This window comes from Cellulosimicrobium sp. NPDC057862, from assembly GCF_042797035.1.
In the GTDB taxonomy this organism is placed as follows: Bacteria; Actinomycetota; Actinomycetes; order Actinomycetales; family Cellulomonadaceae; genus Cellulosimicrobium.
In genome coordinates, this window is the sequence record NZ_JBHVMH010000022.1 from 1 (window position 1) to 56,688 (window position 56,688).

43 protein-coding genes are annotated in these 56,688 nt (G+C 74.0%); 24 read left to right on the forward strand and 19 right to left on the reverse strand.

From position 1 onward, the window contains the following. Positions 1–47: 47 nt before the first annotated feature. Genes ACFVN3_RS18715 through ACFVN3_RS18725 form a run of 3 tightly spaced genes read right to left on the reverse strand, consistent with a single transcriptional unit; the run spans position 48 to position 3,128 of the window. Positions 48–992: a type II secretion system F family protein gene (locus tag ACFVN3_RS18715; RefSeq protein WP_378234484.1), complete on the reverse strand. Its 945-nt coding sequence runs from the start codon at positions 990–992 to the stop codon at positions 48–50. Beyond that, positions 989–1,849 carry a type II secretion system F family protein gene (locus ACFVN3_RS18720; protein ID WP_378234485.1) on the reverse strand — a complete coding sequence of 287 codons (861 nt, stop codon included), beginning with the start codon at positions 1,847–1,849 and terminating at the stop codon, positions 989–991. The genes ACFVN3_RS18715 and ACFVN3_RS18720 overlap by 4 nt, the downstream gene beginning before the upstream one ends. 1 nt (position 1,850) lies before the next feature. Further along, complete coding sequence (locus ACFVN3_RS18725; RefSeq protein ID WP_378234530.1) at positions 1,851–3,128, reverse strand: CpaF family protein; 1,278 nt, start codon at positions 3,126–3,128, stop codon at positions 1,851–1,853. 199 nt (positions 3,129–3,327) lie between these two features. Here ACFVN3_RS18725 and ACFVN3_RS18730 point away from each other — a divergent pair, with 199 nt between their 5' ends. Beyond that, positions 3,328–4,554 (forward strand): pyridoxal phosphate-dependent aminotransferase, encoded by a 1,227-nt coding sequence (locus tag ACFVN3_RS18730; RefSeq protein WP_378234486.1) that lies wholly within the window; start codon positions 3,328–3,330, stop codon positions 4,552–4,554. Positions 4,555–4,611: 57 nt separating this feature from the next. On the opposite strand, the gene ACFVN3_RS18735 is transcribed toward ACFVN3_RS18730, so the two are convergent. The 3 genes from ACFVN3_RS18735 to ACFVN3_RS18745 all read right to left on the reverse strand — a co-directional run bounded on the left by ACFVN3_RS18735 (position 4,612) and on the right by ACFVN3_RS18745 (position 9,653). After that, a complete protein-coding gene (locus ACFVN3_RS18735) occupies positions 4,612–5,976 on the reverse strand; it encodes an LCP family protein (protein WP_378234488.1) in 1,365 nt (454 codons plus the stop codon). A 91-nt stretch (positions 5,977–6,067) separates the two neighbouring features. Next, a complete protein-coding gene (locus tag ACFVN3_RS18740) occupies positions 6,068–8,332 on the reverse strand; it encodes an esterase-like activity of phytase family protein (protein WP_378234489.1) in 2,265 nt (754 codons plus the stop codon). An 85-nt stretch (positions 8,333–8,417) separates the two neighbouring features. Then, on the reverse strand, positions 8,418–9,653 hold the full coding sequence (locus ACFVN3_RS18745) for a multidrug effflux MFS transporter (protein ID WP_047234053.1): 1,236 nt from the start codon (positions 9,651–9,653) through the stop codon (positions 8,418–8,420). A gap of 103 nt (positions 9,654–9,756) precedes the next feature. On the opposite strand from ACFVN3_RS18745, the gene ACFVN3_RS18750 reads away from it, so the two are divergent. Then, on the forward strand, positions 9,757–10,518 hold the full coding sequence (locus ACFVN3_RS18750; RefSeq protein WP_378234490.1) for an SOS response-associated peptidase: 762 nt from the start codon (positions 9,757–9,759) through the stop codon (positions 10,516–10,518). A 24-nt stretch (positions 10,519–10,542) separates the two neighbouring features. On the opposite strand, the gene ACFVN3_RS18755 is transcribed toward ACFVN3_RS18750, so the two are convergent. Next, on the reverse strand, positions 10,543–11,631 hold the full coding sequence (locus ACFVN3_RS18755) for an adenylate/guanylate cyclase domain-containing protein (RefSeq protein ID WP_378234492.1): 1,089 nt from the start codon (positions 11,629–11,631) through the stop codon (positions 10,543–10,545). 35 nt (positions 11,632–11,666) lie between these two features. Then, on the reverse strand, positions 11,667–12,581 hold the full coding sequence (locus ACFVN3_RS18760; RefSeq protein ID WP_378234493.1) for a biotin--[acetyl-CoA-carboxylase] ligase: 915 nt from the start codon (positions 12,579–12,581) through the stop codon (positions 11,667–11,669). A 177-nt stretch (positions 12,582–12,758) separates the two neighbouring features. Here ACFVN3_RS18760 and ACFVN3_RS18765 point away from each other — a divergent pair, with 177 nt between their 5' ends. The 8 genes from ACFVN3_RS18765 (at position 12,759) to ACFVN3_RS18800 (ending at position 21,486) form a co-directional block, all read left to right on the forward strand. Then, positions 12,759–14,402 (forward strand): acyl-CoA carboxylase subunit beta, encoded by a 1,644-nt coding sequence (locus ACFVN3_RS18765; RefSeq protein WP_378234494.1) that lies wholly within the window; start codon positions 12,759–12,761, stop codon positions 14,400–14,402. 49 nt (positions 14,403–14,451) lie between these two features. Continuing rightward, a complete protein-coding gene (locus tag ACFVN3_RS18770) occupies positions 14,452–14,970 on the forward strand; it encodes a hypothetical protein (protein ID WP_378234495.1) in 519 nt (172 codons plus the stop codon). Beyond that, positions 14,967–15,227 (forward strand): acyl-CoA carboxylase epsilon subunit, encoded by a 261-nt coding sequence (locus tag ACFVN3_RS18775; protein WP_378234498.1) that lies wholly within the window; start codon positions 14,967–14,969, stop codon positions 15,225–15,227. Before ACFVN3_RS18770 ends, ACFVN3_RS18775 begins: the two co-directional genes overlap by 4 nt. Next, entirely contained in the window at positions 15,224–16,018 is a 795-nt protein-coding gene (locus ACFVN3_RS18780; RefSeq protein WP_378234499.1) for a hypothetical protein, read from the forward strand. Before ACFVN3_RS18775 ends, ACFVN3_RS18780 begins: the two co-directional genes overlap by 4 nt. A gap of 10 nt (positions 16,019–16,028) precedes the next feature. Beyond that, positions 16,029–17,771 carry a DUF885 domain-containing protein gene (locus ACFVN3_RS18785; protein WP_378234501.1) on the forward strand — a complete coding sequence of 581 codons (1,743 nt, stop codon included), beginning with the start codon at positions 16,029–16,031 and terminating at the stop codon, positions 17,769–17,771. 80 nt (positions 17,772–17,851) lie between these two features. Continuing rightward, positions 17,852–18,772, forward strand: coding sequence for an AEC family transporter (locus ACFVN3_RS18790; protein WP_378234502.1), 921 nt, complete (start codon positions 17,852–17,854; stop codon positions 18,770–18,772). A 58-nt stretch (positions 18,773–18,830) separates the two neighbouring features. Then, complete coding sequence (locus tag ACFVN3_RS18795; RefSeq protein WP_378234503.1) at positions 18,831–19,490, forward strand: Maf family protein; 660 nt, start codon at positions 18,831–18,833, stop codon at positions 19,488–19,490. 196 nt (positions 19,491–19,686) lie between these two features. Further along, entirely contained in the window at positions 19,687–21,486 is a 1,800-nt protein-coding gene (locus ACFVN3_RS18800) for an acetyl/propionyl/methylcrotonyl-CoA carboxylase subunit alpha (protein ID WP_378234505.1), read from the forward strand. Between the two features lie 432 nt (positions 21,487–21,918). Here the strand turns inward: ACFVN3_RS18800 and ACFVN3_RS18805 are convergent, their stop codons facing one another. Both ACFVN3_RS18805 and ACFVN3_RS18810 read right to left on the reverse strand, forming a co-directional pair. Beyond that, on the reverse strand, positions 21,919–23,229 hold the full coding sequence (locus tag ACFVN3_RS18805; protein WP_378234506.1) for an MFS transporter: 1,311 nt from the start codon (positions 23,227–23,229) through the stop codon (positions 21,919–21,921). Between the two features lie 58 nt (positions 23,230–23,287). Beyond that, positions 23,288–24,490, reverse strand: a complete 1,203-nt coding sequence (locus ACFVN3_RS18810) for an MFS transporter (protein ID WP_154800358.1) — start codon at positions 24,488–24,490, stop codon at positions 23,288–23,290. A 170-nt stretch (positions 24,491–24,660) separates the two neighbouring features. Between ACFVN3_RS18810 and ACFVN3_RS18815 the strand changes: the two genes are divergently transcribed. The 7 genes from ACFVN3_RS18815 (at position 24,661) to narI (ending at position 34,538) form a co-directional block, all read left to right on the forward strand. Next, the gene (locus ACFVN3_RS18815; RefSeq protein WP_064315888.1) at positions 24,661–25,200 is read left to right on the forward strand and encodes an NUDIX hydrolase; all 540 of its coding nucleotides are present in this window, start codon (positions 24,661–24,663) and stop codon (positions 25,198–25,200) included. A gap of 91 nt (positions 25,201–25,291) precedes the next feature. After that, on the forward strand, positions 25,292–26,065 hold the full coding sequence (locus ACFVN3_RS18820; RefSeq protein ID WP_378234507.1) for a helix-turn-helix transcriptional regulator: 774 nt from the start codon (positions 25,292–25,294) through the stop codon (positions 26,063–26,065). 119 nt (positions 26,066–26,184) lie between these two features. Continuing rightward, a complete protein-coding gene (locus ACFVN3_RS18825; RefSeq protein WP_378234508.1) occupies positions 26,185–27,531 on the forward strand; it encodes an MFS transporter in 1,347 nt (448 codons plus the stop codon). Between the two features lie 66 nt (positions 27,532–27,597). After that, entirely contained in the window at positions 27,598–31,350 is a 3,753-nt protein-coding gene (locus ACFVN3_RS18830) for a nitrate reductase subunit alpha (RefSeq protein ID WP_378234509.1), read from the forward strand. A 115-nt stretch (positions 31,351–31,465) separates the two neighbouring features. Then, positions 31,466–33,112 (forward strand): nitrate reductase subunit beta, encoded by a 1,647-nt coding sequence (gene narH / locus ACFVN3_RS18835; protein ID WP_378234510.1) that lies wholly within the window; start codon positions 31,466–31,468, stop codon positions 33,110–33,112. Then, positions 33,109–33,807, forward strand: a complete 699-nt coding sequence (gene narJ, locus ACFVN3_RS18840; protein WP_378234511.1) for a nitrate reductase molybdenum cofactor assembly chaperone — start codon at positions 33,109–33,111, stop codon at positions 33,805–33,807. The genes narH and narJ overlap by 4 nt, the downstream gene beginning before the upstream one ends. Next, on the forward strand, positions 33,804–34,538 hold the full coding sequence (gene narI / locus ACFVN3_RS18845) for a respiratory nitrate reductase subunit gamma (protein WP_378234512.1): 735 nt from the start codon (positions 33,804–33,806) through the stop codon (positions 34,536–34,538). The genes narJ and narI overlap by 4 nt, the downstream gene beginning before the upstream one ends. Before the next feature lie 174 nt (positions 34,539–34,712). Here the strand turns inward: narI and ACFVN3_RS18850 are convergent, their stop codons facing one another. From ACFVN3_RS18850 to ACFVN3_RS18885, 8 genes are all read right to left on the reverse strand, one after another. Continuing rightward, on the reverse strand, positions 34,713–35,057 hold the full coding sequence (locus tag ACFVN3_RS18850; protein ID WP_378234513.1) for a DUF2249 domain-containing protein: 345 nt from the start codon (positions 35,055–35,057) through the stop codon (positions 34,713–34,715). 91 nt (positions 35,058–35,148) lie between these two features. Further along, on the reverse strand, positions 35,149–38,034 hold the full coding sequence (locus tag ACFVN3_RS18855) for a multicopper oxidase domain-containing protein (RefSeq protein ID WP_378234514.1): 2,886 nt from the start codon (positions 38,032–38,034) through the stop codon (positions 35,149–35,151). Further along, positions 38,031–39,353 carry a hypothetical protein gene (locus ACFVN3_RS18860; RefSeq protein ID WP_378234515.1) on the reverse strand — a complete coding sequence of 441 codons (1,323 nt, stop codon included), beginning with the start codon at positions 39,351–39,353 and terminating at the stop codon, positions 38,031–38,033. Before ACFVN3_RS18860 ends, ACFVN3_RS18855 begins: the two co-directional genes overlap by 4 nt. 182 nt (positions 39,354–39,535) lie before the next feature. Then, entirely contained in the window at positions 39,536–40,606 is a 1,071-nt protein-coding gene (locus ACFVN3_RS18865; protein ID WP_378234516.1) for a TIGR03842 family LLM class F420-dependent oxidoreductase, read from the reverse strand. Positions 40,607–40,631: 25 nt separating this feature from the next. Then, positions 40,632–42,068 (reverse strand): dihydropyrimidinase, encoded by a 1,437-nt coding sequence (hydA, locus tag ACFVN3_RS18870; protein ID WP_378234517.1) that lies wholly within the window; start codon positions 42,066–42,068, stop codon positions 40,632–40,634. A gap of 31 nt (positions 42,069–42,099) precedes the next feature. Beyond that, positions 42,100–42,936: a nitrilase-related carbon-nitrogen hydrolase gene (locus ACFVN3_RS18875; RefSeq protein WP_378234518.1), complete on the reverse strand. Its 837-nt coding sequence runs from the start codon at positions 42,934–42,936 to the stop codon at positions 42,100–42,102. Between the two features lie 76 nt (positions 42,937–43,012). After that, positions 43,013–44,428: an aspartate aminotransferase family protein gene (locus ACFVN3_RS18880; protein ID WP_378234519.1), complete on the reverse strand. Its 1,416-nt coding sequence runs from the start codon at positions 44,426–44,428 to the stop codon at positions 43,013–43,015. Positions 44,429–44,444: 16 nt separating this feature from the next. Then, on the reverse strand, positions 44,445–45,932 hold the full coding sequence (locus ACFVN3_RS18885) for a CoA-acylating methylmalonate-semialdehyde dehydrogenase (protein WP_378234532.1): 1,488 nt from the start codon (positions 45,930–45,932) through the stop codon (positions 44,445–44,447). A 216-nt stretch (positions 45,933–46,148) separates the two neighbouring features. Here ACFVN3_RS18885 and ACFVN3_RS18890 point away from each other — a divergent pair, with 216 nt between their 5' ends. Both ACFVN3_RS18890 and ACFVN3_RS18895 read left to right on the forward strand, forming a co-directional pair. Further along, a complete protein-coding gene (locus ACFVN3_RS18890; protein WP_378234520.1) occupies positions 46,149–48,263 on the forward strand; it encodes an endonuclease/exonuclease/phosphatase family protein in 2,115 nt (704 codons plus the stop codon). 29 nt (positions 48,264–48,292) lie between these two features. Further along, positions 48,293–48,766: a hypothetical protein gene (locus tag ACFVN3_RS18895; RefSeq protein ID WP_378234521.1), complete on the forward strand. Its 474-nt coding sequence runs from the start codon at positions 48,293–48,295 to the stop codon at positions 48,764–48,766. Between the two features lie 45 nt (positions 48,767–48,811). Here the strand turns inward: ACFVN3_RS18895 and ACFVN3_RS18900 are convergent, their stop codons facing one another. Beyond that, a complete protein-coding gene (locus tag ACFVN3_RS18900) occupies positions 48,812–50,263 on the reverse strand; it encodes an NAD(P)H-quinone dehydrogenase (RefSeq protein ID WP_378234522.1) in 1,452 nt (483 codons plus the stop codon). 120 nt (positions 50,264–50,383) lie between these two features. Between ACFVN3_RS18900 and ACFVN3_RS18905 the strand changes: the two genes are divergently transcribed. From ACFVN3_RS18905 to ACFVN3_RS18925, 5 genes are all read left to right on the forward strand, one after another. Then, positions 50,384–51,235: a purine-nucleoside phosphorylase gene (locus tag ACFVN3_RS18905; RefSeq protein ID WP_154799038.1), complete on the forward strand. Its 852-nt coding sequence runs from the start codon at positions 50,384–50,386 to the stop codon at positions 51,233–51,235. A 1-nt stretch (position 51,236) separates the two neighbouring features. Next, entirely contained in the window at positions 51,237–53,081 is a 1,845-nt protein-coding gene (locus ACFVN3_RS18910) for a phospho-sugar mutase (protein ID WP_378234524.1), read from the forward strand. Positions 53,082–53,151: 70 nt separating this feature from the next. Beyond that, complete coding sequence (deoC, locus tag ACFVN3_RS18915) at positions 53,152–54,213, forward strand: deoxyribose-phosphate aldolase (protein ID WP_378234525.1); 1,062 nt, start codon at positions 53,152–53,154, stop codon at positions 54,211–54,213. Positions 54,214–54,231: 18 nt separating this feature from the next. Beyond that, positions 54,232–55,704, forward strand: coding sequence for an aldehyde dehydrogenase family protein (locus tag ACFVN3_RS18920; RefSeq protein WP_378234527.1), 1,473 nt, complete (start codon positions 54,232–54,234; stop codon positions 55,702–55,704). After that, positions 55,704–56,639, forward strand: coding sequence for an aldehyde dehydrogenase family protein (locus tag ACFVN3_RS18925; protein ID WP_378234529.1), 936 nt, complete (start codon positions 55,704–55,706; stop codon positions 56,637–56,639). The genes ACFVN3_RS18920 and ACFVN3_RS18925 overlap by 1 nt, the downstream gene beginning before the upstream one ends. Positions 56,640–56,688: the final 49 nt, after the last annotated feature.

Below are 56,688 nucleotides of genomic sequence, written 5' to 3' on the forward strand. Positions count from 1 at the left end.
GGCTCGAGAGCCCGATCCGCGGGAGATGAGCCCTCAGGGCCTCTTGCTCAGACCCACCCCGCCACGACAGGATGATCTTTGCGAACGGTCGTCAAGACCACGGTCACGGGGAGGATGAGGAAGACGACCGGGATCATCATCGCCACCTCCTTCTTGCCGCCCGCCTCCATGAGTGCGCGACGCCCGGACTCGCGCACGTCCTGCGCCTGGGCGCGCAGGACGTCGGCGAGCGGGGTCCCGCGCTCCACCGCGACGGCGACTCCCTCCGCGAAGCGGGTGAGGCTCGGCAGGGCCGTCCGGTCGGCGAGCTGCTCGAGCGCCCGCGCGAGGGGTGTGCCGGAGCGCACCGACGCCAGGGTCGCGCGCAGCTCGCTCGAGAGCTCCCCGCGGGCCGCCGTCGCGACCCGCTCGAGCGCCGCGACCGGACCCTCGCCGGCGTTCACCGCAAGGGCGAGAAGCTCGGCGACGGTCGGGAACTCCGCGAGCATGCGCTGCTCGCGGCGTCGCACCGCACGGGTCAGGGCGTGGTCGCAGGCGAGGACTCCTCCCACCCCGCACAGCAGCGCGAGGAGCACGAGGAGCACGACGGACGAGCCTCGCGTCGTGGCGAGGACGATCGCGAACAACGTGCCCAGCGCGAGCCCGACGACGCCCCACACGACCTGGCGTGCACGGAACTGCTCGACGCTCTGACGACGACCCGCGCGCTCGATCCGGCGGCGGACGTCGGAGGACGTGGAGCCGAGCCGCTCGAGGCCCCGGCCGGCGTCGGCGAGCACCGGCGCGACCAGGCGCTCGACCGTCGGGAACGGCGTCCAGGTCGGCTGGTCGCGAAGGAGCACCGACGTCTTGTCGTGGGTCCGCAGGTAGGGCGCGAGGCGCTCGTCGAGCCGGATCGCACGACCGCGGACGCCGGCCGCAACGAGCAGCACCCCCACCCCGCCGAGCGCCCCGATCGCGGCACCCGTCAGTGATACGTCGAGCACGCTCATCGCAGCACCCTCTCCTCCTCGGGCAGGCGCCCGATCCGCAGCATGAGCTGGTACGCCGCGGCCGAGCAGGCGGCTCCGACGCCGAGGACGAGCGCCCCCGTCAGCGAGTTGTAGGCCGCCGCCGTCTCGGGCCGTGACGCCAGGAACCCGAGCACCACCCAGGGGCCCGCGACGGCGAGCCGCGCGCCGTTCACCGTCCAGGACTGGCGCGCCTCGAGCTCGCCGCGGGTCCGCGCGTCCTCCCGCAGGAACGCCGAGAGAGTGCGCAGGAGCCGCCCCAGGTCCGTCCCGCCCACGTCGCGCGTCAGCCGCAGCGACTCCACGATGCGATCGGCCACCGGGTCCGCGAGGCGATCCTTGAGCCGGTCCAGACAGTCCCCGAAGCGCCCCGAAGCGCGGTAGTCCACCGCGAACCGGGCGAACGGTTCCCGCAGCTCCGCCGGACCACGCTCGCCCAGCTGTCCGACGGCCTCGGGCAGCGACAGGCCAGCGCGGACGCCGGAGGCGAGGTGGTCCAGCACCTCGGGCCACACGTCGCGCAGCCGCGCCCTCCGGCGTCGGGCGCGGGAGCGCACGAGGAGCACCGGCAGCGACGCGGCGATCGCCCCGAAGCACGCGGCGATCGTCACCGACCCCGCGAGGACCGTCGCGACGAGGAGGACCACGAGCCCCACGCCCGCACTCGTCGTCACCAGAGCGCCGGGCGTCACGGAGGGCGCGCCCGCCTGTACGAGGAGGTCCTGGGTGCGCGCCGCCCAGCCGTCCGTACGGCGCTCCCGGGGCGGACCCGGCATCCAGAACGACCACCAGACGCAGAACAGGCCCGCTCCGAGCAGGAACCCCACGACCACGCCCACGTCAGCTCGCCCCCGACCACGTCGAGGCGTCCGCGACGGGCGCCCGCTCGGTGTGCAGCACGGCCGCCAGGTCGATCCCGGCACGCGCGAACCGGTCCGCGCCGGGCGGGAACCCGTCGGCCCGCACCAGGCGGTCCCCGGTGCGGACGAAGATCTCCGCGGCCTCCACCACGCCCTGCTCGACCCGCCCCGTGACCCCCAGAACCTCGCGCACCACCCTCCGCCCGTCGACGTCGACGCCGAGGTGGACGACGAGGTCGATCGCGGACGCGACGGTCGGCACCACGAAGCGGTCGGAGACGTTCTCGCCCGCCAGCAGCGGCAGCGTGCACATCTTGGTGATCGCCTCGCGGGCCGAGTTCGCGTGCACGGTGCACATCCCGGGAACTCCGGCGTTCAACGCGACGAGGAGGTCGAAGCTCTCCGCCTCGCGGACCTCACCGATGACGATCCGGTCCGGGCGCATCCGCAGCGCCTCCTTGACGAGGCGTCGCAGGGGGATCTCGCCGGTCCCCTCCAGGCTCGGCTGACGACACTGCATGGACACGACGTCTCGCACGGCGAACCGGAGCTCGAACACCTCCTCGCACGTGACGACGCGCTGCGTGGGCGGCACCGAGCCCGCGAGGGCGTTGAGCATCGTCGTCTTGCCCGCCTGGGTGGCGCCCGCGACGAGGATGTTCAGCCCGGCGCGGACCGAGGCGTCGAGGAACGCCGCCGCCTGCGGGGTGAGCGACCCGAGGCGCACGAGGTCGTCGAGGTGCGACGCGCGGACCACGTGCTTGCGGATGTTGACCGCCCAGGCGGTGCGCGTGACGTCCGGGATGACCACGTGGAGCCGCTCGCCGCCGGGCAGCGAGGCGTCGACGAACGGGCTGGACAGGTCCAGCCGACGACCGGACGAGCGCAGCATCTGCTCGACGAGGTCGCGCACCTGCTCGGCGGTGAGGATCGTCGTCGTGAGCTCGGACCGACCACCCCGCGCGACGAACACCTGCGAGGGCGCGTTGATCCAGATCTCCTCGATCTCCGGGTCGTCGAGGTAGGGCTGGAGCGGTCCGAGGCCGGCCACGGAGTCGACCACCGCGCGGCCCGCCGCCGTCGGGTCAGCGAGCGGCACGACGGCGCCGAGCGCGCTGCGCGTCTCGTAGTCGGCGACCGCCTCGCGGACGAGCTCGTCAACCGCCGCCCGGTCCCGCACGGGGTCCACCCCGCGCCGCCGGACGAGCTCGCGCACCTCGCCCTCGAGCACGCCGACGGCGTGCGTGTCCGTAGACATGTCGAGCATTCCCCCTGCTCTGCTGGCCGGCTGCCCCGCCGGACCGAAAGACCTGACCGAGAGAGTAGGGCATCCGCGCGTCTCGCGGCAGTGCCCTGTGGACACCGGCGGCGGGAGCCTCGGGATCACGGCACGCACCCACCGGGAACCCGCTCGCGGCGTCCCACATCGTGGGCGCGCGCACGGCTAGGGTCGGGTCATGACCGACCTCCCGCCCGGCCGCTGGCAGGCCGCCGCCCGCGCTACCGGCCTCCTCGGGGCGGACGGCGCGGTGGCGGCGACGGTCTTCGCCGAGATGACCGCCCTCGCGCACCGCACGGGGGCCATCAACCTGGGGCAGGGCTTCCCGGACGTCGACGGCCCGGCGACGGTCAAGCACGCGGCGGTCCGCGCGATCGAGGAGGGCCACAACCAGTACCCGCCGGGTCCGGGCATCCTCGAGCTGCGCAACGCGATCGCGAGCCACCAGTACCGGCACTACGGGCTGGACCCCGACCCGGAGTCCGAGGTCCTGGTGACCACGGGCGCGACGGAGGCCCTCGCCGCGACGATCCTCGCGCTGGCCGGCCCGGGGGACGACGTCGTGACGCTCGAGCCGTTCTACGACTCCCACGCCGCGTGCATCGCGCTCGCGGGGGCAAACCACGTCACCGTCCCCCTCGTGCCCGGCCCGGAGCGCTTCCGCCTCGACCTCGACGCCCTGCGCGCGGCCGTCACCGACCGCACGCGCCTCATCCTGGTGAACTCGCCCCACAACCCGACGGGCACGGTGCTCGACCTCGACGAGCTCGACGCGATCGCGGCCGTCGCGCGCCGCCACGACGCGGTCGTCGTCACGGACGAGGTCTACGAGCACCTGACGTTCGACGACGCCCGGCACGTGCCGATCGCGACCCTGCCCGGGATGCGGCAGCGCACGATCACGATCTCCTCGGCCGGCAAGACGTTCTCCTTCACCGGCTGGAAGGTCGGCTGGCTGCACGGGCCGGAGCCGCTCGTCACGGCCGTCCGGACGGTCAAGCAGTTCCTCACCTACACGTCGGGCGCGCCGTTCCAGCCCGCGATCGCCGACGCGCTGTCCGACGACGAGACCCCGCGCGCACTGGCGGACTCGCTCGCCGCGCGTCGGGACCTGCTGTGCGAGGGCCTGGTCCGGGCCGGGTTCGACGTCGTCGTGCCGCAGGGCACGTACTTCGTCATCGCCGACGGCGCGCCGCTCGGCTTCGAGGACGGCACCGCCCTGTGCCGCGAGCTGCCCGCCCTCGCGGGCGTCGTCGCCGTCCCCGTGAGCGCGTTCTGCGCGCCGGGGTCGACGACGGCCCGTGCGCTCGCCTCGCGCGTGCGGTTCACCTTCGTCAAGCGTGACGACGTGCTGCGCGAGGCGGTGGGACGACTCTCCCGTCTCAGCGAGGCGCCCCGCGCCTGACCGGGTCTCAGAGCACCCGCGGAAGCGCGCTCGACACGCTCGGGCGGGCCGGCCGGCTCAGCCGCAGACGCCGGGCTGCAGCTCCTCGACCGGGGTCTCGGGCGTCGTGCCCGGGTCCGTCGTCCCTGGATCGGTCGTCCCAGGATCGGTCGTGCCCGCCCCCGGGTCGGTCGTGCCGGGGTCGGTCCCCGTCGCCGGGTCGGTCGTGCCGCCCGCGGGCGCCGTCGCGTCGTCGCGCGGGTCGACGGGCTCGTGGCCGGGCGCGGGCGTGTCGTCGATGAGCCGCTGCCAGATCGCGTCGGCCTCCGACGTCCACTCGACGCGGTTGCGGTCGCTCGCCGCCTCGACGACGGGCACCTGGGTGAAGACGACCTCGGAGGGCTTGATGGCCCGCAGGCTGAACGCGAGGCCCGCGAGCGCCGTCGGGTCCGCGATGGTGGGGTCCGCGCTGATCGAGCCGAGCACGGCCTCGATGACCCCGTAGAGCTGGGGCGAGTTGGTGATGATGTTCTGGGACAGCAGCTCGCGCACGGCCGAGTCGATGAACGCCTGCTGGCGCGCGATGCGCGTGAGGTCGGACCCCATCTCGAGCCCCATGCCCGTGCCGTGCCGGGCGCGCAGGAAGCTGATCGCCTCGTGGCCGTTGAGCGTGTGCTCTCCGGCGGGAAGGTCCAGGGTGCCGTACCGCGGGCTCTCCTTGACGGGCTCCGGGAAGCACATCGTCACACCGTTGATCGCGTCGACGACGCCGATGACCCCGGTCATCTTGACGACGACGTGGTTGGTGATCGGCACGCCGGTCAGGTCCTGCACCGCGGTGATCGTGCACGCGGCGGCATACGTCATGTCGTCGACCCCGCCCGACCCGATCTGGAAGGCCTCGTTGAACATCGTGTTGCGCCGCGGGGACGACATCGACCCGTCGGGGAGGTTGCACGCCGGGAGGTCGACGAGCGAGTCGCGCGGGATGGAGACGACCTCCATGCGCGTGCGGTCGCCGGACACGTGCACGATGAACGTCGTGTCCGACCGCATGCCCTCCTCCTCGCCCGCGATCGCGGCGTTCTCCGCGTCGCGGTAGTCCGTGCCCATGACGAGGATGTTGAGCGACTTGCCGGCGAACGGGTCGGACGGGTCCTTGGGCGGCTCGACCGTCGGTCCTCCGACGACGAGGCCCGACACGTCGCTCACGGTGATCTTCGACTTGAGGTCGAGGTACACGGCTCCGGCACCCACAGCGACGAACACGAGCGCCCCGGTGAGGACGAGCCCGACGGCCCGCGCGACGCGGTGCGAGCGCAGGGCGCGCGCGTGGTGCGGGCCGCCGGAGGGCTTGTCCTCCCCGCCCTTCCGGGAGTGCGTCGTCTGCGGCGCGCGGGGCCGCGAGCGCGGGGACGACGAGGCGGGGGCGGTCGTTGGCACGGTCTGAGGGTAAAGGGTGCGGCGTGGATGCGTGCGCCGAACCAGCAGGAGGACGTGTGAAAGGGCGGCGAAGGACGGACCTGCGGGGGTGTCAGCGGTCGTGCACGGCAGCGACCCCGAGGTCGGGCTGGTCGGTGAAGAACCCGTCCATGCCCGCGTCGAGGAAGACCTGGACCTCGCCGGCGAGGTCCCCGTGGGCGGTCGGGTCGGCGCTCGAGCGGTGCTCCGCGGGCAGGAACTGGTTCTCCGCCCGGAAGGTCCATCCGTGGACCTCCAGCCCCGCGCGGTGCGCGTCGCGGATGACCGACGTCGGTGCGCCGAGCGTCCCGTCGGCACGCCGCGGGATCATGACGTTCTTCTCGAGCCCGACGCCGTCGGCGTACCGTGCGATCTCGCGCAGGCCGGTGCGCGTGACCAGGTCGGCGTAGGTGCGCGGGTCGCCCGCGGCGACGAGGTCGTAGGGGGCTCCGGAGCTGCTGACGAGCTGCGCGAGGTCGACCTTCGTCAGGCGGTCGAGCTCGCGCAGGTTGCCCGTCTCGAACGACTGCACGATGACGGGCGCCGTGCGTGAGTCGAGCCCGGCGTCGCGCAGCGCGGAGACGAGCGGTTCCTCGAGCGACAGCCCGACCGAGTCGAAGTAGGTCGGGTGCTTGGTCTCGGGGTACACCCCGACCTGCTTCCCGTCGCACGTCTCGGAGTGCCGGGCGAGGTCGAGGACCTCGGCGAGGGTCGGGACCGGGTAGAGGCCGTCGAACGCCGTGTTCTGCGGGCGGACGGCAGGGATCCGCTCCTTCGCGCGCAGGGTGCGCAGCTCGGCGAGCGTGAAGTCCTCCGTGAACCACCCGGTGACGGCGGTGCCGTCGATCGTCTTCGTCGTGCGGCGGTCGGCGAACTCGGGGTGCTGCGCGACGTTCGTCGTGCCCCCGATCTCGTTCTCGTGCCGGGCGACGAGCACGCCGTCCTTCGTGGTGACGACGTCGGGCTCGATGACGTCGGCGCACTGGAGGATCGCCTGCTCGTACGCGGCGAGCGTGTGCTCGGGCCGGTACCCGCTCGCGCCGCGGTGCCCGACGACGGTCACGTCGTCGGTCGCGACGCGCTCGCGCCGCAGGTCGACGAGGACCATCTCGGTGTCGTCCGGGGTGCCGGGCACGCGCGCGTCGTTCCCCGGGTAGTTGTTGTCGTTCGCGAGCAGCAGGCGGCCGTCGCGGAGCTGGACGACGGTCTCGAACGACTGCACCGGGAGCGAGAACGGGTCGCCGGTGCCGTAGCCGTCGCCCGCGCCGAGGCCGTGCGGGTTCGCGATCTGCAGCGCGTCGAGCACGAGCTCCTTCTCGAGCCGGCCGGACCTGTCGGCCTCGCCGAGATCGACGCGGTAGACGCGCTTGGTCACGGACTGCTCGCCGTCGAAGTCGTCGCGCTCGACGAGCAGGAGCTCGTCGCCACGGACCAGGAACGCGTCGCCCACGACGTTGGCGTCGGTGTCCACGCGGTAGGTCCAGGTGCGGTCGGTGTACCGGCCCGCGCGCGTGTCGAACTGGCGCACGACCCGGTCGCGCGGGTCGTCGCCGACGAGCGCGCCCTCGAGCACGGGGTACAGGTAGCGGCCGTCGCGCGAGCCCGCGAGCGCCTCGAACCCGCGGCTCGACCCGACGAGCGGCGTCTCCCCGGGCGCGAGGTACGGGTTGGCGGGCGACTTGCCGTCGGGGAACGGCACGGGCGGGGCGAGGAGCGCGCCCGTCGCGTCGACGTGCAGCAGGAAGGGCCCGAACTCCTCCCCGATCCAGAAGGTGCCGTCCTGCGCCCGCACGACGGACTCGATGTCGAAGTCGGCGCCCGTGAGGAGCCGCTCGTCGGTGTCCTCGTGGACGATCGGGAAGTCGACGTGGTGGCCCGGGTCGCGCAGCGAGAGGTGCTCGCCCACCTCGATCTCGCCCGCACCACCGCGCGCCGACTGCCAGTGGGGCGTGACGCGGTAGAGGCGCAGGAGGAAGTCGGCCGAGTTGCCCTTCGCGCCGAACCCGTTGTCCGGCTGGGCCCAGAAGGTCCCGTCGCCGTTGTCGATCATGGCCGAGAAGCCCGGGATCACCTGCCCGTCGAAGGGCCCCTGGCGGCCGTTGGCGGGGGTCGCGAGCGCACCGGACGGCGGCCCGTCCTCCAGGTGGTCGGCGGACAGCGTCGCGCGGGCGACGAGCGTGGGGACGACGGCCGTCGCGCGGCCGGGTCCGGCCCCCTCGCCCGGGCGGGCGGCGAGGGCGCCCGGTGCGGCGGCGAGCGCTGTCGCCGAGGGCGTCAGCGCGACGGCGACGGCGGCGGTGAGCGCGGCGGCGACCTTGAGCACGGCTGTGGGTCTCATGGGAGCCAGCCAAGCGCCGCCCGGCGACGCGGGGGTTGCGGACGAGCGACGGGTGGTCGACGAGCGCGTGGCGCGCCGGTGACCGTCAGACCGGCGTGTGCCAGCCGCCGCGGCGGAACGCGGGCGTCGCGAGGGCGAGCACGAGGAGCGACGCGACGACGGCGCCGAGCATGACGGTGGCCATCGCCACGGCGTCGCCCCCGAGCACGCCGACGAGCGGGCTCACGAGCCCGGCGACGCCGGACTGGAAGGCACCGATGACGGCGGCCGCCGTGCCCGCGATCTCGCCGTGCCGGGTGAGCGCGAGCGCCGACGCGTTCGCGGGGATCATGCCCTGCATCGACAGGACGAGGAACAGGGCCGCGACGATGCCGACGATGCCGCCCGCGCCGGTCAGGGCGACCACGAGCAACCCCACGGTGAACACTCCCTGCACGACGAGCGCGACGCGCAGCAGGCGCATGGGCGCCACGCGACGCACGAGCGCGGCGTTCGCCTGCGCGGAGAGCACGAGGCCGACGCCGTTGACCGCGAACAGCAGCGCGAACTGGCCGTGGCTGAGCCCGTACCCCTCCTGGAGCACGAACGGCGAGCCGACGACGTAGCTCATGAGCACGGCCTGGCCGAGCCCGGGCAGGACGGCGAGCGCGACGAAGTGGCGGTCGCGCAGGAGGCTCGCGTAACCACGCAGGACGGTGCGCGCCCCGGCGGGGCGCCGCCGCTCGACCGGGAGCGACTCCGGCATCCAGAGCAGGACGACGGCGGCGAGCGCCAGCCCGGCGGCCGCGAGGACCCAGAACACCGCGTGCCACGACGCGTGCGCGCCGATGAACGACCCGAGCGACGGCGCGAGGAGGGGCGCGAGCCCGATGACGAGCATGAGCCGCGAGAGGATGCGCGCGGCGTCGGAGCCGGTGAAGCGGTCGCGGATGGCGGCGATCGCGACGACGGACGCGGACGCGTTGAAGAAGCCCTGGAGCACGCGCAGCCCGATGAGGATCCCGATGTTGGGGGCCATCGCGCACAGGATCGAGGTCACGACGTGCAGCGACAGGCCGACGAGGACGGGCAGGCGGCGGCCGTACCGGTCGGAGAGGGGACCGATGACGAGCTGCCCGACCGCCCCGCCGACGAGCATGGCGGAGAGCGTCAGCTGCGCGAGGGAGTCCGGGGCTCCGAGGTCGGCGCCGACCTCGGGCAGCAGCGGGAGGTACATGTCGACCGTGAGCGCGGGGAGCGTGGCGAGCGCGCCGAGGAGCAGCACCCAGCGTGCGGACGATCTCGGTCGGGGCACGGCGGGGTCGACCGAGGAAGAGGGCATGGCGTCCATCGTATCGATTCGATCGTGCGGGACACGGCGCTTCGGGCGTGAGCCTGCTCTCCCTCACGGCCCGTGCGTGGGTGGCGTGCGGCAGGCTGGAGGCATGTGCGGACGCTATGCCTCCTTCCGGGACGCGCAGGACCTCGCGGACGAGTTCGCGATCGCGGACGTGGCCGACGACGCGCGGCTCCTGCCGCCGTCGTGGAACCTCGCGCCGACCGACCCGGTACGGATCGTCGTGGAGCGCGCGGCCAAGGACACGGGCGAGGTCCGGCGCTCGTTGCGCCTCGCGCGCTGGGGCCTCGTGCCGTCGTGGTCCAAGGACCCCAAGGGCGGCGCGCGCATGATCAACGCGCGCGCGGAGTCGATCCTCGACAAGCCGGCGTTCGCCAAGCCGTTCGGCGTCCGCCGGTGCCTCGTGCCCGCGGACGGGTACTACGAGTGGCGCGTCCTGCCCGACGGCGCGTCCCCGGCCGGGTCCGCGCCCGTGCGCCGGGGCAAGGTGCCCAAGCAGCCGTACTGGATCGCGCCCGGCGACGGCGAGAGCGCCGCGTTCGCCGGGCTCTACGAGTTCTGGCGCGACCGGACCAAGGCGGACGACGACCCCGACCGCTGGCTCGTCTCGACGACGATCATCACGACGGACGCGGCGCCGTACCTCGCCGAGATCCACGACCGCATGCCGCTCGCCCTGCCCGCCGACGCGTGGGACGCGTGGCTCGACCCGGCGGTCGACGCTCGCGGGGCGGCCGACCTGCTCGGGCTCGGCGGTCCGCACGACGACGTCCCGATGGTCGCGCGCGAGATCTCGACCCTGGTCAACTCCGTGACGAACGACGGTCCGGGCCTGCTCGAGGCCGTCTGAGCGGGCCGCGAGGTCGGCAGGGCGTCAGCCGCGGTAGGCCCACTGGAGGCGCACGGGCTCGATCGTGCCGAGCCCCTGCACCTCGGTCTCGGGCTGCGCCGTGAGCGCGAAGCGCTGGTCGCCCGCGAGCAGGCCCGCGGTCTCGCGGTCGACGAGGACCGTCGTCGGCTCGGCGATGTCGACGAGGCGGGCGGCGAGGTTGACGCTCGGCCCGAACACGTCGCCGAACCGCGAGAGGACCCGGCCCCACACGAGGCTGACGCGGACGGGCGGGACGTCGACGTCCTCCTCCCGCCCGCCGGCCTCGGCCAGGCCGAGCGCGACGCGTGCCCCGGTCGCGACGTCGTCGGCGACGTAGAGCACCGCGTCGCCGATCGTCTTGACGACACGCCCGCCCGCGGCGGTGATGACGTCGCGCGCGCTCGTCTCGAAGAGCTGGACGAACTCCGCGAGCTCGCTCGACCCCAGCCCGCGCGTGCGCTGCGTGAAGGAGACGATGTCCGCGAACCCGACCGCGCGCGGGAGCGGCAGCTCGTGCTCGTCGACCGCGGTGGCGCGCGCGTCCGAGAACTCGACCGCGAACCTCCCGGCGACCGCCGCGAGCTGGCGGCGCCAGGCGTGCAGGAGCTGCTCCTCGAGGACGGGTGCGAGCTCGGGCAGCCGGTCGAGGACGAGCAGGCGCGCGCTCGTGTCGTCGAGGTCGAACCGGCGCGTCAGGTGCTCGACGAGCGCCTCGACCTGCCAGAGCACGAGCCGCTCGGTCGTGTGCCCGGTGGACCGGATGAGGGTCGTCAGGGCGCGCTCGTCGAGCCGCTCCGTCTCGGCGAAGGCGAACACGTCCGCGAGCGCCTGCGCGTCCTTCTCGGTGAACGCGTGCTCCTCGCCCTCGGTGACGGGGAGGCCCAGCGCCTGCCAGTAGGCGCGGACCAGGTCCTCGCCGACGCCGGCGCGCTCGGCGAGCCGCTCGATGGTGAGGGTGCGGGGGCCGCCCAGCAGCGCCTCGTCGAGCACCGCCTCCGTCGCCTCGGCGTCCGGGGCCGGCTCGCCGCCCTCCCCGCCGTCCGGGGACGGGATGGCGGTGACGGGCTCGTTCTGCTCAGGGTCCACGGGCACCCGGCGATCCTATTCCTCGGCCGCGGCGGGCGAGATCAGTCGTGCCGGCGCAGGTGGTGGACGTCGCCGCTGTGGTGGACGCTCGTCGTCCCGTCGTCCTCGCGCACCACCAGGCCGCCGTCGGGAGCGAGCCCGGTCGCGAGCCCGACGACGTCGCCGCCCCCGACGCGCTCGACGCGCACGCGCGTCCCGAGCGTGGCGCTGACCTCGGCGCAGTCGGCGTCGAGCCCGGCCGCGTGGGCGTCGCCCCCGGCGTCCTGCCAGCGCGCCAGGACCTCGCCGAACGCCTCGTGGAGGGCGACGAGCACGACCTCCCGGTCGGTCGTCGCGGCGCCCGCCAGGGCGAGCGAGGTGGCCGTGGGGACGGGCAGCTCGTCGCGCTCCTGCGAGACGTTGAGCCCGACGCCGACGACGACGCCGCCGTCGGGAAGCACCTCCGCGAGGATGCCGGCGACCTTGCGCAGCGGCGCCTGGTCACCGGCTCGCGGCGTCGCGACGTCCGGCGACCCCGGCGCGGCGCCCGGGTCCGGCACGAGGACGTCGTTCGGCCACTTGACGACGGCGTCGACCCCGGCGGTCGCGCGCAGCGCGCGGGCCGTCGCGAGCCCGGCGAGGAGCGGGAGCCAGCTCAGGGCCTCGCGCGGCACCTCGGGGCGCAGGAGGAGCGAGCCGAGGAGCGCGGCGCGCGGCGGGGTCGTCCACGAGCGGCCCAGCCGGCCGCGCCCTCCGGGCTGGTGCTCGGCGACGAGGAGCGCCGGCGCGGGCCAGGCGCCCGGGTCGGCGGCGACCGCACGGGCGAGCTCGGCGTTCGTCGAGGCCGACTCGGGGACGACCTCGAGCCGGGCGAGCGGCCCCGCAGGCGTCACGAGCAGCTCCCGCAGGAACTCCGTCCGGAGCGGGGGACGCCCGTCGCCGTCGGGCCTGGTCTCGTCCTCGCGCGCGCTCGCCATGCCCGCCATCCTCCCGCACGCGGACGGTCCGGCACGAGGGCGGCCCGGCGGTCCGGGCACCCGGCGGCACGGCCCTGGCGCCCGCGGCGGGTTTGTCGACACCCACCAAGACCCGCCCCGGCCGTGCTGGCGTCGCCCGCATCGAGTTGGCGCCACCCGCCAACTAGGCTCGGGTCCGTGACGGACTCTGCGACCACCTCGCCCGCGACGCCCGAGGCACCCCCGACATCGCCCGACGCGCCCCACCTCGTGGGCACCGCGGCCAAGCTCGCCGACCTCGACCGTCGCCGCGCCGAGGCGACCGAGCTGCCCGAGGACGCGGCGCGGACCAAGCAGCACGCGCGCGGCAAGAAGACGGCGCGCGAGCGCATCGAGGCGCTGCTCGACGAGGGCAGCTTCGTCGAGCTCGACGCGTTCGCCAAGCACCGCTCGCACAACTTCGGCCTGGAGAAGAAGCGCCTGGCGGGCGACGGCGTCGTCGTCGGGCACGGCACGATCGACGGCCGCCAGGTGTGCGTGTACTCGCAGGACTTCACCGTGTTCGGCGGGAGCCTCGGCGAGGTGCACGGCCAGAAGATCACCAAGGTGCAGGACCTCGCGCTGCGCACGGGCGTCCCGCTGATCGGCATCTCCGACGGCGGCGGCGCGCGCATCCAGGAGGGCGTCGCGGCGCTCACGCAGTTCGCGGAGATCTTCCGCCGCAACGTCGCGTCGTCCGGCGTGATCCCGCAGATCTCGCTCATCCTCGGCCCGAGCGCGGGCGGCGCGGTGTACTCCCCCGCCCTGACGGACTTCATCGTCATGGCGGACAAGACGTCCAACATGTTCATCACCGGGCCGGACGTGATCCGCGCCGTGACGGGCGAGGACGTGGGCTTCGAGGAGCTCGGCGGCGGCCTGACGCACAACGAGAAGTCCGGCGTCGCGCACTACCTCGGCGCGGACGAGGACGACGCGATCGACTACGTGCGCCACCTCGTGTCCTACCTGCCGCAGAACAACCTCTCGGACGCGCCGTCGTTCCCGCCCGACGACGTCGAGCTCGACGTCACGGAGGTGGACCTCGAGCTCGACGCGCTCGTGCCCGACTCGGACTCGCAGCCGTACGACATGCGCACGGTGATCGAGCACGTGCTCGACGAGGGCGCGTTCCTCGAGGTGCAGCCGCTGTTCGCGAAGAACGTGCTCGTCGGGTTCGGGCACGTCGAGGGCCAGTCGGTCGGCGTCGTCGCGAACCAGCCGCTCGCGATGGCGGGCACGCTCGACATCGACGCCGCGGAGAAGGCGGCGCGGTTCGTGCGCACGTGCGACGCGTTCAACATCCCCGTGCTCACGCTCGTCGACGTCCCGGGCTTCCTCCCGGGCGTCGACCAGGAGCACCAGGGCATCATCCGCCGCGGCGCCAAGCTCATCTACGCCTACGCCGAGGCCACGGTCCCGCTCGTCACCGTCATCACGCGCAAGGCGTACGGCGGCGCCTACATCGTCATGGGCTCCAAGCAGCTCGGCGCCGACGTCAACCTCGCGTGGCCGACGGCGCAGGTCGCCGTCATGGGCGCGGGCGGCGCGGTGAACATCCTCCAGCGCGCGGCGCTCAAGCGCGCGGCGGACGCCGGCGACGACGTCGAGGCGGAGCGCGCCCGGCTCGTCGCCGAGTACGAGGACGCGATCGTCAACCCGTGGGACGCCGCCGAGCGCGGGTACGTCGACGCGGTCATCCGTCCGTCGGAGACGCGCGTACAGGTCGTGCGCGCGCTGCGGGCGCTGCGCACCAAGCGCGCGACCCTGCCGCCCAAGAAGCACGGGAACATCCCGCTGTGACCGCGGGCGAGCACCAGCGCCCGAAGAACCTCGCGAGGAAGGACCACGCATGAGCCACGACGACGCCACGCACGGACCCGTGCCGCTCGGGTCCGTGGACCCGGCGCCGCTGCACGCCGCGGTCGACGCGCTCACGGCGGCGCTGCACGAGTACGTCGAGACGGCCGTCGGCGTGCGGGCCGAGTTCGGGGCGTCCGAGGCGGACGAGGACCCGCGCGTCCTCGCGCTCGAGGGCCGCATCGGCGCGCTCAACGCGCGGCTGTTCGACGAGCTGCACGGCGCGCTCGGCATCCACGCCGACCTCACGACGTCGGTGTGGGACCCGGGCGCCGACGAGGAGGTCGACGACGACGCCTCGCCTGCCGACGTGCAGGACGACACGTTCACCCTCGACTACGTCGTCATGACTCACCCCGGCGGGCCGGACCTCGACGACGTCGTCGGGCTCCTGGACCGGTGGGGGCACGAGGCACGCGAGCGGCTCGTCGAGGCGGGCTACGCCGTCCCCGAGTGGGGCGTGGGACGCGGGGCGGACGACGACCACGAGCACGACGAGGACGACGAGTGAGCACGCCGCGGCCCGACGCCCCGAGCGTCCGCGTCGTGCGGGGCGCGCCGGACGAGCTCGAGGTCGCCGCGCTCGTCGCCGGCCTCGCCGCGGCCGCCGCCGCGAGCGGCCTGCCCGACGACGTCGCGCCCGTCGACGAGTGGACCAACCGCGCGCGCGGGCTGCGCGGGACCGGGGACGGCGCGACCGCGAAGAACTTCGGCGGGCGCTCCGGCCGGCACAACGCCGACTCGTGGCGCTGGAGCCAGCGGTCGTGACCGCGCCGAGCGCGTCGCCCCGCGTGCGCCGCCTGCCCGAGCGGGGCGTGCTCGTCGAGCTCCCCGCCTCCGCCGACGCGGTCGAGGCGGACCCGACCGGTCTGCCGGCGGTGGAGCCCGTGCCGGGCTGGCGCCGCTGGGCCTGGGCCGTGGCGTTCGTGCCGACCGTCGCGCTGCTCGTCTACCAGCGCCTCGCGTCGGGCCGCGGCTGGCCCGTGCCGGACGCCGTCGTGGTGGTCGCGACGCTGGGGCTCCTCGTCACGGCCCTGCTCGCGCTCGTGCGCTACCAGGACGACCGGGTGGTGGCGGGGCTCGCCCGCGGCCGCGACGCGCTGCTCGCCGCGCCGGTCCGGGCGACCGGGACGCTCGTGCTCCCCGGTGTCGGTGTCGTGGGCTCGACCACGGGCACCGGCGAGGACACCGCTGCGGACGGCGCGCGGGGCTCGGCGACGAGCGCCACGACGGCGGGTCCCTCGGTCGTGCGGGCGACGCTGGTCGTGACCACCGCGTCCGGCGCGAGGACCGCACGCCCGGCGCGCGTCGTCGTGCCCGACGGCGCGGCAGGTCCGCGGCCGGGCGACCCGGTCGCCGTCTGGCACGCCGCGGACGACGCGGACGCGACGGGCGTGCTCCTCGTGCGCTACCACCGCGCCTGGGCGGACGACCTCGCGGCGGCGCTGCGGGCCCTGTCCGACGACGCTTCTTCCGAGGGCCCGGCCACGGATCCGACCGGGGGCGACCGCGGCGAGACCCCGGGGAATCCGGCAGACCCGCGACCGGGCGCCGAGTAGTCTCGACCGGGTGAGCGACACCACCACCACACCCGCCGGCGCATCCGCCGGGACCCCCGACCGCACACCCACGCCGATCGACGCCGTCGCCGAGGCCTACGTCACGCGGATCGCCGAGCTCGACCCGATCTCCGCGACCGCGATGGGGCTGTCCGGCTACGACCACCTCGTCTCCGACCTCTCGCCCGCCGGGCACGACGCGCGGGCCGACGCCGACCGCGCGGTGCTGCGCGAGCTCGAGGGCCTGGAGCCGGCCGACGACGTCGACCGGGTCACCCTCGCGGCGATGCGCGAGCGCGTCGGCCTCCAGCTCGAGCTGCACGAGGCGGGCGAGCCGCTCGCGAGCCTCAACAACATCGCGTCGCCGGTGCAGGAGCTGCGCGACGTCTTCGACATCATGCCGACCGGCACGGTCGAGGCGTGGGAGAACATCGCCTCGCGCCTCAACGCCCTCCCCACCGCGATCGACGGGTACATGGCGTCGCTCACGGAGGCGGCCTCCCGCGGCAACGTCGCCGCGATCCGCCAGGTGCGGATCGGCGTGCAGCAGTCGCGCGAGCTCGCGGACGCGAAGGGCTCGTTCTTCACGACGTTCGTCGCCGGCCCCGAGGCGAACGCCGTCCTCGACGACTCCTCGGCGTGCTCGCTCGTGCGCAAGGAGCTCGAGCACGGCGCCGCCGCGGCGCGCGAGGCCTACGGCCGCCTCGCGGACTTCCTCGAGACGACGCTCGCCCCGCAGGCCCGCGAGCAGGACGCCGTGGGCCGCGAGCGCTACGGGCTCTTCTCGCGCACGTTCCTCGGCGCGCAGGTCGACCTGGACGAGACCTACGCGTGGGGGCTCGAGGAGCTCGCGCGCGTCGTCGCCGAGCAGGAGGAGATCGCGGGCCGCATCGCGGGTCCCGGCGCGAGCGTCGAGGACGCCGTGGCCGCACTCGACGCCGACCCGGCGCGCACCCTGCACGGCACGGACGCCCTGAAGTCGTGGATGCAGGAGACGTCGGACGCCGCGATCGGCGCGCTGAACGGCGTCCACTTCGACATCCCGACGCCGGTGCTCGACCTCGAGTGCATGATCGCGCCGACGCAGACGGGCGGGATCTACTACACGCCCCCGAGCGACGACTTCTCCCGGCCGGGCCGCATGTGGTGGTCCGTGCCGTCGGACGTCACGGAGTTCAACACGTGGCGCGAGAAGACGACGGTCTACCACGAGGGCGTCCCGGGCCACCACCTCCAGTGCGGCCAGGCCGTGTACGCGCGCGCGACGCTCAACACGTGGCGCCGCCTGGCGTGCTGGGTCTCGGGCCACGGCGAGGGCTGGGCGCTGTACGCGGAGCGCCTCATGGCGGACCTCGGGTTCCTCGACGACGACGGCGACCGCCTCGGCATGCTCGACGCGCAGCGCATGCGCGCGGCGCGCGTCGTGCTCGACATCGGCGTGCACCTCGGCCTGCCCGCGCCGGAACAGTGGGGCGGCGGGACCTGGGACGCGGACAAGGCGCTCACGTTCCTGCGCGCGAACGTCAACATGCCCGACTCGTTCGTGCGGTTCGAGCTCGACCGCTACCTCGGCTGGCCGGGGCAGGCGCCGTCGTACAAGGTCGGGCAGCGCCTGTGGGAGGCCACGCGCGACGAGGCCCGCGCGGCCGCCTCGGCACGCGGCGAGGCGTTCGACGCGAAGGCGTTCCACGCGCGCGCGCTGAACCTCGGCTCGGTGGGCCTGGACGTGCTGCGCGACGCGCTCTCCTCGTGACCCGGTCGTCGGCACGGCCCGGGTCGGCCTCGCGCCGGCCCGGGCCGACCGGCGTCGGTCCCGCCTCGAGGACCTGACGCATGGGCGCCGTCCTCACCGGTTTCGCCATCATCGCCGTGGTCGTCGCGGCCGGGTACGTCACCGCGCGTCTCGGCATCGGGGGCCCCGACGCCCGGACGGCGCTCAACCGCATCGGGTTCTTCGTCGCGAGCCCCGCGCTGCTGTTCACCGTCCTCGCGCGGGCCGACGTCGGCGCGCTCGTCCAGGCGCCCCTCGCGGTCGCGGCGACGGCGGCCGTCGTCACCGCGGGCGTGTTCGTGCTCGTCGACCGGCTGTGGCTCCGGCTCCCCGCCCCCGAGGCGACGATCGGGGCCGTCGGCTCCGGCTACGTGAACGCGAACAACATCGGCTTGCCCGTCGCGGTGTACGTGCTCGGCGACGCGACCGCGGTCGTGCCGGTGATCCTCCTCCAGCTCCTCGTGCTCGCGCCCGTGACCCTGCTCGTCCTCGACGCGACGACGAGCGGGCGGCTGTCCTGGCGCTTCGTGCTCGCCCAGCCCGTGCGCAACCCGATCATCCTCGGGTCGTTCGCGGGGGCCGCCGTCTCGCTGGCCGGCTGGACGCCGCCCGTGGCCGTCATGGCGCCGCTCGAGATCCTCGGCGGCGCGGCGATCCCCATGATCCTGCTCGCGTTCGGCATGTCGCTGCACGGCACGAGGCCGCTGCGCCGCGGCGAGCCGCGCGCGGCCGTCGGCGTCGCGAGCGTCGCGAAGCTCCTCGTCATGCCGGTCGCCGCATTCGTCGTGGCCCGGCTCGTCCTCGGGCTCGACGAGGCTGCGGTCGCCTCCGCCGTCACGCTCGCCGCGCTGCCCACCGCCCAGAACGTCTACAACTACGCGGCGCGGTTCGGCAGGGGCGAGATCCTCGCGCGCGACACGATCCTCGTCACCACGCTCGGCTCGCCGGTCGTCCTCGTCGTCGCCGCGCTCCTCGTCGCGTAGCGGACGCGTCGCGTCCCGGCGCTCCGGTGCGTCGGGCCTCGGCGGGTAGTCTGCGCGGGTGCTCCGACTCGTGCTCGCCTCCCGCTCCCCCGCCCGCCTCGCGACGCTGCGCGCGGCCGGCGTCGAACCCCTCGTCCGCGTCTCCGGGGTCGACGAGGACGCGGTCCTGCGGGCGGCCGCCGCGGAGCGCGGCGGTCTCGACCCGGTGGACGCGGTGCTCGTCCTCGCCCGCGCGAAGGCCGAGGAGATCGTGCGCGCCCTCGCCGAGGACGGGACCGGCGCCCCGATCGACGACCCCACGCTGCTCGTCGGCTGCGACTCGATGCTCGAGTTCGACGGCGAGGTGCTCGGCAAGCCCGCCGACGCCGACGACGCCCGCGCGCGCTGGCGCGCGATGCGCGGCCGGGCCGGCGTGCTGCACACCGGCCACTGGCTCGTCGACCTGCGACCGGAGACGGACGGCGGGACGGGCACCGCCACGGGGGCCACGAGCTCGACGACCGTGCACTTCGCCGACCTCACCGACGACGAGATCGACGCGTACGTCGCGACGGGCGAGCCGCTGCACGTCGCGGGGGCGTTCACGGTCGACGGACTCGGCGGGCCCTACGTCGAGCGCATCGAGGGCGACCACCACGGCGTCGTCGGGATCAGCCTCCCGCTGCTGCGCTCGCTGCTCCGCGAGGCCGGGGTCGCCTGGCACGAGCTGCGCGCCTGACCCGACGCGGCCGTCGTCCGTCGTCTGCGCTCGTTGTGGGTGCCGGACAACCCCACGGGCCGGGCGAGGCCCAGGAGCGTGCCGCTATGGAGGTTTCCTCCAACCGCCCCGCATGCGCCTTGGCATCTTCTCCAATCTTGTCCGGTACCCGGCCCGGGAGCGTGATCGGCGCGGCGCGCACGCGTTACCGTGAGCCGTGCCCGCGAACCCCACCCGCCCCCTGAGCAAGGTCCTCGTCGCCAACCGTGGCGAGATCGCCGTCCGGATCGTCCGTGCCTGCGCCGACGCCGGCATCGCGTCCGTCGCGGTCTACGCCGACCCCGACCGGCAGGCGCCGCACGTGCACCTCGCCGACGAGGCGTTCGCGCTCGGTGGTGCCCGGGCGGCCGAGACGTACCTCGACATCGCGAAGCTGCTCGACGTCGCGCGCCGCTCCGGCGCGGACGCGGTGCACCCCGGGTACGGCTTCCTCGCCGAGAATGCGGAGTTCGCCCAGGCCGTGCTCGACGCCGGCCTCGTCTGGATCGGCCCCCCGCCCGCCGCGATCGACGCCCTCGGCGACAAGGTGAGCGCGCGCCACATCGCGCAGCGCGCCGGCGCCCCGCTCGTGCCCGGCACGCCCGACCCGGTCGCCGACGCGAGCGAGGTGCACGCCTTCGCCGCCGAGCACGGCCTGCCCGTCGCGATCAAGGCGGCGTTCGGCGGCGGCGGGCGCGGCCTCAAGGTCGCGCGCACGGCCGACGAGATCGACGAGCTCTTCGAGTCCGCGGTCCGCGAGGCCACCGCCGCGTTCGGGCGCGGAGAGTGCTTCGTCGAGCGCTACCTCGACACGCCCCGCCACGTGGAGACCCAGTGCCTCGCGGACGAGCACGGGACCGTCGTCGTCGTGTCCACGCGCGACTGCTCCCTCCAGCGCCGCCACCAGAAGCTCGTCGAGGAGGCCCCCGCGCCCTACCTCAGCCCCGCCCAGGAGGCCGAGCTCTACAAGGCGTCCGAGGCGATCCTGCGCGAGGCGGGCTACGTCGGCGCGGGCACGTGCGAGTTCCTCGTCGGCGCCGACGGCACCATCTCCTTCCTCGAGGTCAACACGCGCCTCCAGGTCGAGCACCCCGTGTCCGAGGAGGTCACCGGCATCGACCTCGTCCGCGAGCAGCTACGCATCGCCGCGGGCGAGCCGCTCGGCTACACGTCGACGCAGGTGCGCGGCCACTCGATCGAGTTCCGCATCAACGGCGAGGACCCCGCCGCGAACTTCCTGCCCGCCCCCGGCCGCATCACGCGCCTGCGCTACCCGTCCGGCCCCGGCGTGCGCGTCGACTCCGGCGTTGCCGAGGGCGACACGATCTCCGGCGCGTTCGACTCCATGATCGCCAAGGTCATCGTCACCGGCGCCACGCGCGAGCAGGCCGTCCAGCGGGCCCGCCGCGCGCTGCGCGAGCTCGAGGTCGAGGGCATCCCGACGGTCGTCCCGTTCCACCGCGCCGTGCTCGACGCCGAGGCGTTCGTCCCCACGGACGACGAGCCGTTCCGGGTGCACACCCGCTGGATCGAGACCGAGTTCGCCGACCAGCTCGCCGCGCTCGCGCCCGCCCCGGCCGCCTCCGCCGACGAGGACGACGAGCCGCTCGCGACCGAGCGCGTCGTCGTCGAGGTCGGCGGCAAGCGCCTGGAGGTCGTCCTCCCGGCAGGCCTCGGCATGGCCGCGGGCCGTGCCCGCACCGCCAACGCCGCCCGGCGACCCGCGCGCCGCAGCGCTGCCAAGGCGAACGGTGGCGCGTCCGGCACGACCCTCGCCTCCCCCATGCAGGGCACGATCGTCAAGGTCGCCGTCGCCGACGGCACCCAGGTCGCCGAGGGCGACCTCGTGGTCGTGCTCGAGGCCATGAAGATGGAGCAGCCCCTCCTCGCCCACCGCGCCGGCACCGTCCGCTCGCTCTCCGCCACCGCGGGTGCGAGCGTCAGCTCCGGCACGGCCATCTGCGAGATCGTCGACTGACCCGCCGCGCCACCGTCGAGCCCGGTGCACGACCCGCGTGGTCGGGGCGCCGGGCCGGGCCAGTTCTCACGACCCGCGTGGTCGGGTCGGGTGGCCGGTTGTCAGCGCGCGCGATGACGAGATGCGAGACGTGGCCCCGCGGGCGCAGCCCGGAGGGGCCACTTCTCGCATCTCGGTGCACCGAATCTGCCGGACCCCGGCCGCAGGTCGTGCGTGCCGGGCAGGACGAGCGGTGGGATCGGACCATGGGCGAAGCACGTCAGAGGCGCGCTCCGAGAACTGCCACCCGACGGACCGACGTGACGGCGCACCAGTCCGAGCACACGGTCCGGCCCCACCGCGGACCCGACCACGCGGGCCCTCGACCCCGACGCCGCGGCGAACCCGACCAGACGGGTGCGAGACCCCACCGCGGGACGGACGAGACGAGCGCTAGCCGTGCTGGGCGGCCGAGCGCATGGCGCGGCGGCCCGAGGGGAGGGCGACGGCGACGGTGATGACGAGGAACATGAGGATCCCGGAGACGACGAGGAGCGACTCGACGGTGAAGCGGTCCGCCAGGGGGCCGAACACCACCATGCCGAGCGGCATCGAGACGGCCATGACGATGCCGACGAAGCCGAAGACGCGGCCCTGACGCTCGGGCTCGACGGTCTCCTGGAGGACGGTCATGGAGGTCGTCGAGAACGGCGGGACGGACAGGCCGAGCAGGAACATGAAGGCGAAGAACACCCACATGTTCGTGGAGAGGCCCATCGCGACGGACAGGACGCCGAACACGAACGTCGAGCCGACGATCATGGCGATGCGGTTCTTGAGCCCGCCCCAGGTCGCGAGGAGCACGCCGCCGAGCAGCATGCCGACGGAGAAGGCGACCTCGTTCACGGTGAGCTTCCAGACCTCCTCGCCGAAGGTCCGCGCGACCATGAGCGGGGTGAGGTACGACGGCGCGACGATGAGCAGGAAGACGACGGCGTAGAGGCCGAGGACCCAGCGCACGAACGGGTGGGAACCGAGGTAGCGGAAGCCCTCGACGAGGTCGTCGAAGTACCCGGCCCGCTCTCCCGCGGCGGCGTGCGCGAGCGTCGGGACGGGGACGAGCAGGAGCAGCCCGATCCCGATCACGGCGGTGACGACGTCGATGAAGAACACGGACACGATGGACGTGCTGGCGTACACGGCCGCGGCGACCGCCGGCGCGAGGAGCATCATCGCGGACTGGATCGACTGGTTGATCCCGTTGACGCGGAGCAGCTTGCTGGTCGGGACGATCTGCGGGAGGAGGGCCGCGACGGCGGGGGTCTGGATCCCGGCGCCCGTGGAGCGGATCGCGAGCGCCCCGTAGATGAGCCAGAGGTCGTCGGCGCCGCCGAGCATGAGCAGCGCGAGCGCGAGGGTCGTCACGGCGATCGTGCCGTCCGCGGCGATGACGAGCGCCTTGCGGTTCACCCGGTCCGCCCACACGCCGCCGAAGATCGAGACGACCGCCTGCGGCAGGAACCCGAAGAGCGTGCTCAGCGCGAGCACCGCCCCGGACTTCGTCTCGATCGTCAGGTGCCACATGACGGCGTACTGCACGAGCATCGAGCCGAAGAGGGAGACCGTCTGCCCGGAGAGGAAGATCGCGGTGTCCCGCCGCCACCGGGGCTTGGCGAGCGTGTCGTCGACGGGAGCGTCGGGCTCCGCGCCGTCGGAGACGTCGGCGGTGGGGGCGTCGGTGTTCTCGTACGGCGTATGGCTCACCCGCACATCCTGACGGCCGCCACCCACACGGTCCACGGAATTCGCCGACGGCGGACGGTCAGTCGGCCACGGGCACCTCGCCGGCGTGGGCGATGTTCCCGAGCCGGCGCCACACGAGGGCGAGCGTGATGCCCGCGCCGACGAACGCGAACCAGAACGGGGCGGTGATCCCCCACGCCTGGGCGAGGACGCCGCCCAGCGCCTGCCCGACGACGCTGCCGCCGAACACGCAGACCAGGTACACCGAGCCGACGCGACCCTGGAACTCCGTGGGCACGGCGCGCTGGCGGATCGTGTTGGACACGGTGCCCCAGACGAACGCGTACGCCCCGAACACGACCATGATCGCGAGCGCGACCCAGCCGGTCGTGGTGAGCGCGAGCGCGAGGTGCATGACGACCTCGAGCGAGAGGCACACGCGCATGATGGTCGACAGCCGCAGGTGGCGCTCGAGCCACCCGAACGACGCGATGCCGATCACTCCCCCGACGGCCGACGCCGTCGTGAGGAGGCCGAACCCGACCTCGCCCATGTCGAGGTGGTCCAGCGCGTACTTCACGAGGACGCCCCACGGCGCCGCCCAGGTGACGTTGAAGGCCAGGATGACGAGCGCGAGCGTGCGGACCGGCGCGTTCCCGAGGATCCACCGCACACCCTCGGCGATGTCCTGGCGCACGTGCGTCTGCGTCTCGCGCACCCCGCCGGGCTGCGTCGCGATGCGGCCCACGAGCACGACGGCGAGGGCGACGCACACGACCTGGACGACGAACGGCCAGACCGCCCCGAGCGCGAACAGGAACGCGCCGACGGGCGGCCCGAGGAGCTGGTTCGCAGTGAGGAACCCGGCCTGCAGCCGCGCGTTGCCGGTGCCGAGGTCGCGTGGCTCGACGAGCATCGGGAGCAGCGTCTGGGACGCGGAGTCGGCGAACACCTCGGCGACCCCGTAGAGGAACGTCACGGCGAGCACGACGCCGATGCTCACGTGCCCGGTCGCGATCACGACGCACAGGGCGACGACGACGAGTGCCCGCAGCGCGTTCGCGACCATGACGACGACGCGCCGGTCGAGGCGGTCGGCCAGCGCCCCGGCCCAGAGGCCGAACAGGAGCCAGGGCAGCTGCTGCAGGAGCGCCGCGAGCGCGACGAGGAACGCGGAGTCGGTCTGGGACGCGACGAGCAGGGGACCTGCCGCCAGGGCGATGCCGTCGCCGACGTTGCTGGTCCACGACGACGACAGCAGCCAGCGGAAGCCGGTACCCATGCGCCGGGGCGCGACGATCTCTCCGAGCCTGCTCACAAGCGGAGAAGCGTACGCGGTGCGGTCGTCCACCCGGGCAACCTCTCCGGGCACCCGCACCGGGTCCTGGCCGTACGCCGCCCCGGACCCCGCACCGAGCACCTCGGCAGGCCTGGCAGCATGGGCCCGTGACGATCCCCACCGCGCCGCGCGACCCCGGCGAGCCACCCCCGCGGCTCCCCCGCCACCTCCAGCCCGGGGACGGCTGGGTCGAGTGCGAGTGCGGGCGCCGGCACTGGGGCCTGTTCGGTGCGGCGGGGCTCCTGCTCGGGCGACGCGACGGCGAGGGGCGGCTGACCGACGTCGTGCTGCAGCACCGCGCCCCGTGGTCCGACCAGGGCGGGACGTGGGGCGTGCCGGGCGGCGCCGTCGGACCGGACGAGACGCCCGCGCAGGGCGCGCTCCGCGAGGCCCGGGAGGAGGCGGGCGTCGAGCCCGGGCACGTGCGTGTCCTCGGCGAGCACGTGCTCGACCACGGTCCGTGGCGGTACACGACCGTGCTGGCCGAGGTGGCCGACGGCGCGACATTCGAGCCGCGCGCGACCGACGCGGAGAGCGTCGAGGTGCGCTGGGTGCCGGTCGACGACGTCGCGTCCCTGGACCTGCTGCCCGCGTTCGCGGACGCCTGGCCCGGCCTGCGCGCGACGCTCGACCACGGCACGACCGGGGCCTGACGGCCCGCGCGCGCGGGACCTTCGTCACCGATCGGCGCCTGACCGGTCCCGGGACCGGTCAGGCGCCGGTGGGCCGGGGCACGATGGCGTCGTGCCCGAGGACACGTCGACCACCTACCGCGCCCTCGCCTCCGCGAGCAGGCTGACGCTCCTGCACGCGCTGCAGGAGCGAGGGCCGATGACGCTCGCGGACCTCTCGCGCGAGGCCGCGCTGTGCCCGAGCGCGACCCGGGAGCACCTTCAGCGGCTGACGGACGCGGGCTTCGTGCGTGGCGCGCCCGAGGTCCGCACGACGCGCGGGCGGCCCCGCATCTTCTACGAGGCGATCGTGGGCGAGCACCCCCCGCAGGACGACGGCGCGACGCGGCGCCTCGGGGAGTCGATCGTCCGGGCCGCGCTCGCGCGCGCGGTGCTCGGGTACGACGACGCCCAGGACGCCGCGGACGTCCTCCCCGCGCAGGACCGGCGCGGCGACGACCCGGCCGGGGCCACCGGACCGTCCCGGCGTGGACCCGGCGACCTCGCGGGACCGGCGCGCGCGGCGGGGCGCCGGCTCGTCGACGTGCTGCGGACCGCGGGCCAGGAGGCCCCCGAGCCCACTCCCGAGAACCAGCTCGCCGCGCTCGACGACCACCTGCACCAGCTCGGGCTCGACCCCGAGCTCGACCGCGGCACGATGCGCGTCCACCTCTACCGGTGCCCGTTCCTCGCCCTCGCCGCCGAGCGCGAGGACGTCCTGTGCGCTGTGCACCTCGGACTGGTCCAGGGCGTGCTCGCGGGCGTCGGCGGTCCGGTGCGCGCCGAACGGCTGCTGCCGTTCGTCGAACCGCACCACTGCGTGCTGCAGCTCTCGCGCGCGAGCTGATTTTTCACGGTCCGCGGCCCGCCGCGGCTCCCGACCGTCGGGTCATGCTGACGGCGCACCGGGTACGGACCCGGCGTCACGACGACGGTGGTCGTGACCTGCGACGACGGGAGGACGACATGACCGCCCCAGCCACCACCAGGCCCCCCTCGCTGCTGCGGGCGGTGCGCACGCCGTCGAGCGTGGACCTGTCGACGTGGGACCCCGAGGACGAGTCCCGCTGGGACCGCCGGTTCGCGTGGCGCACGCTGTGGATCACGACGTACAACCTCACGCTCGCGTTCTGCGCGTGGTACCTCGTGAGCGCGGTCGCGCCCCGGCTCAACGACGTCGGCTTCGACCTCACGACGGCGCAGCTCTACTGGCTCACGGCCGTCCCGGGCCTCGCCGGCGGGCTGTTCCGCATGGTCTACATGTTCCTGCCGCCCGTCGTCGGCACCAGGACGCTCGTGGGCGGCACGGCGACGCTCATCCTCCTGCCGATGCTCGGCTGGACGTTCGCCGTCCGCGACGCGAGCACGCCCTACTCGGTGCTCCTGCTGCTCGCGGTCGCCGCGGGGATCGGCGGCGGCGCGTTCTCCGGGTTCATGCCGTCGACGAGCTACTTCTTCCCCAAGCGCATGGCGGGGACAGCGCTCGGTCTCCAGGCCGGGATCGGCAACTTCGGCGTGAGCCTCATCCAGTTCCTCACGCCGTGGGTCGTCGGCTTCGGTCTCCTGGGCACGGCGGTCCTCACGCCCCAGCAGACGGCGACCGGCAGCCACCTGTGGCTGCACAACGCGGGGCTCGTGCTCGTGCCGTGGACCGTGCTCGGGGCGGTGCTCGCCGGCCTCTACCTGCGCCGCGTGCCGGTGAGCGCGAACCTCCGCGAGCAGCTCGACATCTTCGGCAACAAGCACACGTGGATCATGACGGCGATCTACCTCATGACCTTCGGGGCGTTCAGCGGTTTCGCGGCGCAGCTCGGGCTGCTCATCGTCGCGCAGTACGGCGGGTTCGCGAACGCGCCCGACCCGCTGCGCTACGCGTTCCTCGGCCCGCTGCTCGGCTCGGCCGCGCGCGCCGGGTTCGGGCCGCTGTGCGACCGGTTCGGCGGCGCGATCTGGACCCTCGTGGCCGGGATCGGCATGACCGTCTCGACCGTGTTCTCGCTGTTCTTCCTCGACCCGCACGACGTCGGGCAGTTCGGCTGGTTCCTCGCGGGGATGCTCGCGGTGTTCACCTTCGCCGGCATCGGCAACGCCGGGACCTTCAAGCAGATGCCGATGATCTTCCCGCGCCGCCAGGCGGGCGGGGTCATCGGCTGGACCGCCTCGATCGCCGCGTTCGGCCCGTTCCTCGTCGGCATCGGCCTGTCGCTCGTCCCCGCGCGCTCGTTCTTCATCGGGTGCGCCGTGTTCTTCGCCCTGTGCACGTGGCTCACGTGGCACTTCTACGCCCGGCCGGGCGCCCCGAACCCCTCCTGACCGAGCCGTCGACACGTCGCCCGCTGTCGATCCTGAGACGTCGACCCTGAGAACCGAGGAGCTGTCGTGCCCCCACCCGACGAGCGCACCCCCCGCGACCCTGCGGACACCCTGCTGCGCCTGGGCAGCCGCCTGCGGCGGGGGAAGGTGTCGGACGACCTGCGGCAGGTGTTCCTGACCGGCGGACGCCAGGGCGACGTGTTCTACCGCGACCGCTGGTCCCACGACAAGGTCGTGCGCTCCACCCACGGCGTCAACTGCACCGGGTCCTGCTCCTGGAAGGTCTACGTCAAGGACGGCATCATCACCTGGGAGACCCAGCAGACCGACTACCCCTCCGTCGGCCCCGACTCCCCCGAGTACGAACCCCGCGGCTGCCCCCGCGGCGCCGCGTTCTCCTGGTACACCTACTCCCCCACCCGCGTGCGCTACCCCTACGTCCGCGGCGCCCTGCTCGACCTGTACCGGCAGGCGAAGGACGACGTGGGTGGGGATCCGGTGCTCGCCTGGGCGAAGGTCACCTCCGACCCGGAGTCGGCCCGTGCCTACAAGAGCGCGCGCGGCAAGGGCGGTCTCGTGCGCGCGACCTGGGACGAGGCGGCCGAGATCGTCGCCGCCGCCCACGTGCACACCATCAAGACCTACGGCCCCGACCGCGTCGCCGGTTTCTCCCCGATCCCGGCGATGTCGATGGTCTCCCACGGGGTGGGGTCCCGGTTCGTCCAGCTCCTGGGCGGGAGCATGCTGTCGTTCTACGACTGGTACGCCGACCTGCCCGTCGCCTCGCCGCAGGTGTTCGGCGACCAGACCGACGTGCCCGAGTCCGCCGACTGGTGGAACTCCACCTACTGCATCATGTGGGGCTCCAACGTCCCGGTCACCCGCACACCGGACGCCCACTTCATGGCGGAGGCGCGGTACCGCGGCCAGAAGGTCGTGACCGTGTCGCCCGACTACGCGGACAACACCAAGTTCGCCGACGAGTGGCTCGCGCCGCACCCCGGCACCGACGGCGCCCTCGCCCAGGCCATGGGTCACGTCATCCTCTCCGAGTTCCACGTGCGCGACCGTGCCCCGCGGTTCCTCGACTACATGGCCCGGTTCACGGACGCGCCGTACCTCGTGACGCTCGAGCGGCGCGGCGACGCCTACGTACCCGGGCGCTTCCTCACGGCGGACCGGCTCGCCGGGACGACCGCCGCCGACCAGGCCGGTGCCGCGAACGCGGCGTCGAAGACGGTGATCCTGTCCCGCGAGGGCGACGTCGTCGTCCCCAACGGGTCGCTCGGTCACCGCTACGGCGACCCGGGGCGCTGGAACCTCGACCTCGAGGGCGTCGAACCCGCGCTGTCGGTCGCGGACCTGACGGGCGGTACGTCGGACGCACCGGTCGCCGTCGACCTTCCCCGGTTCGACCTCGCCCCTGCGGAGGGCGCCGAGCACCAGGGCGGCGCGGGCTCGGTGCGGCGCGGCGTGCCGGCGCACCGCGTGGGCGAGCACCTCGTGACGACGGTCTACGACCTGCTGCTCGCGCAGTACGGCGTGGACCGCCCCGACCTCGGCCTGCCGGGCACGTGGCCGACGGGCTACGACGACCCCGCGACGCCGGGCACCCCGGCGTGGCAGGAGGAGATCACCGGCGTGCCCGCCGCCGCGGCGGCGCGCATCGGGCGGGAGTTCGCGCAGAACGCGCTCGACTCGGGCGGCCGGTCGATGATCATCATGGGCGCAGGCACCAACCACTGGTTCCACTCCGACACGATCTACCGCACGTTCCTCGCGCTCGTGACCATGACCGGCTGCCAGGGCGTGAACGGCGGCGGCTGGGCGCACTACGTGGGGCAGGAGAAGGTCCGCCCGATCACGGGCTTCCAGCAGTACGCCAACGCGCTCGACTGGGTCCGCCCTCCGCGTCTCATGATCAGCACGGCGTTCTGGTACCTCGCGACGGACCAGTGGCGCTACGACGGCCTGCCCGCGGACGCGCTCGCGTCCTCGCTGGCGCCGGGGAAGCTCGCGGGCCGTACGACGGCGGACACGCTGGTGGAGTCCGTCCGTCGCGGCTGGACACCGAGCTACCCGACGTTCGACCGCAACCCCCTCGACCTGGTGGACGAGGCGGAGGCCGCGGGCACGGACCCGGTGCGCCACGTCGTCGACCAGCTCTCCTCGGGCGAGCTCGACTACGCGTGCGCCGACCCCGACGACCCGGCGAACTTCCCGCGCGTCCTCACCGTCTGGCGCGCGAACCTGCTCGGGTCGTCGGGCAAGGGCAACGAGTACTTCCTCAAGCACCTGCTAGGGACCGACGCCGCGGTGCGCGCGCCCGAGTCCGGGCCGGACCGCCGCCCGCGGGACATCGCGTGGCACGACGAGGCGCCCCGGGGGAAGCTCGACCTGCTCGTCACCGCCGACTTCCGGATGACGTCGACGACGCTGTTCTCCGACGTCGTGCTGCCGGCCGCGACCTGGTACGAGAAGCACGACCTGTCCTCGACGGACATGCACCCGTTCGTGCACTCGTTCAACCCGGCGATCAGTCCCCCGTGGCAGACGCGCACGGACTTCGACATCTTCCACACGATCGCCCGGCGCATCTCCGAGCTGTCGGTGACGCACCTGGGCGTGCGCAAGGACGTCGTGGCCGTCCCCCTCGCGCACGACACCCCGGACGCCATGGCCACGCCCCACGGTGAGGTCCTGCCGCAGGGCGAGCTCGTGCCCGGGGTGACCATGTCCAAGCTCGTCGTCGTCGAGCGCGACTACCCGGCGTTCGCCGACCGGCTCGCCGCCCTGGGCCCGCTCACCCAGAAGGCGGGCATGGTCACCAAGGGCGTCGCGTTCGACCCCACGCCGGAGGTCGAGCGGCTCGCCGTCGCGAACGGCGTCGTCGCCGACGGCCCGACGGCGGGGCGCCCGCGCCTGGACCGGGACACCCACGTGTGCGAGATGATCCTCGCGCTCTCGGGGACGACGAACGGCCGGCTCGCGGTGCAGGGGTTCGAGGACCTGGAGCGTCGTACGGGACAGCGCCTGGCCGACCTCGCGCGGGACGAGCAGGGCAAGCGCATCACGTTCCCGGACGTGCAGTCGCGCCCGACGGCGGTCATCACCTCTCCCGAGTGGTCCGGCTCCGAGCACGGCGGGCGGCGCTACAGCGCCTTCGTCATCAACGTGGAGCGGCTCAAGCCGTGGCACACGCTCACCGGCCGCCAGCACTTCTTCCTCGACCACGACTGGATGACCGAGCTCGGCGAGCAGCTCCCCGTCTACCGGCCGCCGCTCGACATGCACCGCCTGTTCGGCGACTCGCGCGTCGGCGACACGTCCCCCACGGGCGCGCACGGGTCGGAGGGCTACGCGGAGGTCGCCGTGCGGTACCTGACCCCGCACTCGAAGTGGTCGATCCACTCCGAGTACCAGGACAACCTCTTCATGCTGTCGCTCTCGCGGGGCGGCCCCACGATCTGGATGAGCCCGCAGGACGCGGAGAAGATCGGCGTCGCGGACAACGACTGGATCGAGTCCTACAACCGCAACGGCGTCGTGGTCGCGCGGGCCGTCGTCTCGCACCGCATGCCTGAGGGCACGGTCTTCATGTACCACGCGAAGGACCGGACCGTGGACGTGCCGCGGTCGGAGACGTCCGGCCTCCGCGGGGGCATCCACAACTCCCTGACCCGCGTGCTGCTCAAGCCGACCCACCTCATCGGCGGCTACGCGCAGCTCTCGTACGGCTTCAACTACATCGGCCCGACGGGCAACCAGCGTGACGAGGTCACGGTGATCCGTCGTCGTTCTCAGGAGGTGACCTACTGATGTCTGGAACGGCGACGCGCATCGGCATGGACGAGTGCGGAACAGCGACGCGAAGGGCGAGGAACGAGTCCGCAGCGGAGCGTGACCTGGGTATCGGAGTGGAGCGTGACGTCCGGTGAAGGTCATGGCGCAGATGTCGATGGTGATGAACCTGGACAAGTGCATCGGGTGTCACACGTGCTCGGTCACGTGCAAGCAGGCCTGGACGAACCGCACCGGGGTCGAGTACGTGTGGTTCAACAACGTCGAGACCCGCCCCGGCCTGGGGTACCCCCGCACCTACCAGGACCAGGACCGGTGGCAGGGCGGCTGGGTGCGCACCAAGAAGGGCAAGCTCAAGCTCCGCGCCGGCGGGCGGCTAAAGAAGCTCGCCACGATCTTCTCCAACCCCGTCCTGCCCTCCATCCACGACTACTACGAACCGTGGACCTATGAGTACGACATGCTGCTGTCCGCCCCCCAGGGCGCCCACACCCCGGTCGCCCGCCCGAAGTCGCTGCTCACGGGCAAGGACATGAACATCTCCTGGTCGGCGAACTGGGACGACGACCTCGCCGGGTCCACCGCCACCATGGACCAGGACCCGATCCTGCAACACATGTCCGAGCACGTCGCGACCGAGCTCGACAAGACCTTCATGTTCTACCTGCCCCGCATCTGCGAGCACTGCCTCAACCCCGCCTGCGTCGCGTCCTGCCCGTCCGGGGCCATGTACAAGCGGGCCGAGGACGGCATCGTCCTGGTGGACCAGGACCAGTGCCGCGGCTGGCGCATGTGCGTCACCGGCTGCCCCTACAAGAAGGTCTACTTCAACCACAAGACCGGCAAGGCCGAGAAATGCACCCTGTGCTACCCCCGCATCGAGGTCGGCCTACCCACCGTGTGCTCCGAGACCTGCGTCGGACGCCTGCGCTACCTCGGCCTCGTCCTCTACGACGCCGACAAGGTCACCGCCGCCGCGTCCGTCCAGGACGAGCACGAGCTCCTGGCCTCCCAACGCGCCGTCTTCCTCGACCCGAACGACCCCCAGGTCATCGCCGCCGCACGACAAGAGGGCATCCCCGAGGACTGGATCACCGCCGCCCAGAACTCCCCCATCTGGGACCTCATCACCCGCTACGAGGTCGCCCTGCCCCTGCACCCCGAGTACCGCACCCTGCCCATGGTCTGGTACATCCCACCCCTGTCCCCCGTCGTCGACGTCATCACCGCGTCGGGCAACGACGGCGAAGACGGACGCACCCTGTTCGCCGCCATCTCCCAGCTGCGCATCCCCCTCGAGTACCTCGCCGGACTGTTCACCGCCGGCGACACCGCCCCCGTCGAGAAGGTCCTACGCCGCCTGGCCGCCATGCGCTCCTACATGCGCGACCTCAACCTCGACCGCGAACCCGACGAACGCACCGCCGCCGCCGTCGGCATGACCGGCACCCAGATCCAGGACATGTACCGCCTCCTGGCCATCGCCAAGTACGAAGACCGCTACGTCATCCCCACCGCCCACACCGAGATCGCCCGCGAGCTCGACGAGCTCTCCTGCTCCCTCGACTACGACGGCGGACCGGGGATGGGCGGCGCGGGGCCGACGACGGGCGAGTCCTTCCACGCGGTCGGCGCGGAGGAACGGGCGAGCAGCCCCTACACCCCGTCCACGTCGGGCCGGGTCAACCTCCTCAACTGGGACGGCGCCGGTGCGCCGGGCGGGCTCTTCCCGCCGTCGCGACCGGCGGGCGGCCCCGAGCCCTCAGGGGGTGCGGCATGAGGCGCGCGGCCCGGTCCCGGCCGGCGACCCCGGCATCGGCCGGTCCCCTGCCGGACGACCAGCGCCGAGCCGCGCACACGGTGATCTCGCTCCTGCTCGACTACCCCACCGCGGAGACCGCCGCCCACCGGGCGGACGTCGAGGACGTCGTCGCCGGGCTGCCCCCGGACGTGCGGCGGCCGCTGCGCGCGTTCCTCGACGCCACGGCGTCCGTGCCCCTCCGTGAGCTCCAGGCCGCCTACGTCACGACGTTCGACCTCAAGCGCCGGTGCTCGCTCTACCTGTCGTACTACGCGGCCGGGGACACCCGGAAGCGCGGCGCGGCGCTCGTCACGTTCGTCGAGGCGTTCCGCGCCGCCGGCTGGGAGACGGACGGCTCGGAGCTGCCCGACCACCTGCCCACGGTGCTCGAGCTCTCCGCGCGGACCGACGGCAAGATCGCCGGCATGGTGCTCGACGCGCACCGCGACGGCATCGAGGTCCTGCGCGCCGCGCTCGAGACCGTCGGCAGCCCGTACGCGCACGTCGTCGCCGCGCTCGTCGCGACGCTGCCCGCGCTGCAGTCGGAGACGGCCGCGCGCTTCCGCGACCTCGTCGCCGCGGGACCGCCCACCGAGCTCGTCGGCCTGAGCGACCTGTCCCACCTCACGCCGTTCGCCACGATCCCGAGCCTGACCGAGGAGACCCGACGATGAGCCCGCTCGACGTCCTGCTGTGGGTCGCCGTCCCCTACGCGGTCGCGGCGGTGTTCGTCGTCGGCCACGTGTGGCGGTACCGCTACGACCAGTTCGGCTGGACGACGCGCTCGTCGCAGCTCTACGAGAACCGCTGGCTCCGCCTCGGCTCGCCGCTCTTCCACGTCGGCATCCTCATGGTCATCGTCGGCCACGTCGTCGGCATCCTCGTGCCCCGCCCGTGGCTCGAGGCCGTCGGCGTCGACGAGCACGCCTACCACCTCGTCGCGACGATCGCCGGGACGTTCGCGGCCATCCTCACCGTCGTCGGGCTCGTGATCCTCGTCCTGCGCCGGAGGCTCTCTGGCGCCGTGTTCCGCGTGACCACGCGCACGGACAAGCTCATGTACGTCGTGCTGGGCGCCGCGATCGGGTTCGGCACGCTCGCGACGGTGCAGCACCAGATCTTCGGCGGCGGGTACGACTACCGCGGTTCGATCTCGCCGTGGTTCCGGTCGCTGCTCACGTTCCAGCCGGACCCGTCGCTCATGGCCGACGTCCCGCTCGCGTTCCAGCTCCACGTCCTGTGCGGCCTGGCGTTGTTCGCGCTGTGGCCGTTCACCCGCCTCGTGCACGTGTTCTCCGCGCCGCTCGGCTACCTCACGCGGCCGTACGTCGTCTACCGGCGCCGCGCCGTCGCGACGACGTCGCGCGCCCCGCGCCGCGGCTGGGAACCCCCGACGGCCCCCTAGACGAGGAGCGTCCTCGCCCGAGCGATGCATCCGCGCCCGGGTGCGGCGTCCCGACACGCAGCGCTCGGGCGACGACGCATCGCTCGATCCCGTGAGCGCGCGACGACGCCCGGCGGCCATCCCCGTGCCGCCGGGCGTCGTGCCGTCCCGGGCCGGTCGAGCCGGCCCGGGTTCTCAGCCCTGCGCGGGCACGGGCCGCCGCGTGAGGCGGAGGCTTACCTCGGTCGCCTCGCGCGACAGGTACTCGCGGTCGAACGCGCCGGGCTCGCGCCCCTCGAGCTGTGCGAGCAGCGGGAGCGGGTCGTGCGGCGCGACGAGGACGAGCCCGTCCCCGGGCGCGAGCGCCTCGAGCGCCCCGAAGACGACGCCGTGTCGCACCGCGTGCGGGATCGTGCGGACGTCGAGGACGATCTCGGCGTCGTCGTGCGCGCACCCGCAGGTGTGCCCCTCCTCGGGCCCTTCCCCGTGCACGGCCTCGTGGTGCGGGGGCTCCGTGATCTCGATCGGTTCTGCTGCCATGGTGGTCCTCCTGGTCGTGGCGCGAGCGCCGGGTGGGGTGCTGGGTTCGGGGCCCGCCGGCGTGGACGACCGCGCCGGCGGGCGGGACCGGTCAGGGCGCCACGGCGAACGCCCCCGACGCGCCGCGCTCGGCGTCGGACATGGCGTGCGTGACGAACGGGTAGGTCCCGGCCTCGGGGAACGCGAGCTCGACGAACCCGCCCTGCGCGGGCAGGAGGCCGAGCACCTGGCTGCCGCCCGCCGTGCCGGCCGGGAGCGAGTACGCGCCCTCGTGGTAGACCGTGTCGAACTGGCCGCCGACGACGTGGAACGCGCTCGGGCGGTTCGGCCCGGCGTCGAGCACCCACACGCGCACGCGCTCGCCGATGCGGGCGTCGAGGGGGTCGTACCGGTACTGGTTCGCGTAGCCGTTGAACGCGAGCAGGTCGGGCTCGGCGGCCGCGACCTTCGCGTCGTCGGCGGACGCGCCCTGCGCACCCAGGTAGAGCTCGGACTGCACGACGACGTACTCGCGGTCCACGGGGGCGAGGTCCGGCGGGTCGACGACCACCGCGCCGAACATCCCGTTCGCGATGTGCAGCGACATGGGCATCGTCGAGCAGTGGTACATCCAGATCCCCGCCCGGGTCGCCGTGAAGCGGTAGACGAGCGACTCGCCCGGCGCGATGGTCCGCATCGGCTCGTCCGGTGCGAGCGCGCCGGCGTGGAAGTCGACGGAGTGCCCGATCGTCCCGTCGTTGACGAGCGTGATCTCGAAGACGTCGCCGATCTTCCCCCGCAGCACGGGCCCGGGCGCGGTCCCGCCGAAGGTCCACACCGTCTGCTCGACGCCGGGTGCCACCTCCTGCACCGTCTCCGTCACGGTGAGGGTGCGGCGGTGCACGACGGGCTCGCCCGCGGGGTCGATCTCGGCCGGTGCGAGGGTCGCGTCGCGCGCGGTGAACCCGTCGCCCGGGTGCGTCATGAGGTCGACGTCGGACGCGGCCAGCGAGTCTTCCTCGCCCGAGCCCGCGCTCGTGTGCCCGTGGTGCGCGTCGGTGCCGTCGCCCGCCGCGAGCGTCCCGCCGGACCCCTCCGAGCCGGTGCCCTCGGCGTCGATCGTGAGCGTCATGCCCATGAGCCGGTGCCCGGCCACGGAGCACCAGCCGTCGAGGTCGCCGCCCACGACTCCGACGTCGACCGTGACGGTCTCCCCCGGTGCGACGCGGCCCGACGTCGTGCCGTCCTCGAGGACGAGGTCGTGCACGTCGTCGTCGGTGTTGGTGAGCTCGACGACGAGCCGGTCGCCCGCGGGCACGGTGATCGTGTCCGGGACGAACCGCATGTCGGCGGCCTCGACCTGCACGGTCGTCGTGCGGCCGGTCGCCGCGACCGGCACGCCGGCCCCTCCGGTCCCGGCGACGGCGCCACCCCCCACGACACCGGACCCGACACCGGCCGCGACCGGGTCGGCCGCGACGCCGCCCACGACGGCGAGCGCGAGCGTCGCGACGGCGGCCGTCACCGCGCCCGCGAGCGGCCGACGCGCCTGCGCGTCACGGCGGGCGGCGACGGCGCGTGCGGCGTCGCCGCGGCGCGTGCCCAACGGCGGAGCGGCCGTCGTGAGGCTCGCTGCACCTGGGACGGGCGGCCGGGCCGGGGACGGCGCGGCCGCCGGCAGGGACGCGTCGTCCCCCGAGACCGCGTCGCCCCGCGTGACCGCGTCGCCCCGCGAGACGAACACGGCGCGCAGCGCCAGCACGAGGAAGGCGAGGAAGGTCGCGAAGACGACGAGCGACAGGCCGACCCGCACCCACGACGGCAGCGGCAGGAGGTACAGCGCGAGGCCGCCGTTCGCGACGAGCACGCGGTACGCGCCACCCGCCCCGACGACGGCCTCGGTGCGGCGGCGTCGCGCCGGGCCGCCGCCGAGCACGACGGGGACGAGGTAGGTGAGGGCGCCGAGGAGCACCTGCGCCGCGAACCCGACGACGAACGGGAGCAGCAGCCCGCCGATCGCGTCCTGCGCCGCGGCCCACGACGGCGCCGCGGCGACCTGGATCCCGAACGCGGCCACGCTCCCGGCGAACCACCCGACGGACGCGGCGAGGCTCCACGCGGCGAACCCCCAGGCGCCGCGCTGCGCGGCCCGACCCTGCGACGCGAGATGCCGCCCGACCAGCAGGACACCGCCGAGCACGACGGCCGCGCCGGCCGCGACGACGGGCCGCCAGCCGACCGCGCACGCCGCGACGACGAGCAGGATCCCGGCGGCGAGGACGGGCAGCGCGCGGCGGGCCGCGACGTCGGCGTCGGGCTCGATGCGCGTGCGCAGCACGGTCGGCCACAGCAGCACGAGCGTGCCCAGCACGGTGAGGCCCACCCACCCGAGGACGTTGAGCGTCACGTGCGCCACGTACAGGCGGCCGTACGCCTCCGTCCCCGCGCCGCCGCGGGCCATGAGGACGCCGAGCGTCACGCCGACGGGCAGGCATGCGGCAGCGACCACGTAGTAGCGGACGAGCCGACCGAAGCGCGACGGCAGCGCGCCCCGGCCCTGGAGCACGAGCACGGTCGCGTGCGTGAGCGCCCCCGCGCCCACGAGCACCCCGCCCGCGACCACGAGCGACCAGACGTCGGTCAGCAGCCCCGCGACGACGAGCAGCGCGCCGACCGTGTGCGCGGCGAGTCGCGCGACGTGCAGCGGGCGCCCGCCCGGTGCCTGGCGACGCAGCATCGTGTCGGCGAAGTGCTGGCTCCACACGAGGATGGCCGTGCTCACGGCACCGAGCATGAGCACGTGGACCATGAGCCACACGGCCTCGGGCACGAACCGGTGCACGACGACAAGCACCGCCTCCGCGACGAACCAGCCGAGGACGAGGGCATGGAGCCACAGGTTCCGTGCGGTACCCCCGACCTTCTGCGTCCCGGGCAGCGGTCCAGCGGGTCGGGCGGTCAGGAGCGAGGGTCGCTCGGGCGAGGCGGGCACGGTCACCTTCCGGAGACGATCGGGAGTGCGGCGGCTGCCGAGGGAGAGCCCAGGTCGGCCGAGGGAGAACCCTGATCACGCGAGGTAGAGCCCTGGTCCGTCGAGGTAGAACCCTGGTCGGCCGAGGTAGAGCCCTGGTCGGCCGAGGGAGAACCCTGGTCGGCGCGCGCGTCCACGCGCGACCCTCCGGCCGCACGGCCCCCGCGCAGCGCCGACCAGACCGCGACCCCGACGAACCCGAGGACGGCAAGGACGTTCCCCGCGCCGCCGACGCGGACGGCCATGACCGCGGCGGGCCCGTCGCCCGCGAGGTCGGCGACGACCCGGACGGCGAGCGACACGTGCAGCAGCGCGAGCGGCGCCCACATCGCGGCGCGGTACGGGAGCGGGCGGCGCAGGACGGCCGGGAGGATGAGCGGCGCGTGCGCCATGATCATCGACAGCCCGAACCCGAGGAACACGGCGTGCACGACGGCGTCGTACGTCGTCCCCGAGCGCAGCGTCACCGCGGGGCCGAGGCCGGAGGGACCGGCGCCGGCCGCGAGGAACACCCAGGCGGCGCCCGCGAGGACGAGCCAGGCGTACCCCGCGAGCATCGCTGCGGCGGCGAAGCGCGGCAGCCCGGACGCGCGGACGGTGCGACGCGCGACGTCGCGCCGCAGCAGGACCACGGCCGACGCCGCGAGCGCCGCGCCGGCGAGCGCGTACCCGGGTGCGGGCGCGAGCAGGGCGAGGCTCGCGGCGGCGACGTAGACCAGCGCCCCGGCGAGGACGGCGCGCTCGGTCCGGGCGTCGATCTCGAGCCGCGCGAGCTCGACGCGCTCGCCGAGCACGGTCCAGGCGACGAACCCGACGAGCCACGGAAGCAGGTCGGGCACCGCGACACCTGCGGCCCAGAGCGCGGCACCCCCGACGGCGAGCACGGCGCCCGCGGCCTGGATCGCCGTCGCGACGGCAGGCTGCCGCCGCCACACCACGGCGTAGATCGCGACGAGCCCGAGCGTCCCCGCGACGAGGAGCCCTTGGCCGACCACGCGGGGCGCGGGCCAGAGGAGCGCGAGGGCGCCGACGCCGAGCGCGGCGGGCGCGAGGTAGGCGAGCGGGCGCCGTACCGCGACGGCGCGCTCGAGCGTGACGAGCGTGCCGACGAACCCGAGGACCATGAGCAGGCCGTGCGCGTCCTGGATCCGCTCGGCGGGGACCGGCGACGGGAGCCCGAGCAGGGCGAGACCGGTCGCGAGCCCCGTGAGCAGCGCGACCCCGGCCGGCAGCACGAGGAGCGCGCGGAACGGCGTCCGGCTCGTCACTCCCCGAGGGTTTTCCACGGTCCCGACCGTAGGAATCCGGCGGTACGCCCGGACAGGGCCGAAGGTCCCGCCCGGGCGCGCCGGTCACGTGGGCTGGGTCACGCCGGCAGCCACGTGGGCAGGGCGCGCCGCCGGTCACACGGGCTGGGTCACGCCAGCGGTCACGCGGGACGAGAAACGCAGGGCGGGTATGCGGCGGCTCACTCGCGCGCCCGGGCGAGGTCGCGTACCGCGGGGCCGACCGTCTCGCCGTAGGCGCGCAGGGTCTCGTCCTTCGCGTCGTGCTGGAGGTAGACGGCGAACTGGTCGACGCCGAGCGCGGCGAGCTCCCGCAGGCGCTCGACGTGCCGTTCCGCCGGTCCGACGAGGCAGAACCGGTCGACGATCTCGTCGGTGACGAACGCGGTGTGCGTGTTGCCCGCGCGCCCGTGCTCGTTGTAGTCGTAGCCCTCGCGCCCCGCGACGAAGTCGGTGAGCGCGTGCGGGATCGTCACGCCGGCACCCTCCTCCGACCCGCCCGGCCCGTAGCGTGCGACGATCTCGGCGACGTGGTTGCCCACCATCCCGCCGAACCACCGGCACTGGTCGTAGGCGTGCGCGAGCGCGCGGCGTCCGGCCTCGCCGTTCGACGGCGCGGTACCCGTCACGTAGGCGGGCGCGGCGACGCAGATGCGCACCGCGTCCGGGTCGCGACCCGCGCGCTCGGCCGCGGCGCGCACCGCGGCGACGGACCAGGCGACGACGTCGGGGTCGGCGAGCTGGAGGATGAAGCCGTCGCCCACCTCGCCCGTGAGCGCGAGCGCCTTCGGCCCGTACGCCGCGACCCACACCGGCAGCCGGGAGTCGGGGTTCCACGGCAGGCGCAGCGTCGAGCCGCGATACTCGACGGCCTCCCCCGACGCGAGGCCGCGGATCACGCCGATCGCCTCACGCAGCTCGGCGAGCGTCACCGGCCGCCCGTTGATCACCCGCACGGCCGAGTCGCCCCGCCCGATGCCGCAGATCGTCCGGTTGCCGAACATCTCGTTGAGGGTCGCGAACAGCGAGGCGGTGACGGTGACGTCGCGCGTCGCGGGGTTGGTGACCATGGGGCCGACCGTCACCCGGTGCGTGGCCGCGAGGATCTGGGAGTAGACGACGAAAGGCTCCTCCCACAGCAGGTGCGAGTCGAACGTCCACACGTGCGAGAAGCCGTACGTCTCCGCCTGCCGCGCGAGATCGACGACCCGCCACGCGGGCGGGTCGTTCTGCAGCACCACCCCGAGGTCCATGCCCACCTCCGATCCGGACCCGCGCTCAGCGCAGGTACGCCGACAGCCCGCGACGCAGGAACCGCCCGTGCCCGGGGCTGCCGTGGTACGTGCCGTCCTCGACGACCACGCGCCCGCGCGACATGACGACGTCCACGTGCCCGGCGACCTCGAACCCCTCCCACGCGGAGTGGTCCATGTTCATGTGGTGCGTCTTCCCGTACCCGATCGAGGTGCGCCCCGCCGGGTCGTAGACGACGACGTCGGCGTCCGCGCCCGGGGCGAGCACGCCCTTGCGGCCGTCGAGCCCGAACATGCGGGCCGGCGTCGTGCAGCACAGCTCGACCCAGCGCTCGCGCGTGATGCGCCCGTCGACGACGCCCTGGTAGAGCAGGTCGAGACGGTGCTCCACGCCGCCGATGCCGTTGGGGATCTTCGAGAAGTCGCCGCGCCCGAGCTCCTTCTGCTCCTTCATGCAGAACGGGCAGTGGTCGGTGCTCACGACGGACAGGTCGCCCGTGCGCAGGTACCGCCAGAGCTCGTCCTGGTGGCCCTCGGCGCGCGACCGCAGCGGCGTCGAGCACACCCACTTGGCACCCTCGAAGTCGCCCCACTCGTCGCTGCGGGCGCCGAGCTGCTCCTCAAGTGACAGGTAGAGATACTGCGGGCACGTCTCGCCGAAGACGTTCCAGCCCTCGTCGCGGGCCTGCGCGAGCGTCGCGACGGCCTGCTTGGCGGACATGTGCACCACGTACAGCGGTGCGCCCGTGAGGCGCGCGAGCATGATCGCGCGGTGCGTCGCCTCCTCCTCGGTCTCCCACGGGCGGCTCGTGCCGTGGAAGTAGGGCGAGGTATCACCGCGGTCGAGCGCCTCTCGCACGAGCACGTCGATCGCGATGCCGTTCTCCGCGTGCATCATGATCACCGACCCGTTGTCGCGCGCCTTCTGCATCGCGCGCAGGATCTGCCCGTCGTCGCTGTAGAACACGCCCGGGTAGGCCATGAAGAGCTTGAAGCTCGTGATGCCCTCGGTCACGAGTTCGTCCATGGCCTTGAGCGAGTCGTCGTCGACGCCGCCGAGGATCTGGTGGAACCCGTAGTCGATCGCGCACTGCCCGTCCGCCTTCGCGTGCCACGCGGCGAGCCCGTCCTGGACCCGCTCCCCGGTGCGCTGCACGGCGAAGTCGACGATCGTCGTCGTGCCGCCCCAGGCGGCGGCGCGCGTCCCGGTCTCGAACGTGTCCGACGCGTTCGTCCCGCCGAAAGGCAGCTCCATGTGCGTGTGGCAGTCCACGGCACCCGGGATCACGTACTTCCCGGTCGCGTCGATCACGCGCTCGGCGGTCGCGGCGAGGTCCGCGCCCAGGCTCGTGTCCCCGGGTCGCAGCAGCGCGGCGACCTGCTCGCCGTCGACCAGCACGTCGGCGAGCGTCGAGCCCGTGGGCCCGACGACGGTCCCTCCCCGGATCAGCGTGTGCGGCATCGCGTGCTCCCCTCGTGCTGCGGGTGTCGGGTCACGGTCGGGTCAGGTCGTCGTAGGCGTCAGGGCGGCGGTCGCGGTAGAACTGCCACCGGTCGCGCACGACGCGCAACAGGTCGAGGTCGAGGTCGCGCACGATCAGCTCCTCCTCGTGGTCGTCGGCGGGGTCGCCGACGAACGCGCCCTCCGGGTCGACGAAGTACGACGTGCCGTAGAAGTCGTCGTCGCCCAGGTCCTCGACGCCCACGCGGTTGATCGCGCCGACGTAGTACTCGTTGGCGACCGCCGCCGCGGGCTGCTCGAGCTTCCACAGGTAGTTGGAGAGCCCGCGGCTCGTCGCGCTGGGGTTGAGCACGATCTCCGCGCCGTTCAGGCCGAGCGCACGCCAGCCCTCGGGGAAGTGCCGGTCGTAGCAGATGTACACGCCCACGCGCCCGACGGCGGTGTCGAACACCGGGTAGCCCAGGTTGCCAGGGCGGAAGTAGAACTTCTCCCAGAACCCGCGCACGTGCGGGATGTGGGTCTTGCGGTACTTGCCGAGGTAGCGCCCGTCGGCGTCGATCACCGCCGCGGTGTTGTAGAGCACGCCCGGCTGCTCCTCCTCGTACACGGGGAGCACGACGACGGTCCCCAGCTCGGCCGCGAGCGCCGAGAAGCGCTCGACGGTGGGGCCGGGGACGGACTCGGCGTAGGCGTAGTACGCGGCGTCCTGCACCTGGCAGAAGTACGGCCCGTAGAACAGCTCCTGGAAGCACACGAGCTGCGCGCCCTGGTCGGCGGCGTCGCGCAGGTGCTTCTCGTGGACGTCGATCATCGACTCCTTGTCGCCCGTCCAGCGGACCTGGGTGAGCGCGGCACGCACGGTGGTCATGAACCCTCCTCGGGTCTCCGGTCTCCTGTTGTGGGCGTGAATAGGGCCTGGTCTCGAGGCGACGACCGGGCCCTTCTCATGCCCGCACCGCCTGGGCCTGCTCGTCGGCGACGTCGAGCGCCGCGTCGATCGCGGCGAGGCCGTGCTCGAGGTCGTCGGCGGACGTGACGAGCGGCGGGGCGACGTGCAGGCGGTTGAAGTGGACGAACGGCCACACGCCCCGTTCCTTGATCGCCGCGACGACCGCGCCCATGGGAGCGGCAGCGGGTCCGCTCGCGTTGAACGGGACGAGCGGCTCGCGCGTCTCCCGGTCGCGCACGAGCTCGACCGCCCAGAAGAACCCGAGCCCGCGGACCTCGCCGACGCTCGGGTGCCGGCCCGCGATCTCGCGCAGCCGCGGCCCGACGACGTCCGCGCCGAGCGTCCGCACCCGCTCCAGGATCTGGTCGTCCTCGAACGTGCGGATCGACTCGACCCCCACGGCGCACGCGAGCGGGTGGCCGGAGTAGGTGAGGCCGCCGGGGAAGACGCGGTCGTCGAACGTCCGCGCGACGTGCTCCCCGATGACGACGCCGCCCAGCGGCACGTAGCCCGAGTTCACGCCCTTGGCGAAGGTCACGAGGTCGGGCACGACGCCCCACCGGTCCACCGCGAACCACTCGCCGACCCGGCCGAACCCGACCATGACCTCGTCGGTCACCAGGAGGATCCCGTGCTCGTCGCACAGCGCGCGCACGCCCTCGAGATAGCCGTCGGGAGGGATGAGCACGCCGTTGGTCCCGACGATCGTCTCGAGCAGGATCGCCGCGATCGTCCCCGGCCCCTCGAGCTGCACGACCTCGCGCAGGTGGGCGAGCGCGCGCACGCCCTCCTCCGCGTCGTCGTGGGCCCCGAACGCCGAGCGGTACGCGTACGGGCCGAGGAAGTGCCGCACGTGCGGGTCGGGCGAGACCTCGTTGGGCCAGCGCCGGGGGTCGCCCGTGAGGGAGATCGCCGTCGTGGTGTTGCCGTGGTACGAGCGGTACGCGGCGAGCACCTTGGCGCGACCGGTGTGCAGGCGCGCGAGCCGGACCGCGTTCTCGACGGCGTCGGCCCCTCCGTTGGTGAAGAAGACGCGCCACCGTCGTTCGTCGCCGTTCGCGTCCGCCGAGCCACCGGCCCGCGCGCCCGGCGCGCGAGCCGCGATGAGCCGCGCGAGCTCGCCCCGCACGTCGTTGGCGAACGTCGGCCCGACCGTCGCGAGGCGTCCGGCCTGCGCCTGGAGCGCCGCGACGAGGCGCGGGTGCTGGTGGCCCAGGTTGAGGTTGACGAGCTGGGACGCGAAGTCGAGGTAGCGGTTGCCGTCCTCGTCCCAGAACCACGCCCCCTCACCGCCCGCGACGGGCAGCGGGTCGATCGCGCCCTGCGCGGACCACGAGTGGAAGACGTAGCGGTCGTCGGCGCGCGTGCGCGACCGCTCGGCCCCTCGCACGGCCTCCTGGTGCGTCGTCATCGTCGCCCCCTGCCCGTCACCGGGTCCGGGGGAAGCCGAGGTCGACGCCCGCCGTGGACGGGTCGGGCCAGCGCGTCGTGACGACCTTCGTGCGCGTGTAGAACTGCACGCTCTCCGGCCCGTAGACGTGCAGGTCCCCGAAGAGCGAGCTCTTCCAGCCGCCGAACGAGTAGTAGCCGACCGGCACGGGGATGGGGACGTTGACACCGATCATGCCCGCCCGGGCGTCGACCTCGAACGCGCGCGCCGCGCCGCCGTCGCGCGTGAAGATCGCGGCGCCGTTGCCGTACGGGTTGTCGTTCACGAGCCCGACGGCCTCGTCGTAGGACTCCGCGCGCACGACCGACAGCACCGGCCCGAAGATCTCGTCGCGGTACACCGTGTGCTCGGGACGCACGTGGTCGACGAGCGTGGGGTGCAGGAAGAACCCCGCGCCGAGATCTCCCGCACCGGCCGGGGCCTCTCGCCCGTCGACGACGAGCGTCGCGCCCTCCTCGGCGGCGGTTCCCACGCGCGCCGCGACCCGGTCGCGGTGCTCGGCCGTGATGAGCGGGCCCATCTGCGACGCCGGGTCGGAGCCCGGCCCGACGACGAGGCGCGCCACGCGCTCGCGGATCGCCTCGACGAGGGGGTCGGCGACCGCGCCCACGGCGACGAGCACGGAGACGGCCATGCACCGCTCGCCCGCGGACCCGTACGCCGCGGAGACCGCCGCGTCGGCCGCGACGTCCACGTCGGCATCGGGCAGGACGACCATGTGGTTCTTCGCCCCGCCCAGGGCCTGGACGCGCTTGCCGTGCCGGGTCCCCGTCTCGTAGACGTGGCGCGCGACCGGCGTCGAGCCGACGAAGCTCACGGCCTCGACGTCGGGGTGCTCCAGCAGGCGCTCGACCGCGACGCGATCGCCCTGCACGACGTTCACCACGCCGTCGGGCAGGCCCGCCTCCTGGAGCAGCCGCGCGACGAGCAGCGACGCCGAGGGGTCGCGCTCGCTCGGCTTGAGCACGACCGTGTTCCCGCACGCGATCGCGTTCGGGATCATCCACAGCGGCACCATGGCCGGAAAGTTGAACGGCGTGATGCACGCGACGACGCCGAGGGCCTGCTTCACCTCGTGGACGTCCACGCCCGACGACGCCTGCTCGGTGTACCCGCCCTTGAGGAGCTGGCCGATCCCGCACGCGAACTCGACGCACTCGAGCGCGCGGGCGACCTCGCCCGCCGCGTCGGAGAGCACCTTGCCGTGCTCGGCGCTCACGACCGCCGCGATCTCGTCCCGGTGGTCGACGAGGAGCTGGTGGAACGCGAAGAGGATCTCGACGCGCCGCGAGACGCTCGTCGCGCGCCACGCGGGGAACGCGTCCCGCGCCGCGGCGACCGCGGCGTCGACGTCGGCTGCGGACGCGAGCGCCACCCGCCCCGTGACCGCACCCGTCGCCGGGTCGTGGACCGGTCCGTACCGCTCCGCGTCGAGCCGCGCGCGACCCGCGACCCAGTGCCCGATGCGCGCCTGCCCGGCGCGCGCCTGCCCGTCGTCCGTCGCGGTCGGGGCGCTCGTGGCGTCCCCCGCGAGCGGGGAGATCCCAGCGGTCGTCTCCACGTCCTCGCCTCCTCGCGCGCCGAGGTGGTGGCGCGCCGTCGCAGCCGATCCCTCAGTCTGGCACGGAAGACCCGATCGTGTGGTGCGGATCACAGCGCCCGCCCGGTAGCGTCGTGCCTCGTGAGCGCAGCGCAGCCCCCTTCCGCCCGGCCCGTTCCCGGGTCCGCCGCCCGGTTCGACCGCGCGGCCCTCGTCCCGCTCCTGCTCGTCGTGACGGTCACAGCGATCGTCGTCGAGCTCGTGCGGTCGAGCGGCCCGCTCCTCGACCACGCGTTCTCCGCGGGCGTCGTCACCGTGGCCCTCACGGCGCTCGCGACGTACGCCGCCCCCGGCGTGCTCGTCGTGATGATCGCGGCGCGCCTCGAGCTCACGGGCAAGGTCGTGCTGCTCGCCGTCGCGTCCCTCGTCGTGGCGCGCCTCGCGCTCCAGGGGCTCGGCGCCGCCATCGCCGGGGGCGTCGACCTCGGGCTCGTGCGGTACGGCGTCGGGCTCGCGACGGTCGCGCTCGGGATCGGCGTGCTCGTGCTCGTCGCCGCGTTCGCGAGCGGGACCCCGGCAGGCGGTCTCGCGGGAGAGACCGCCCCCGCATCCGGGGCCGACGGTGGCCCGGAGCCGGCACCGTCCCGGCCCGGCGGGCTCGCGCGCGGGTCGCTCGTCGCGCTCGGGGTCGTGCTCGGCGCGCTCCTCGCCGGAGCGCTGAGCGCCGTGCTGGGCACGTGGGACGCGTACTGGCGGTCCGACGTCGCGGGGTGGGTCGTGACGGTCGTCGTCGCCGCTGCGGCGGTCGCGTGCGCGTGGGCGCTGCGGGGACGGTCCGCGTGGCCGGGGTCGCGCGGGCTGTGGGTGCTCGGCCCGTCCGTCGCGCTGCTGGTCCAGGTGCTCGCCAACCCCGCGTTCTCCGCGTCCCAGACGGGCGTCGCGCTGCCCTTCGCGGTCGCCGCCCTGGCCGTCGCGGCCGTGCTCACCGCGTGGTTCGTCCAGCGGGCGGACCGCTCGGCCCCGCCCGGGTCACCCTGGGTGTCTCCCGTCGTGCTCGTCGCGGGCGTCGCCGTGGTGTTCCTCGCCGTGCCGCGCCTGGACGGACCCGGCACCGTCGGGGGCTGGGCCCTCCTGGTCCTGCTCGTGCTGCTCGTGCCCGCCGCCGCGCGCACGCTCGCGCTCGCCCTGACGCGGGCCGCGCGCCCGCTCACGTGGCTCCGGCTCGCGGGCGCTGCGAGCGTCGCGGGGCTGGGGATCGCGGTGCCGCTGCTCGGGTACCAGCTCGAGTACGACGTCCCGCTCCCCGTCCCCCACACGTTGGTCCCTGTCGCCGCCGCGGTCGCGCTCGCCGTGCCCGCGGTCGTCGCCGGGCTCCGCGCCCGGAGCGCCGCGGGCGACCCCGCGGCGTCGGGCACCACGACCGGCGCCGACCGCGCGGTGGCCCCGGCGCTCGCCGTCGGCGGGGCGGTCGCGGTGCTCGCGCTCGTCGGGGTCACGCAGGTCCACGTGCCGACCACGACGTCCGCCGTCGCCGACTACCCGGTCGGCGACCTGCGCCTGCTCGACTGGAACCTGCACTACGGCGTGAGCGCCGACCCGTCGGTCCGGCTCGACGAGATGGTCGCGACGATCGAGGGCTCGGGCGCCGACGTCGTCACGCTCCAGGAGGTGTCGCGCGGCTGGGTGCTCGGTGGCGGCGCGGACATGGCGACGTACCTCGCGCGCGAGACCGGGATGCGCGTCGTCTTCGTGCCCGCGGCCGACCGGCAGTTCGGCAACGCGCTCCTGTGGGACCCGCTGCGTGGCGACCTCGACGACGTCGCGCGCCACGCCCTGCCGTACGGCGCCGGACCGCAGGAGCGTTCGGCGATCTCCGCCACGCTCGACGCCGCGGGCGTCCCCGTGCGCGTCACGTCCGTGCACCTGCAGCACCGCGAGGAGAACACGCCCACCCGCCTCGACCAGCTCGAGGCGCTCCTCGCCGACGAGCCGGTGGAGGGCGCGTACGTCCTCGCCGGCGACCTCAACGCCGAACCCGGCTGGGACGAGATCACCTTCCTCGAGGAGCAGGGCCTCGAGAGCGGTCAGGACGCCGCCGGCGACCCGGACGCGCTCACGTCGCCCTCGGTCGCCCCCGCGCACCGCATCGACTGGGTCTTCGGCTCCGAGGCCGTGACCTTCCGCTCCTTCGAGGTCCTCGACGTCACCACCTCCGACCACCGCCCCCTGCTCGCCGAGCTCCGCGCCCGCGACTGACCCGCGTGACCGACCGCTAGGGTCGAGCGATGCGCATCGAGCTGACCGTGACCGAGGCCGTGGAGATCGCGCGCGCGACGGGCAGGCTGCCGCCGTACGTGCGCTCGGTGACGAGCGAGGGCGACGACGTGCGGGTCGTCGTCGACCTGCGCGAGGTGCCCGACCCGCCGTCCGCGCTCAAGCTCGCTGCCCGGCTGGTCCCGGTGGTGCGGGCGACGCTGCACGTCGAGTCGGTGGTGGCGGGCACCGCCGTGCTCGCGGTCGAAGCGAACGCCGCCGGTCTGCCCGCGCACAAGCTGCTCGGCTTCGTCGAGGCCCCGCTCCAGGGCGCGCTGCGTTCGCACGGGCTGCCACCCCAGGCGGTGCGCGTGCTGCCCGACGCGCGGGTCGCGGTCGACGTGCAGGCCCTGCTCGGCGGCGTGCTCGAGCACACCTTCCCGGGGTTCCAGCTCACCGAGCTCGCGTTCGCGGACGGGACGCTGCGCCTCGACGGCCGGCTCTGAGGTGAACGACGGGGCTGCCGCACCCGGCTGAGGGAGCCGCCGCGCTCAGTCCTCGCGGTGGTGCAGCATGCGCGCGACCTCGGCGATGGACCCCGACAGCGACGGGTAGACGGTGAAGGCCGACGCGACGTCGTCGACCGTGAGCCGATGGGACACGGCGAGCGTGATGGGGAAGACGAGCTCGCTCGCGCGCGGCGCGACGACGACGCCGCCCAGCACGACACCGGCCTCGGGGTGGGCGAACAGCTTGACGAAGCCGTCGCGCATGCCGAGCATCTTGGCGCGCGGGTTGCGCGCGAGCGGCAGCACGGTCGTGACGTACTTGCTGCTCTGCGCCTTGAGCTGCTCCTCGCTGTACCCGACGGTCGCGATCTCGGGCGCGGTGAAGATGTTCGCCGCGACGGTGCGCAGCTTGATCGGCACGACGGCGTCGCCGAGCGCGTGCGACATGGCGACGCGGCCCTGCATCGCGGCGACCGACGCGAGCGGCAGGACGCCCGTGCAGTCGCCGGCCGCGTAGATGCCGCGCACCGACGTGCGCGACACCTTGTCGACCTCGACGTGCCCGCTCGGGGTGAGCCGGACCCCGGCCTCCTCGAGCCCGAGGCCGCTCGTCGACGGGATGGCGCCGACGGCGATGAGGACGTGCGAGCCCTCGACGACGCGGCCGTCGGACAGGGTGACGCGCACGCCGTCCTCGGTGCGCTCGGCGGCCTCGGCGCGCGAGCGCGACATGACCGTCATGCCGCGCGAGCGGAAGACGCCCTCGAGCAGCTCGGCCGCGTCGGCGTCCTCGCCGGGCAGCACGCGGTCGCGGCTCGACACGAGCACGACGTCGGACCCCAGCGCGTTGTACGCCCCCGCGAACTCGGCGCCGGTGACGCCCGACCCGACGACGATGAGCCGCTCCGGGAGCTCGGACAGGTTGTAGAGCTGCGTCCACGTGAGGATGCGCTCGCCGTCGGGCTGTGCCGTGGGCAGGACGCGCGGGGTCGCGCCGACCGCGAGGAGGATCACGTCGGCGTCGAGCACGACGGGCCCGTCAGCGCCGTCGGGCGAGTCGACGACGACGCGCGCGGGGCCGTCGAGACGACCCGCGCCGATGACGACGCGCACGCCCTCGCGCTCGAGGCGCGCGTGGATGTCCGCCGACTGCGCGGCCGCGAGCGCCATGACGCGCGTGTTCACGGCCTCGAGGTCGACGATGTGGCGCCGCATCGCGGGGTGCTGCGCCTTGGCCGTGTCGACGGGCAGGCGGATCCCGAGCTCGGCGGCGCGCTCGGCGATGGTCATCCAGTCGGCGGTCGCGATGAGGGTCTTGGAGGGGACGACGTCGGTGAGCACGGCCGCGCCGCCGAGGCCGTGGCGCTCGACGACGGTCACGTCGGCGCCGAGCCGGCGGGCGACGAGAGCGGCCTCGTAGCCTCCGGGCCCACCTCCGAGGACGACGATGCGGGTGGCCTGGTGGTCGATGCTCGCGTGCGTCACGCCGGACATTCTGTCAGGCCGTCGCGTCCCGCGGTGTCAGCATGCGAGACACCCCGGCTGGTGCGGGCCGCGCGGCAGAGCCTCCCGCTCGTCGGGTCTCGCGCCCGGGGACGGACTAGCCTTGCGACCATGACGACGACGCCTGCGAGCACACCCCCGCTCGACGACCCCGCGACCGACCCGTTCCTCGTGGCACGGGCCGCCGCCGACCACATCGCGCAGGCCACGGGGGTCGACGGCCACGACATGGCCCTCGTGCTCGGCTCGGGGTGGGGCGGTGCCGCGGAGCTCCTGGGCGAGGTCGTTGCAGAGGTCCCGACGCACGAGATCCCCGGCTTCTCCGCCCCCGCGGTCGCGGGCCACCTCTCGGTGACGCGGTCGATCCGGGTCGAGCGGGCGGACGGCTCGGTGCGGCACGCGCTCGTGCTCGGCTCGCGCACGCACCTGTACGAGGGCAAGGGCGTGCGCGCCGTCGTGCACGGCGTGCGCACCGCCGCCGCCACGGGCGCGGAGACGCTGATCCTCACGAACGGGTGCGGCGGGCTCAACCAGGACTGGGGCGCGGGCACGCCCGTGCTGCTCTCCGACCACATCAACCTCACGGCCCGCAGCCCGCTCGAGGGCCCGACGTTCGTGGACCTCACCGACGTCTACTCCCCGCGCCTGCGCGAGCTCGCGCACCGCGTCGACCCGACGCTCCCGGAGGGCGTGTACGCGCAGTTCCCCGGGCCGCACTACGAGACCCCGGCCGAGGTGCGCATGGCGGGGGTCCTCGGCGCGGACCTGGTCGGCATGTCGACGACGCTCGAGGCCATCGCGGCCCGCCACTGCGGCCTCGAGGTGCTCGGCGTCTCGCTCGTGACGAACCTCGCCGCCGGGATCAGCCCGACGCCGCTCTCCCACGCCGAGGTCATCGAGGCCGGCCAGGCCGCGGGACCCCGGATCAGCGCCCTCCTGGCCGACATCGCGAAGCTGGTGTGACATGACGGACCGCACCGCGGGCTACCGGACCGACCCTGCCGACGACCCGACCTTCGACCCGGGAACCGACCGCGGTGCGTTCCTCGAGCGCGTCGCCGCGTGGATCGACGACGACGTCGACGCGGGCGACCAGGACGAGCTCCGGCACCTCCTCGACCTCGCCGACTCGCCGGACCCGCGCAAGCACGACGTGCGCGTTGCGGCCCTCACCGAGCTCCAGGACCGGTTCTCGGGGCCGCTGGAGTTCGGCACCGCGGGGCTGCGCGGCCGCATGGCCGCCGGGCCCCACCGCATGAACCGCGCGGTCGTCATCCGCGCGGCGGCAGGGCTGGGTGCGTACCTGCTGGACACGCTCGGCCCAGCGGGGGCGGGTGGGGCGGCCCGCCCGCGCGTCGTCATCGGGTTCGACGCGCGGCACCGCTCGCGCACGTTCGCCGTCGACAGCGCGGCCGTGCTCACGGCGGCGGGGCTCGACGTCCTCGTCCTGCCCTCGGCGCTGCCGACGCCGGTGCTCGCCTTCGCGGTGCGCCACCTCGGCGCGGACGCGGGCGTCATGGTCACCGCGAGCCACAACCCGCCCGCCGACAACGGCTACAAGGTCTATCTCGGCGGGCGCGTCGTCACGGACTCCGGGCAGGGCGCCCAGATCGTGCCGCCGTACGACGCGCGCATCGCCGCCGCGATCGCGGCCGTCGGCCCGGCGCGGTCGGTCCCGCGCGCGAGCGGGGGTTGGACCGTCCTCGACCGGGAGGTCGTCGGCGCGTACGTGCGCTCGGTCCTCGCGCTGTCCGACGGCGCACCTCGCCGCCTCAAGGTCGTCACCACCGCACTGCACGGTGTGGGCGGCGAGACCGTCGCGCACGTCCTGCGCGACGCGGGCTTCACGACCGTCGTCCCGGTCGAGGAGCAGCTCGACCCGAACCCCGACTTCCCCTCGGTCGCGTTCCCCAACCCGGAGGAGCCGGGCGCGATGGACCTCGCGCTCGCCGTCGCGCAGGACTCCGCGGCCGACGTCGTGCTCGCCAACGACCCCGACGCCGACCGCTGCGCGGTCGCGGTGTTCGACCCGCGCGTCGGCACCTACCAGGGTGCGGAGACCGCCCGCTCCAACGGGTGGCGCATGCTGCACGGCGACGAGGTGGGCGCGCTGCTCGGCGACGACGTCGCGCGGCGGGCCGCGGCGTCCGGCGCGGCCGGCGGGGTGCTCGCGTGCTCGGTCGTGTCCTCGCGGCTGCTCGGGAGGATCGCGGCCGCGCACGGGCTCGGCTTCGCGACGACGCTCACGGGCTTCAAGTGGATCTCGCGGGTCGACGGACTCGTCTTCGGGTACGAGGAGGCGCTCGGCTACTGCGTCGACCCCGCGCACGTGCGCGACAAGGACGGGATCAGCGCCGCGCTGCTCGTCGCGCAGCTCGCGAACCGGCTCAAGGCCGAGGGCCGCACGCTCGTCGACGCGCTCGACGACCTGGCGCGCCAGCACGGGCTGCACGTGAGCGACCAGCTGTCCGCGCGGTTCACCGACCTCGACCGCATCGGCGAGACGATGACGCACCTGCGGGCCGCTCCCCCGCGCACGCTCGCGGGAGCCGGCGTCTCGGACGTCGCCGACCTGTCCGCCGGCCTGGACGGCCTGCCGCCCACCGACGGCGTGCGCATCCTCACGGCCGACGGGACGCGCGTCATCGTGCGCCCGAGCGGGACCGAGCCCAAGGTGAAGTGCTACCTGGAGGTCGTGCTGCCCGTCGCCCCCGACGCGTCGCACGACGACCTCACGGCGGCCCGCGCCGCAGCCCGCGACCGCCTGGACCGCGTCAAGGCCGACATGCAGCGCGCCCTGGGTCTGTGACCCGGCGGTACGGCTCGCAACCGGGAACTCCGGACCCGACGCGAGCCGTACCGACGGGTAACCTGGTGCGATGAGCACAACGACACCGACGTCGGTCGCCGAGACCGGCCGGGCGGGCACCGGAACGGCCCCGGCGACCCCGGGTTCGGCTGACCGGTCCGCTGCCGAGATCGCCGATCTCGCGCGCTCCGTGACCGGTTCCGCCCTCCTCGACGACACCGCCTGGCGCCGCTACCTGCACGGGCTGCCGGGGGTGGACAAGGTGGGCGCCGACGGTCGCGCGGCGGCGCTCGGCACCCGCTCGATCAAGACGACGTCCAAGGCCTGGGCGCTCGACACGATCATCCGCATGGTCGACCTCACGACGCTCGAGGGTGCGGACACGCCCGGCAAGGTCCGCGCGCTCGCCGCCAAGGCGGTCCGCCCCGAGCCGGCCGACCCGACGTGCCCGTCCGCCGCCGCCGTGTGCGTGTACAACGACCTCGTCCCCGTCGCCGTCGAGGCGCTCGCCGGGACGGGCGTCAAGGTCGCCGCCGTCTCGACCGCGTTCCCGTCGGGCCGCGCGAGCCGCGCCGTGCGCCTCGCGGACACGCGCGACGCTGTCGAGGCGGGCGCGGACGAGATCGACATGGTCATCGACCGCGGTGCGTTCCTCTCCGGGCGCTACTCCCAGGTCTACGAGGACATCGTCGCCGTGCGCGAGGAGTGCCGGGCGAACGGGCACCACGCACACCTCAAGGTCATCCTCGAGACCGGCGAGCTCGCCACGTACGACAACGTGCGCCGCGCGTCGTGGCTCGCGATGCTCGCGGGCGCCGACTTCATCAAGACGAGCACCGGCAAGGTCTCGCCCGCCGCGACGCTCCCCGTGACGATCGTCATGCTCGAGGCCGTGCGCGACTTCCGGGCGCTCACGGGCGTCCCGATCGGGGTCAAGCCCGCCGGCGGCATCCGCACGTCGAAGGACGCGATCAAGTACCTCGTCGCGGTCAACGAGACCGCGGGCGGCGACTGGCTCGACCCCGACTGGTTCCGGTTCGGGGCGTCGTCGCTGCTCAACGACGTGCTCATGCAGCGCAACAAGCTCGCCACGGGTGCCTACTGGGGCCCCGACTACGTGACCGTCGACTGAGCGGGACTGAAGGACACCATGACCACCACAGCAAGCACGGCCGGCTCGCCGTTCGAGTACGCGCCGGCGCCCGAGTCGCGCGCCGTCGTCGACATCGCGTCGTCGTACGGCCTGTTCATCGACGGCGAGTTCACGCCGGCGTCGGACTCCGGCTCGTTCAAGACCGTCAACCCCGCCACGGAGGAGGTCCTCGCCGAGGTCGCCGAGGCGACCGAGGAGGACGTCGACCGCGCCGTCCGCGCGGCCCGCCGCGCCCAGGAGAAGGTGTGGGGCCCCATGCCGGGCCGCGAGCGCGCCAAGTACCTGTTCCGCATCGCCCGGCTGCTCGCCGAGCGCTCGCGCGAGTTCGCGGTCCTCGAGACGCTCGACAACGGCAAGCCGATCCGCGAGTCGCGCGACGTCGACGTCCCGACGGCCGCCGCGCACTTCTTCTACTACGCGGGCTGGGCCGACAAGCTCGAGCACGCGGGCTACGGCCCCGACCCGCGTCCGCACGGCGTCGCCGCCCAGGTCATCCCGTGGAACTTCCCGCTGCTCATGCTCGCGTGGAAGATCGCTCCGGCCCTCGCGACCGGCAACACGGTCGTGCTCAAGCCCGCCGAGACGACGCCGCTCACCGCGCTCCTCTTCGCGGACCTGCTGCGCCAGGCCGAGCTGCCGCCCGGCGTCGTCAACATCGTCACCGGCGCACGGGCGACCGGCTCCGCGCTGGTCAACCACCCGGACGTCGACAAGATCGCCTTCACGGGCTCGACCCCGGTCGGCAAGCGCATCGCCCAGGAGATCGCGGGCACGCGCAAGCACGCGACGCTCGAGCTCGGCGGCAAGGCCGCGAACATCGTGTTCGACGACGCGCCGATCGACCAGGCGATCGAGGGCATCGTCAACGGCATCTTCTTCAACCAGGGCCAGGTCTGCTGCGCGGGCTCCCGCCTGCTCGTGCAGGAGTCGATCGCCGAGGAGCTCGTGGACCGGCTCAAGGCCCGCCTCGGCACGCTGCGCGTCGGTGACCCGATGGACAAGAACACCGACGTGGGTGCGATCAACTCGCCCCAGCAGCTCGCGCGCATCACCGAGCTCACCGACGCCGGAACCGCGGAGGGCGCCACGCGCTGGAGCCCGGACTGCGAGCTGCCGTCGTCGGGCTACTGGTTCGCCCCGACGCTCTTCACGGGCGTCTCCGCCGCGCACCGCATCGCGCGCGAGGAGATCTTCGGCCCCGTGCTGAGCGTCCTGACGTTCCGCACGCCCGCCGAGGCCGTCGCCAAGGCGAACAACACCCCGTACGGCCTGTCGGCCGGGATCTGGACCGAGAAGGGGTCGCGCATCCTGTGGATGGCCGACCAGCTCCGCGCGGGCGTCGTGTGGTCCAACACCTTCAACCGGTTCGACCCGACCAGCCCCTTCGGCGGCTACAAGGAGTCGGGCTACGGACGTGAGGGCGGCCGGCACGGCCTGGCGCCCTACCTGATCGAGGGGAGCACCTACTGATGGCCCGCACGACGAAGGCGCCTACCAGCGCGACCCGCACCGCGCCCGAGCGGCTGGGCGTGCGCAAGACGTACAAGCTCTACGTCGGCGGGAAGTTCCCCCGCAGCGAGTCGGGCCGCACGTACGAGGTGACGGACACCAAGGGCCGGTTCCTCGCGAACGTCGCGCAGGGCTCGCGCAAGGACGCGCGCGAGGCAGTCGTCGCCGCACGCGCCACGCAGGCGAAGTGGGCCGGGGCGACGGCGTACAACCGCGGCCAGGTGCTCTACCGCGTCGCGGAGATGCTGGAGGGGCGCCGCGAGCAGTTCGTCGCCGAGGTCGTCGCGGGCGAAGGGCTCACGGCGCGCCAGGCCGAGCTCGCGGTCTCCGAGGCGATCGACCGCTGGGTCTGGTACGCGGGCTGGACGGACAAGGTCGCGCAGGTCGCCGGCTCCGCCAACCCGGTCGCCGGACCGTACTTCAACCTGTCCTCGCCCGAGCCGACGGGCGTCGTCGTCGTCCTCGCGCCGCAGCGCTCGTCGCTGCTCGGCCTCGTCTCGACGATCGTCCCGCCGCTCGTCACGGGCAACGCGGTGATCGTCGTCGCGAGCGAGCAGCGCCCGATCCCGGCGGTCACCCTCTCCGAGGTCCTCGCGACGTCGGACGTCCCCGGCGGCGTGGTCAACGTCCTCACGGGCTTCACCAGGGAGCTCGCTCCCCCGCTCGCGTCACACCTCGACGTCAACGCGCTCGACCTCTCGGGCGCCGTCGGCGCCGAGGGTGTCGTCTGGGGCGAGCTCGAGGCCGCCGCGGCCGACTCGGTCAAGCGCGTCCTGCGCCCCGCCGTCGGCCGCCGTGGGGACGACGCCGAGCCCGACTGGACCGAGGCCCCGCGCCCCCAGCGCATCCTCGCGTTCACCGAGACCAAGACGGTCTGGCACCCGAAGGGCGTCTGACCCTCGCCGAGCACGACCGTGGTGCCGTGATCGCGTCGATCACGGCACC

Coding starts and splice junctions, on each gene's coding strand:
- ACFVN3_RS18715 (WP_378234484.1), bottom strand. CDS start 992: ATGAGCGTGCTCGACGTATCACTGACGGGTGCCGCGATCGGGGCGCTC.
- ACFVN3_RS18725 (WP_378234530.1), bottom strand. CDS start 3,128: ATGTCTACGGACACGCACGCCGTCGGCGTGCTCGAGGGCGAGGTGCGC.
- ACFVN3_RS18730 (WP_378234486.1), top strand. CDS start 3,328: ATGACCGACCTCCCGCCCGGCCGCTGGCAGGCCGCCGCCCGCGCTACC.
- ACFVN3_RS18740 (WP_378234489.1), bottom strand. CDS start 8,332: ATGAGACCCACAGCCGTGCTCAAGGTCGCCGCCGCGCTCACCGCCGCC.
- ACFVN3_RS18745 (WP_047234053.1), bottom strand. CDS start 9,653: ATGCCCTCTTCCTCGGTCGACCCCGCCGTGCCCCGACCGAGATCGTCC.
- ACFVN3_RS18750 (WP_378234490.1), top strand. CDS start 9,757: ATGTGCGGACGCTATGCCTCCTTCCGGGACGCGCAGGACCTCGCGGAC.
- ACFVN3_RS18760 (WP_378234493.1), bottom strand. CDS start 12,581: ATGGCGAGCGCGCGCGAGGACGAGACCAGGCCCGACGGCGACGGGCGT.
- ACFVN3_RS18770 (WP_378234495.1), top strand. CDS start 14,452: ATGAGCCACGACGACGCCACGCACGGACCCGTGCCGCTCGGGTCCGTG.
- ACFVN3_RS18790 (WP_378234502.1), top strand. CDS start 17,852: ATGGGCGCCGTCCTCACCGGTTTCGCCATCATCGCCGTGGTCGTCGCG.
- ACFVN3_RS18810 (WP_154800358.1), bottom strand. CDS start 24,490: ATGGGTACCGGCTTCCGCTGGCTGCTGTCGTCGTCGTGGACCAGCAAC.
- ACFVN3_RS18825 (WP_378234508.1), top strand. CDS start 26,185: ATGACCGCCCCAGCCACCACCAGGCCCCCCTCGCTGCTGCGGGCGGTG.
- narJ (WP_378234511.1), top strand. CDS start 33,109: ATGAGGCGCGCGGCCCGGTCCCGGCCGGCGACCCCGGCATCGGCCGGT.
- narI (WP_378234512.1), top strand. CDS start 33,804: ATGAGCCCGCTCGACGTCCTGCTGTGGGTCGCCGTCCCCTACGCGGTC.
- ACFVN3_RS18850 (WP_378234513.1), bottom strand. CDS start 35,057: ATGGCAGCAGAACCGATCGAGATCACGGAGCCCCCGCACCACGAGGCC.
- ACFVN3_RS18865 (WP_378234516.1), bottom strand. CDS start 40,606: ATGGACCTCGGGGTGGTGCTGCAGAACGACCCGCCCGCGTGGCGGGTC.
- hydA (WP_378234517.1), bottom strand. CDS start 42,068: ATGCCGCACACGCTGATCCGGGGAGGGACCGTCGTCGGGCCCACGGGC.
- ACFVN3_RS18875 (WP_378234518.1), bottom strand. CDS start 42,936: ATGACCACCGTGCGTGCCGCGCTCACCCAGGTCCGCTGGACGGGCGAC.
- ACFVN3_RS18880 (WP_378234519.1), bottom strand. CDS start 44,428: ATGACGACGCACCAGGAGGCCGTGCGAGGGGCCGAGCGGTCGCGCACG.
- ACFVN3_RS18895 (WP_378234521.1), top strand. CDS start 48,293: ATGCGCATCGAGCTGACCGTGACCGAGGCCGTGGAGATCGCGCGCGCG.
- ACFVN3_RS18900 (WP_378234522.1), bottom strand. CDS start 50,263: ATGTCCGGCGTGACGCACGCGAGCATCGACCACCAGGCCACCCGCATC.
- ACFVN3_RS18905 (WP_154799038.1), top strand. CDS start 50,384: ATGACGACGACGCCTGCGAGCACACCCCCGCTCGACGACCCCGCGACC.
- ACFVN3_RS18910 (WP_378234524.1), top strand. CDS start 51,237: ATGACGGACCGCACCGCGGGCTACCGGACCGACCCTGCCGACGACCCG.
- deoC (WP_378234525.1), top strand. CDS start 53,152: ATGAGCACAACGACACCGACGTCGGTCGCCGAGACCGGCCGGGCGGGC.
- ACFVN3_RS18920 (WP_378234527.1), top strand. CDS start 54,232: ATGACCACCACAGCAAGCACGGCCGGCTCGCCGTTCGAGTACGCGCCG.
- ACFVN3_RS18925 (WP_378234529.1), top strand. CDS start 55,704: ATGGCCCGCACGACGAAGGCGCCTACCAGCGCGACCCGCACCGCGCCC.